Consider the following 55,662-nt stretch of genomic DNA (forward strand, 5'->3'; position numbering starts at 1 on the left):
GCGGCGCGCGGCCCGGCGCCTCGGGCCGCCGCTCCTGTCTGCGCCCCGCTCCGGCCCGGCCGCCGGCCGCCCGCCAGACGGCGAAGGTTGCCGAGAGGAAACCCGCTGTGGCTGGGGGGGTCGGCTCCGCGGCTTTACGCAGCCATCATGGGGCGAGCCTCGAAGATCGGGGCCCACATCGGGCCTTAGCGGGCAGGTCCACAGACTGCCCGAGTCGCCGCAAGCTTACGGGCCCCGATCTCTCACCCCATGACAGCTCCAGCCCAAAGCCGCTACGCCGACACCGTCCCAAGGGCGCGCTGGCCGAATCGTGGAGATCAGCCACCCGGAAGCAAACGCCTAATTACGACACCCAACACTTTAGCCATCCGCACGGGTACGGCATTCCCGATCTGACGTTCAATCGATCCATAATCCCCAATGAAGTCATAATTCGTGGGGAATGTCTGGATTGCGGCCGCTTCCCTGAGAGTGATTCCGCGATTCTCGGTAGGGTGGACAAACGACCCACACGCGGGAGTTGTGCATCTCGTCGTCATAGTTGGCGCCGGCTCACCCAGCTTGATTCGCCCATACGAAGCGGTCGCATTCCGCCTGGATAGATTCTTGTGGCAGTCAAGTTGGTGTTCCTCGGGCAGGTCAAAACGATTCCCACCCACGGGAATTGCGGCTATCCGGGCGCTAACCTTTGCGTTGTGCGTCCGATGCTTCCAGAGCGGGTCATCTGAGCGCTGCGTGGCAGCAACCTCGCGAAAGGCCGTCTGCGCGGACGCACTTGAAATATACTCCGGAACGATGGCGCCGATGTCATCAGGTAGCTGGAAGCGGCGCCCCCGAAGCGCAATCATGATAAGACGCTTACGACGCTGAGGAATACCGAAACGCGACGCCTCAAATTCGTATATCCGGCTCGCATATCCCAGCGCCGCCAGGGATTCACGAATCGAGCCGAGCCGAGCGTCGCGCGCCAGTCCGGGGACGTTCTCAAGCAGCACAGCCCGCGGCATGAACGCCCTGACGAAGCGGACAGTATGAAAAACTAGGTCGTTTCTTTCGTCATCCGCAAGTCCCTTGCCCGAGGCCAGCGTTGAGAAGCCCTGGCATGGGGGACACGTCTTGAGCAAGTCGAGTTCGCGGGGACCCAGACCAAGACTTCGACGAAGCGCCGAGGCGCTTACCGTACGAATGTCCGATTCGATCAGGTGCGTCCCGGGATGGTTTAGCCGGTATGTCTGAGCAGCGCTTCCGTCGACCTCGACCGCACCAAGCACATCGAAGCCAGCATCACGGAGCCCCCGAGTGGCTCCGCCGGCACCGGCGAACAGGTCGATAGCTGACGGCTTCACGCGGGGATGTTAGCGCAGCCGCAAGCTTGTTGACCATGGTTCGTCTCAGCTCTCGCTCTACAGGGTAGCGCGGGTGACGAACCGTCATGCAGCATGAAGGCTCGCACATCGACCTCAGGGGGGGACCATGTCCGACGCACCTCAGCTGCCGTTGGAGGAAGAAGTCGGGAGCCAGGGGGCTGCGACCGCCGAGCAGCATCCCTACACGATGAAGATCAGCCGACTGACCATCGACAAGTTGGGAATCAAGCTCTACGACCGCGTTTCCGCCGTTCTCGCTGAACTTATCTCGAACGCATATGACGCCGACGCCGAAGACGTCCAGATTTCATTGCCTTGGGGCGTCTTCCTCTACGACCCAAAACTTCCCACCGCCTCATCCCAGCTCGAAATCGTCATCAAGGATGACGGTCACGGGATGACACGAAGTGAGATGAACGAGCACTATCTGACGGTAGGGGCGGACCGTCGAACGCGACCGGACGGGGGCGATAGGTCGCGAGAGAAGCTGCGGCCCGTGATGGGCCGTAAGGGCATCGGTAAGCTAGCACCGTTCGGTATCTGTAAGACCGTCGAGATCATCTCGTCAGGCGGCGACGAAACAGACCAGGGGTATGCCACTTCGCATATCATTCTGCATCTCCCGGACATGCTCACGGATACTGATCGTGAATATCACCCCACGCCGGGCGCACTGGACGGGACCTGGTCTGAGAGTCACGGCACGACCGTGAAGCTCCGCGACTTCTCGCGCAAGCGCGTCCCCGCAAAGGAGGATCTGGATCGCCAACTGGCCGCACGCTTCGGATTGGAGCGCCACGACTGGAAGGTGTGTGTCACTGATTCTACCAATCCAAGGGATTCATTCGTCCTAGGTCGACTGATGGTTGACCTCATGCCAAATACGCGTATCGACCTCGACGGCAGGCCCGTCCCATTCAATGATACTTTCCTGCCCGTTAAGGGATATGTAGCCTACACCCTAAAGCCATACAAAGACGAGTACATGGCCGGCGTCCGAATCTACTCGCGCGGAAAATTCGTCGCAAAGACCCGAGAATTCGGCATCGGAGCTGGATTTACTGGCGAATTCAAGCTGCGCAGCTACATCGTAGGCGAGCTGCATGCCGAATGGCTTGACGATGACGAAGACTTGATCAGGTCCGATCGCCAAGACATCATCTGGTCGTCAGATCTAGGGGAAGCGCTTTCCGCTTGGGGGAAACAACTCGTGAAGGAGCTTGCTAAAAGGAGCGACGAAGCCGCTCGGCAGGAGAAGACGAAACTGTTCATGGAGAAGTCTGACCTGCCCGCAAAGCTCATGAGCACGGCTCCTGGGGATCCGATCTACCGCGAAGCGGTGACGGAGGCAGCGGAACTGCTGGTCAAGGACGTGGACCCCGATTCACTCAACAACCCAGAACAAGTTGAGAGAATCGCGAATCTTGCGGTTTCACTGGCTCCTCATCGAAGCCTACTCGAAGCCCTGCGCGAGGTGGCCAAGAGTACCGAAACCACGGTCGACGCCGTTATGGAGCTTTTCAAGAAGGCTCGCATCGCCGAGATGTACTCCTTGGGGCAGGTCGCCGCGGAAAGGCTTGAGGTGGTCGCCAAGCTCGAATCTCTGGTGGATGACCGAGCTACACTCGAACGTCCGCTACAGGAACTGATCGAGCAGGCTCCGTGGATCCTCGCGCCAGAGTGGACTCCTCTCGGCATGAATGAATCCCTGAAGCGAGTTCGATCCAGTTTCGAATCTTGGTACCGCAAGAATACGGGCATCCGCCTAGTCACCACCGCAATCGAAACTAAGGCGAAAGAGCCGGATTTCGTCCTACTCCACGATTCGGGAATTCTGTGGATCGTCGAGATCAAGCGGATGGGCTATCACCTAACTGACGCAGAGTTCCTAAACGCGCTAGGATATCTCGTTTCACTCAGCAACTTCCTGGACTCAAACCCAGAACTGGGTGATCAATTCCCTATTCGGCGACTCACTTTCGTCGTGGATCACGTTGACCGCCTCAACTATGCTTCAGCCTCGTCCTTGCAAAGCGACCCTCGCATTACACATCGCACGTGGCATGAGCTACTTGACTCGACGAAACGATCTCACAAGGACTTCCTTGCTCGCGTCGAAAGCACTCGCCATGAATGGGATGCGGCGGTCGAAGCTCCAACTCCCCTAGTCGGAGGACAGCGTCGCAGTCCGGAGGATGATGGCCGCCTGATTTAACCAAGTTCGCCAACCTATCGGCGGGGCTCTCTGGGTTACGGCGGCAGTACTGGATGAGTGGTGCCGTCCTCTGGTCCCTACGTCCTGAACGGACCATACGTGGACAAGAGTCGGCTCCGCCCAGCGGCCGAGGCCCTTGACCTGCAGCTTGATTTCGCAGCGAAAGGGCCTCCGGAGCCGTGTGCGCAGGGTCGGATCCTGCCGGGGGTACCTCACACAAGGCCAAGAGACCCCGCCGCCAGCCAAGGTCACCTGGCAGCCCCCGGTCGGCCGGGAGGGCGGGATGCACGTCGGGGCTGTCGGAGTGATGCTGGAGGGGGAGATCGTCCATGCCGTAGCAACGGGAGATTCCATGATGGACGACGTGAAGGCTGATCTGTACGCCCTGGACCTGAGTGACGCGGACTGGGTCACCAGCAGCTACACCAACAGGTGGACGAAGACGTGCGTGGAGGTTGCGGACCTCGGCGGAGGGGCCGTTGCGCTCTGGGATTCGCAGAACCCGGAACTGCCAGCGCTGCGGTTCACCGCGGAGGAGTGGGCGGCGTTTCGGCTCGGCGTCCGGGACGGCGAATTCTGACCCGTCGTAAATGACCGCTCCCCCAGTTCTGCTGGACGGACTGGTCCCGGCTCCACCACGCCTACGGCACAGTGGAAGATGTCGCTGGCCTGCTCGCTTCCGTGGGGGCGGAGGCGCAAATCCCCGGGTGGGACGATCTCTGGTCCCGGCTGTGCCCTCAGGGCGCCGTCTACTCGGCAAGGTCTGCGGCTCTGCCTGCTCCGGCCCGGCTGGTGCGTCAGTGGTCGGGGGCTGATCGACGGATGCCCCTGGTCCTGGCCAACCATGAGGATCCCCTGGTGAGCTGTGCCGCAGCGATCGCCGACCTCGTGGTGCTGATCGAGGAAGCCCTGCGGGACCCCTGACTCGTCGATACCCCCACGGACCACTTCTACTTGCTGGCCGCCCGCCTCATTTTGAGGGCGTCAACGTCTGGGCCCCCGAACCGCTTGCCAAGCCGAGGACTTCATTGTGTTCGGCGAGCACGGCCCCCTGTACATGAACGAGACTGCGGCGAGCTGGCTGCTGCCGCAGCCCCTCGCCGTGTCGACCCGCACTCCCGTGCGCTTGCGGACGGCCAGCCCGGCATCGCGCACAAGCTGACCTACGTCTGTGGCTCCGCGCCGTGCGCCCGCTGTGATGCGGGCTTCGGGTGACGGCTCAGTACTGACGGTCACGCCGTGAGGCGTCTCACATAAGTGCTATATCGGTGATATCGGGTGAACCCGGCAGCGGTCCGGCCAGATGTAGCCGACACCTCAACGTCCCGTTCCTGCACGGTTGGAGCCTGCGCTGCGCGCACCTCCCCGCACCGGCATACCCCATCGAATCAGACCAAGCAGTGACAAGTCCCACACGGGCATTCCCTTGCCCCGCGGGCGTCCTCGGAGTGAGATCGCGGGCAACGGCCGAACGTGGTCTAGTCCACTACGAGGAGCATCTATGCGCAGGATTCATGCGCGGCGGCGCACTGCGGTCGCCGCAGCTTGGATCACCAGCCTCACCAGTGTCGCAACAGCGGCAACACTTCTGTCCGGGTCCGCCGCCGTCGCCGCGCCCGTGCAGCCGGCGCCGGGGGCCAAGCCCGCGCCCGCTGCCGGGCAGGAGTCGAAGAACGCGGCCCACAACCTGATGACCACGGCGGAGTGCCGGGAGAAGTGGCAGATCGCCTGCTACTCCGCGAGCCAGTTCCGCCAGGCGTACGACCTCGAACCCCTGTACCGCGCGGGTATCACCGGCAAGGGCCGCACGATCGTCATCGTCGATCCGTTCGGCTCCCCCACCGTCCAGCACGACCTGGACGTCTACAGCGCCCGCTTCGGCATCAAGAGCACCCACGTCGACATCGTCAAGTGGGGCAAGGTCCCCCGCTTCGACACCAACGACCAGGACCAGATCGCCTGGGCCGGCGAGACCACCCTCGACGTCGAGATGGCGCACGCCGTCGCCCCCGACGCGCACATCGTCCTCGCGGAGACCGGCGTCGGCCGCATCGGGGACGGCACCACCGGCCTGCGGGAGGTCATGGACGCCGAGAAGGCCCTCATCGACCGCGGCGTGGGCGATGTGATCAGCCAGAGCTGGGGCGTGGCGGAGAACAGCTTCCCCGGCTTCAATCGGGGTGACTTCTCCAGCATCGAGAACCTGCGCTACGCCTTCAAGGACGCCCAGAAGCACGGGGTGACCCTCGTCGCCGCCTCCGGCGACAGCGGCGCCACCAACACCACGTCGGACGGCACATCCCACTACCCGTACCGGGTCAACGCCTGGCCGACCGCCGACCCGCTGGTGGTCTCCGTCGGAGGCACCCAGCTGCACCTGGACGCCAAGGGCGACCGCATCGCGCCGGACAGCGTCTACAACGACGCCGGTGCCGGCGGCGGCGGTCTGTCCCACGTCTTCTCCCGCCCCTCGTACCAGAACGGTGTGCAGCGGGTCGGCGACCACCGCGGCACCCCCGACCTGTCCATGTCCGCCTCGCTGAAGGGCGGCGCCTGGGTGTACTCCAGCTTCAACCCGAAGCGGGTCGGCTGGGACGTCTACGTCGGCACCAGCGAGGCCAGCCCGCTCTTCGCCGGCATCGTCGCGCTCGCCGACCAGGCCGCCGGGCACCGGCTGGGCGACATCCACCAGGCCCTGTACTCGCTGTACGCACGCTCCTCGACCGACCCGTCCACCGGGATCGTCGACGTGAAGGACGGTACGAACAACAGCTACGCGGGCGTCACCGGCTACACCGCGGTGAAGGGCTACGACATGGCGACCGGCGTCGGAACGATCGACGCGGCCCGCTTCGTCCCGGCCCTCGCCAAGGAGGGCTGACCGCATCCCGTCCCGCGGCGCGGGCCCTGGCGCAGCACTGCCAGGGCCCGCGCCGGCAGGTGTGGGCCGCTGTCAGGGGCCCGGGTGGAGGGCGATGGTCCAGGTGTGAACGGTGTGCCGGGTGGGATCACCTGGGTCGGGCTCGGCGATGACCGCGGTGATGCGGTCGCCGTCACGGCTCAACGCCCCTACGTGGACCGAGAGCCGGTGGGGGTCGACCGGCAGCAGTTCGGCGAGCACGGTGTCCTCCAGCCGGCGGTCCACGGCGCGCAGCGCCCCGGCGTCGAGGACCAGGATGGTGCCGTCCTCCAGGACCAGTGGCCGCGGGACCTGCGGGTCGGTGAGCTGCGGGCCGCGTTCGATGCCGCCGCCGGGCAGCAACCGGACCACCCGGCTGCGGGTCGGCAGGGCGCGGTCGGCCTCCACCACGCGGACGCCGGTGCCGACGACGTAGTGGCCGTAGCTGCGCCAGGAGTCCACGACGGTGCCGTCACGGTCGTGTTCCCAGGTGTCGAAGAACGAGTAGCCCTCCAGGCCGAGCAGGAAGCGGCCGCCGCGGAGGGCCGTGCCGCGCTCCCCGCGCAGTTCGGCGACGAGGGCGCCGTTCGCCAGGTCGAGCAGCAGGGCCGGGCCGAGGTTGCCCCAAGGCGTGTAGTCGAGGGAGTCCGTCGTGACCAGGACCCTGCCGCCGGAGATGTGGGCGGCGTTGGGACGTCCGGCGATGGGCTGGGTCCAACGGGTACGGCCCGAGGCGTCGACGCAGCCGATCTCCCCGACCGCGCCCTGGATGCGTACACCTTCCCGCCGTGCGAGCGGCTGTCCTTCGGCGCGGGCCCGCTCGTAGGGCGGTCGGCCGACCGTCCGTTCATGGTTCACCACCGTGGCCCGCCAGGGGGCCGGGGCCGCCCTCTGACTACGGCCGTTCTCCCCAGGGCTCGGCATGGCCGCGATACTAGTTCCCGCCCGGGCGAGGACGATACGACGCGGGGCGCTCCAGAACGCCCCCGGAAGCCGCGGCGGTGCCTCTCCGACTACGGGCCGCCGCCGGGCATCCCGGCGGCGGCCTTCGCGTACGCGTCAGGGGGCGGGGGTCCGTTCGGCCTGGTCGAAGAACTTCATGGCCATGAAGCCGTGCGCGTAGCCGCCACCCGCGCGCAGGGCGGCGGTGATCATGACGGTCTCCGCCAGCTCCCGCTGCGTCGCGCCCGCGGCGTGCGCGGCCTTGGTGTGGGCCTCGATGCAGTACGCGCACTGCGTGGTCAACGCCACCGCCACCGCCATGAGTTCGGTCCACTTGGGCGGGACGGCCTTGTCGCCGCCGCGCATGACCTGGGTGTCCCAGGCCATGAACGCCTTGAAGGCCTCCGGGGCGCCGGCGCGTATGTGCTTCGCGTACTGGTGGTCGGTGTGCTCGTGGTACGTCATGTCGGCTCCTGTCAGTACTGGTTGCGGCCGGCCCTGACGCCGCCGTCGGCGTCCCACGTCGCGCCGGTCACCCAGTCCGCCTGGCCGGACAGCAGGAACGCCACCGTGGGAGCGACGTCCTCCGGGTTCCCCACGCGGCCGAGGGGGTGGAAGGTGTTCAGCGCGTCGAGGGCGGCGGGGATCTCGTCCTTCGGGATGAACGCCTCGTAGATCGGCGTGCGGACCACCGCGGGCGCCACCGTGTTGACGCGGATGCCGTACGGCGCCAGCTCCATCGCCATGTGCTGGGTCAGGGAGTGCAGCCCGGCCTTCGCCACGGAGTACGCCGAGGACGGGGTGGCGGCCATGGCCTGGTGCGCCAGCATGCCGCCGATGTTGACGAAGGCCCCCTTGTCGCCGCGGGCGATCATGTTGCCGGCCACGGTCTGCGCGATGAAGTAGAAGGCCCGTGTGAGGGCCTGGTAGCGGTCGTAGTCCTCCTGCGTGTGCTCCAGGAACGCCTTCGGCTCGAAGATCCCGGCGGAGTTCACGAGCAGCGTGGCGTCGGCGTGGTCCTCGGTCAGCGTGCCGCGCAGCCGGTCCACGGCGGCGCGGTCGATCAGGTCGGCGGCCAGGCCCGTGGCGTCGCCGTGGCGGGACAGTTCGGCCACCGCCTTGGCGGCGCTCCTCTCGGAACGGCCCGTGACAACGGCGGTGCCGCCGCCCTCGACGACCAGGCGGGCGACGGCCAGCCCGATGCCGCTGGTGCCGCCGACGACGACGGCCTTCCGCCCGGTGAAGTCAAGGGTGCTGCTGGACATGACGTGCTCCTTGGTGCGTGGGGTGCGTGGGGGTGCACGGGGCCGCAGGGGCTCGCATCGCCCATGGGCGGGGACCGGGCGCTGCGCCCTTCCCGTGTGCTGGAGAGGTGTTCCGCCGGCGTCCGGGGACCGGAGTCGGTACGGCCGCGTCCAGGGGGAACGCCTCCGACAGTAGGGCGGCCCGCGGGACCCCGGTAGAGGATCTTGGCGAATGCGGGTATAGCGGTTGGTTATCACCCATAGGGAATAATCGTCTCCGTGAACATCGAGGCTTTGCGCTACGTCCAGGCCGTGTCACGGACCGGGTCCTTCAGCGCCGCCGCTCGGGCCTACGGCGTCACGCTCTTCGACCGCTCGCCGCGCGGGGCCAGGCCCACGGCGCACGGCGCGCGGATCCTGCCCCTGATCGACGACGTCCTCGACTCCCTCGACGTCCTGGTCGCCGACAGCAGGCGGCTGGCCGGCCCGGTCGCCGAGACGATCCGCCTGGGCGTGTCCCCGCTGATCGGCGCCGATCTGGTCGCCCGGGTCTTCCAGGCCGCCCGCTCCCTGGAGCGTCCACGCGACCTCGTCCTGCGCGAAGCGGACCTCGAACCGCTGAGCGGCGACCTGCGGGCGGGCCGCCTCGACATCGTCCTCGTGCCCGCCGTGGCCGGTCTGCCGGCGTTCCGGCACCGGGTCGTCGCACGGGAACCCGTGGTGGTGGTCGACCCCGTCGCCTCCGGCGACGACGACCCGGTCGAGCTGAAGGCCGTGGCGGACGCCACCTACATCCTCGGCCCCGGCACCTGCGGGCTGACCACCTTCACCACGGAGCTCTTCCGCGGCAGCGACCTGGCCCTGCACGCCTATCCCGGCGAGGCCGCCAGTTTCCGGGCGGTCGACGAATGGGCGGCGATGGGCCTGGGGTCGGCGCTGCTTCCCCGGTCCAAGGTCGCGCACGAGCATGCCAGTTGCCGCCCCCTCGTCCAGGCCGGGGCGCCCGTCGAAATCGCCTACGAGGCCGTGTGGGACTGCGACACCCCGCTCGGCGCCGACCTGGACGACCTGGTCACCGCCCTCGTCCGCTCCGGGGAGGCCCCAGAGGAATCGGGGAAGTAAGGGCCGGCGCACATTCCGGAATTCGGATTTCAGAAACGGCCGCCGATTTACATTCCCGGAATTCCCGGAAGGAAATCGCGGGCATGCGCCCGGAAGCGGACGGGTGTAAAATTTTGGGGTCAGATTCTTCGTGAGCGACAAAAGGCGAGCCGTTATGCAGTGCTACGACTGCGTGCTGGAGAGCCGTGCGACGACCGTGGCGGTCACCCTCGATCCGGCCATCGCCGTGGCCGCCTGCGCCCGCTGCGGGGCCGGCATCTGCGGCGGGCACCTGCATGTCTCCGGCGCCCCGGTCACCGGCCACGCGGGCGCCTCCGCCCCGGCCGTCGAGGCCCGGCGGCTGACCTGCGGAGTCTGCTACGCCGCCGAGCGTGCGGCCGAGAGCCGCGCGTGAGCGCCGCGGCGTCGTGACCCCCGTGCCCCGGGCGGGCACCCGCCGGCCGCCTTCTTCCGGATTCCTCTTCCCCGAAGGTGAAAGAAATGGATCTGAAGCTCGAAGCTATCGTGCTGCCCGTCTCCGACGTCGACCGGGCCAAGCGTTTCTACGAGGCGGCGGGATTCCGTCTGGACGTCGACAACACGTTCAGCGACGAATACCGGCTGGTCCACATGACGCCGCCCGGGTCGCAGTGCTCCATCATCTTCGGCAAGGGAACGATCTCCACCGCCCCCGGCACGGTCCAGGGCCTGTACCTCATCGTCGCGGACGTCGAGAAGGCCCGCGAGGAACTCGTCGGCCGCGGCGTCGGGATGAGCGAGGTGTTCCACGACGCCGGAGGCCTTCTCCACCACGGGCACGAGGGCGGGGAGGCCGTCCACCGCGGTGCGGGCCAGGAACGGATCGAGGGTCCCGAACCCGGCCGCACCTCCTACGCCTCGTACGCCACCTTCAGCGACCCGGACGGCAACGGCTGGTTGCTCCAGGAGATCACGGAGCGCCTGCCCGGCCGCTGACACCGCGGCGGCCGGCCGCCGTCAGTCCTCCGCGACCCGGATGATCGTCCTGCCCTGGACGCTCCGGTCCGGCGCGAAGGCCGCGGCCGCCTCGGCCAGCGGGCGGACGGCGCCCACCCGCACCGACAGGCGCCCGTCCAGGACGCGCTGCGCCAGGTCCGCGAGGCGCGCGCGGTCGGGTTCGACGACGAAGAACAGCGCCCGCCCGTCCTCGGGCCGGACGGTGGGCGGCTCCGCGATGGTGACGACCGTGCCGCCGACGCGCACGAGCGCGGTCGAGCGGGCGAGGACGTCGCCGCCGATCACGTCGAAGACCACGTCCACCTCCCCGGCGTCCGCGAGTTCGCCGGCGTCGAGGTCCAGGAAGACGTGCGCGCCCAGCGCGAGCGCGGTGTCCCGGTCGGCGGCCCGGCCGGTGCCGATCACGCGCGCCCCCGCCTCGTGCGCGAGTTGCACCGCGACCGAGCCGACGGCGCCCGCGGCGCCGTGGATCAGCACGGTCTGACCGGTCGTGAGCCGCGCGTGGTCGAACAGGCCCTGCCAGGCGGTCAGTCCGGAGATCGGCAGCGCGGCCGCCACGGTGTGGTCGACGTCGGCGGGGAGCGCGGCGAGGTTGCGGGCCTCCACGGCGACGTACTCGGCGAGCGAGCCGTCGCGGGCCCAGTCGGTCAGTCCGAAGACCCGCTGGCCGACCGTGACGCCGGTGGTTCCGTAGCCGAGGGCCGCCACGACACCCGAGACCTCGTGCCCGGGCACGGTCGGGGTGCGGTCGCGGCCGGCCCGGTCGGACCACGTCGCCGGCCAGTCGAGTTCCCCGCGGGTGAAGCCTGCGGCGTGCACGCGGACGACGACGTCGTTCTCGGCGGCGTGGGGGTACGGCAGGTGGGCCAGGGCCAGTCCGCCGAGGCCTGCCTCGCGGTCCGACGTGGTGAGGGCTTGCATGGCTGCTCCTGTGTCCGGTAGTCAGTGGATGTTCGCTGTGGCGGAGTCGGCTGTCGCGGGTGTCCGGGCCGAGCGGGCATCCCGTGCGTGGGCGAGGGCGACCGCCGACAGCACGCCGACGAACCCGATGAAGGCAAAGCTCGTGGTCCTCAGTCCCCAGGCGGGCGCCAGGAGTCCGGCCGCGAGCGCCGGAAGGCTCAGGGCCGCGTAACTGACGACGTAGACGGCCGAGAACACCTGCGAGCGCGAGTCCGCGGTGGTGACCGCGCCGATCGCGCGGAGGTTCCCGTTGAACGTCATCCCCGATCCCAGGCCCGCGAGGACGGCACCGCACGCGAAGCCGGCCGCCGACGACGCCGCGACCGCCGCCGCCAGTCCCGCCGCCCCGAGGACCAGGAGGGCCGCCCCCAGCAGTGTCGCCGACCGTGCCGTGCGGCGCAGCGACCACACGCCGCCCACCGCGCCGGCCAGGAACAGCGCCGCGATGTCGAGGCCGCCCGCCGCGCCCCAGGTCACGTGCAGGACGCCGGTGACCAGGGACGGGGTCAGCGCGAGGAACAGCCCCGTCACGGCCCAGCCCGCGACGAGGGCGGGCACGGCGGCCAGGAACCGGGTCCGGGCCGCCGGGGGAACGCGCGGGCCCCGGTGGCGGGCGGCCGTCGCGGCGGCCCCCGGCGCGGCCGTCTCGGGGATCAGCAGGACCAGTCCCGCCAGGACGAGGAAGGCGGCGGTGAGGGGGGCGAAGACGTACGTGTCGGGGTGGGCGAGGTGACTCACCATCAGCCCGACCACCGCGGCGCCGGCGGCCAGCCCGGTGTTCGTGCCGACCGACGTCACCGTGGTCCCCGCGTGCGGGCGTCCCGCGGGCGAGAACTCGACCAGCCCCGCGGCCAGGCCGCTCGTGGCCGTTCCCGTGGCGACGCCCTGCACCACCCGCGCGGCGACCAGGGACGGGGCGCCGTTCGCCGTCCAGAACAGGGCGGTGCTCACGGCGGCCAGCAGGAGCGCCGCGAACAGGACCGGGCGGCGTCCGAGGCGGTCGCTCAGGGGTCCCAGGGTCAGCAGGGCGGCGAGCAGGCCCGCGACGTACACGGCGAAGACGACCGTCACCATGGTGACCGAGAGTCCCCAGCGCTCCCGGTACAGCGGATAGAACGGCGAGGGCGCGCTCGCGGTCGCCATCATCACCACGGTGGCGACCGCCAACACGGTGAAGCCGGCCGGCCGGCCCGGACGGCGGCGGTCGCGCACGGGAGCCGACGGTGTCATCGGATGTCCTCCGGTTTCCCCGGCGTCAATTCGGCCAGGGCGCGTCGACGATGCGCTCGACCATCGAGGTGCGATGGAATCCCGGGACAAAGCGTTCGAGGATGTCCGCATTGATCGTCCCGTAAGTGGTGTCCGGGCGGTTCTTGAGCCCGTCGACGAATGCCTGGAGGAATCCCTTCTTGAATTCTCCGCGCGGATGGGCGGCGACGATCTCGTCCACCTGCCCGGCGTCCAGCCTGTCCAGTCCCCAGCCGAGCACGTCGGTGAGGACGCCGTAATTCATGGCGGCCGTCACCGGGCCCATCCGGCTGGGGATGCCGGGCGTCGTGTGCAGCGCGATCGCCGTCCAGACGACCTCGGCGGCGCTGTGCGGGAACCCGCGGGCGAGCAGGAACGCGCGGGCGTGGTCGGCGCCGTCGAGCTCGAAGCGCTGCTCCGCGTCGGAGAACGGCGTCGCGAGCCCGGTGTCGTGGAACATCGAGGAAATGAAGAGCAGCTCCGGATCGGGCCGGAGACCGAGATCGCGGGCGTGCAGGGACGCGAAGAGGAAAACGCGATGGGAGTGGTGGACGATGAGGGGGCCGGCCGATTCCCGGAGGAATGCGGTGGCCTCCGCCACTGCCGCGGTGTCGGGTGTTTCGATGCTTGCGATGGTGTCGGTCATGGTGCATGCGCTTTCGATGAGACAGTGGAGACGCTGAGAAGTGGGCAGTGCCTCTGTTGTCCACGATGCCGAGCGCGCGGCTCCGCCGCCGCCTCGGTCCGGCCAGGAACCACTCGAATACCGACATCACCACCACCGAGGAGCGGGACTGTGAGCTCCGGGACGCACCGGGTCGCGATCCTCGTCTACGACGGGGTCGCACTGCTGGACGTGGCCGGGCCGGCGGAGGTGTTCGGCGAGGCGAACCGGCTGGGCGCGGACTACCGCATCGTGCTGCTGTCGACGACCGGGGCCGACGTCGCCTCGTCGATCGGCATCCGGATCGCCGTCGACGGCGGCCCCGCCGCGGAGCCGGACCCGGACACGTTCATGATGCCGGGCGGGATCGTCTATCCCAGGACGCCCATTACGCCGGACCTGGTCGAGGCCGCGAAGGAGCTCGCGGGCCGGGCCGGGCGGGTCGCGTCGGTCTGCTCGGGGGCGTTCGTCCTGGGCGCCGGCGGGCTGCTGGACGGCAAGCGGGCGACGACCCACTGGAAGGTCGCACGCGAACTCGCCGCCCGACACCCGAGGGTCAGCGTCGATCCCGACGCCATCTATGTGCGCGACGGCAGCACGTACACCTCGGCGGGTGTCACCGCGGGCATCGACCTGGCGCTGGCCCTCGTCGAGGAGGACCACGGGCCGGAGGTCAGCCGGAAGGTGGCCCGCGCCCTGGTGGTCTACCTGCAACGGGCGGGCGGGCAGTCGCAGTTCTCCGCGCCCCTGGAGGGCCCGCCGCCCCGGTCCCCGGCCCTGCGCAGCATCGTCGACCTGGTGACGGCCGATCCCGCGGGGAACCACTCCCTCGGTGAACTCGCCGGGCACCTCAACCTCAGCCCCCGCCATCTCACCCGGCTGTTCCGGACGGAGCTGGCCACCACCCCGGCCCGCTACGTCGAGGCGATCCGGTTCGACATCGCGAAGAACCTGCTCGACCAGGGGCACACCGCGACGCAGGCCGCGCTGCTGGCCGGGTTCCCGAGTTACGAGAGTCTCCGGCGGGTCTTCGCACGGGAGTTGTCCATCAGCCCCGCCGCGTACCAGCGCCGCTTCAGCAGCGCCCGGCGCGGCCGGTAGGACGGGCGGGCCGCCGCAGGGGCCGCGGCAGGCCGTAGGCTCACCCGCCGTGGCTTCTCGGGACGGGCAATCGACGTACGCACGACGGGACTTCGGCCGCCTGTGGGCGGCCTATGCCGTGAGCGCGGCGGGCAGCGCGGTCGGTTCCGGGGCGCTGCCGCTGGTCGCGGTGGTGGCCCTGGACGCCCCGGCGTCCCAGGTCTCCCTGCTCGCGGCGCTGTCCGCGGTCGTGGCGGCCGCGGTCACCCTGCCGCTGGGGGTACGGATCGAGCACCGGCGGAAACGCCCCGTCATGATCGCGGCGGATCTGCTGCGGTTCGCAGCGCTGCTCAGCGTCCCGGTCGCGGCGGTCCTCGGCGTCCTCACCTTCGTCCAGTTGTGCGTGGTGGGCGTCGTACAGGCGACGGCGGCGATCGCCTTCAGGGCGGCGAGCACCGCACACCTCAAAGGGCTCGTCCCACCTGAGGACCGGCTCCGGGCGGCCGCGCGGCTGGAGTCGACCGACTGGCTCAGCCTGAGCGTGGGGCCGCCGGTCGGCGGGCTGCTCGTCGGCGTCTTCGGGGCGACGGTGTCGATGGGCGTCGACGCGGTCTCCTTCCTGCTGTCCGCGCTGGGGGTCGGCAGGATCCGGCGCCCGGAGCCGGAGCCCCCGGTGCCTGCGGCGGCCTCGGGGCGGACACGTGAACTCCTCGCCGGCTGGCGGTACATCGCCGCGCATCCGGGCCTGCGCCCGCTCTTCTGGAACGCGCTGCTCTTCAGCGGGGCCGTCATGATGAGCAGCCCGCTGCTGGCCGTCCTGATGCTCCGGGAACTGCACTTCACACCGTGGCAGTACGGGCTGTCGCTCGGACTGCCGTGCCTCGGCGGGGTCCTGGGGTCCCGCCTCACCGCCCCTGTCTCGCGCCGGCTCGGCGCACACCGGCTCCTGCTGCTGTTCGGCGTGGTGCGGACGCCCTGGCTCGTCCTGCTCGCCTGGGTGCCGCCCGGAACCGCGGGCCTGGCCGTCCTCGTCGCGGCCGACACCTGCCTGCTGACGGCCGCCGGCGTCTTCAACCCCTCGTTCGCCGCCTACCGCATGTCCGCGACGGACGACCACCTCATGGTGCGCGTGGTCACGGCGTGGTCGGCCGGCACCAGGACCGCCCAGCCGCTGGGGCTGGCCGTCGGCGCAACCGCCGCCGCCCTGGCCGGAGTCCGCTTCGCCGTCCTCCTCGCCGGCGTGCTCTGCCTCGGCAGCGCCCTGCTCCTGCCCTGGCGCGCCTTCCGGTCCCCCGGCGCCGGGACGGCCGCGGCCGGGCCGCGCGGGCAGAAGACGGCGAAATCCGCCGGGGCCTGACCGGGACACGGTCGTGCCGCATCCTGGAACCGCACCCCGCGGCGACGGGGGCGGGGAGGGGCGGGACGTGGACGAACAGGTCGTGGCGGCGGCGGTGTCGGGGCTGGTGGCGTTGGTGGTGGGCGCCGGGACGGGGTGGCTGACGTGGGCGCAGATCCGGCGCGAGCGGGAGAAGTGGCGGACGGACCTCAAGACCGCGTGGGCGCTGGAGGTGCACAAGGCCCGTCTCGCGGCGTACCCGCGGGCGTTCGAGGTGCTGCGGGCGCTGTCCACGCTCGACGGCGCCGTGGCGCCCGAGGCGGCCGGCGAGGTCGCGCGCGAACTCAACGACTGGCTGTACTCGGCGGGCGGGCTGTGTGCCGACCGGACGACACGCGGCGCGCTGCTCGGGCTGCGGGCGGGCTGCGACGCGTGGCGGCGGACCGGGGAGCAGCCCCCTGACCTCTACCGGTGGCGGGATCTGACGATGGTGCACCTGCGCCGGGACCTCGACGTCCGGGGTCTGGAGTCGTACGACTTCACCCCGGGCGCGACCCTGCTGCGCACCTTGGAGGAGGAGTTGGCGCCCCCGCCACGGCGGAGGTTCAGGGGGCGTCGTTCCGCATCCGGCCGTCCGTGGTGAGCGGCTGCGCGGGCGGGCGATCCGGATGTAGGTTAGGTTAGGCAAACCTAAGCTGACCTTCGTGAGTGGAGATCCGGATGCGCAGCATGTTCCACGCCGCCCTCGCCGCGCCCCTGGCGCCGTCCAGCGCCGAGCGCATCCGGTCGGTCCTCGCCTCGGCGCACTCGATGACCGTGGTCACCGCCGACGGTCGCGCGGAGGTCTCCCGGCTCACCGCCGCCGACCTGGCCGGCCACCTCCATCTGCACCCCCTGGACACGGCCCTCCCCCGCCCCGAATCGGTGGCCGCCGCACTGGAGTTCACCGACGTCGCCCCCACCCCGGTCCGCGAACGGGTGCGCGCCCGCGTCACCGTGACCGGCCGGCTGGCCGCCCCCTACCGCGCCGACGCGGCCGACAGCCAGTGCATGGAGTTCGCCCAGGCCGTCCTGGAGACCGGGGACGGACGCAGCACGGTCGAGCTGGAGGAGCTGGTCGCGGCGGCCGCCGACCCGCTGGCCACATGCGAGGCCGGCATGCTCACGCATCTGCTCGACGACCACAACGAGCTCGTACCGCTGCTGATGCGCCTGGTGCGGCCGCTGCCCGCGCCCGGGGCGCAGCGCGTGCTCCCGCTGGCCGTCGACCGGTACGGCATCACCCTGCGCATCGAGTACCCCCGCGTCCACCGCGACGTGCGGCTGCCGTTCGCGTCGCCGATGGACAGCGCCGACCAGGCCGGGGGCCGCATCCAGGCGCTGCTGAGCGGTGCGCGCCGCTCCTCCCACCTCGGCCGCCTGATGCCGGGGTGGTGAGCCGCCCCGCGCTGTCACATCGGCCTGCTTGGCTTCGTCATGGCCCCGACGGGAGACGAGGAGGGAAGGTCGCCGATGGACGACGAGGAGTTCCTGGCCCGGCGCTTCGAGGAGAACCGGCCGCACCTGCGGGCGGTGGCCTACCGCATGCTGGGCTCGCTGAGCGAGGCGGACGACGCCGTGCAGGAGGGATGGCTGCGGCTCAGCCGCACCGGGGCGGACGGCATCGCCAACCTGGGCGGCTGGCTGACCACGGTCGTCGGCCGGGTGTGCCTGGACATGCTGCGCACGCGGACCTCGCGGGGCGAGCGGCCGCTGGAGGTCCGGGTGCCCGATCCGGTGGTGGCCCCGCAGGACGGCCCGGGGGACCCGGAGCACGAGGCGCTGCTCGCGGACTCGGTGGGGCTGGCGCTGCTCGTGGTGCTGGAGACGCTGACGCCGGCGGAGCGGCTGGCGTTCGTGCTGCACGACATGTTCGCGGTGCCGTTCGAGGAGATCGCGCCGATGGTGGGGCGCACCCCGGCCGCCGCCCGCCAGCTGGCCAGCCGGGCGCGCCGCCGGGTGCGGGGCCAGGCGCCGGTGCCCGACGCGGACCTGGCGCGGCAGCGCGAGGTGGTCGGCGCCTTCATGGCGGCGTCCCGGGCGGGGGACTTCGAGGCGCTGGTGGGGCTGCTCCACCCGGACGTGGTGCTGCGGGCGGACACCGGGGCGGGTGGGTCCGGGCCGGCGCCGACGGCACGCGGGGCGCGCACGGTGGCCGGGCGGGCGATGCTGTTCCGGCGCTTCGCGGCGCACACGCGCCTCGCGCTGGTGAACGGCGCGTACGGCATCGTCACGGCGCCGGAGGGGCGGCTGACGGCGGTCATGAGCCTGACGATCAGCGGGGGGCGGATCGTGGAGATCGACATCCTGGCCGACCCCGCGCGGCTGGAGGCCCTGGAGCGGTCCGGCCTCGCCACGTTCGACTAATAGCCCAAACGTTCGAATAAGGAGTTACGCTGGATCCATGACCGCACCGCTGCAGGGCTCGCTCTTCGACCAGACCGACGACATCCGTCTCGGCCCGCTGGACGGCGTGCGGCGGACGGTCCTCGGCGCCGGCGCCTGGATCGACCTGCTGCCCGGCTGGCTCCGGGGGGCCGACGCCCTCTTCGAGGACCTGGCCGGCTCCGTCCCGTGGAAGGCCGAGCGGCGGCAGATGTACGAGCGCGAGGTCGACGTCCCGCGCCTGCTCTGCCACTACGCGGAGGGCGCGCCGCTGCCGCACGCCGCCCTCGGCCAGGCCCGGGACGCCCTCGACGCGCACTACGCCCGCGAACTCGGCGAGTCCTTCGTCACAGCCGGGCTCTGCTACTACCGCGACGGACGCGACAGCGTCGCCTGGCACGGCGACCGCACGGGGCGGTCCGCGACCCACGACACGATGGTCGCGATCCTCTCCGTCGGCGACCCCCGCGATCTCGCGCTCCGGCCGCGCGGCGGCGGCGCGGCAGCGCTGCGGCTGCCGCTCGGGCACGGCGATCTGGTCGTCATGGGCGGTTCGTGCCAGCGCACTTGGGAGCACGCGGTACCCAAGAGCACGCGTGCGGTGGGCCCGCGGATCAGCATCCAGTTCCGGCCGCGCGGCGTGCGCTAGTCCGCGCGCCGGGCTCCTCCTCCGGCCCCGGCAGGCCCGTACGGGCTCGTGCCGGGGCCGCGCCGTGACGGCTCCGAAGGGGCCGCCGGAGCGCTCGCCCGCGGGGCCCGGCGTAGCCGATGTCACATCCCGTCCCGTACATCCGTGCGCCCACACTGGTCAGCCGAGCCGGCCTTCGGCTACCAGGAAATGGGCGGACACAAATGGGACATATACGAATATCCCGGCGCTTCTGGGCCGCTTCGGTGGTCGCCGGCCTGGCGGTTCCCGCGGTCGTGGCGGCCGGAGCCGGGAACGCCGTCGCCGCGTCGCCCCAGCCGGTTTGCGTCTCGGGCAAGCCCGGACTGGCGGCGAAGCTGCAGCGGGACATCGCAGCGTCCCTCAAGGGCAGGACCGCCCTCACCGCGCTGTCCCTGCACGACCGCACGACGAACACCGTGTGCACGCTCCGGGCGGACCAGGCGTTCGACTCCGCCAGCACCGTCAAGGTCACCGTCCTGGCGACGCTGCTGCGCGACGCCACGCAGCACGGCCGCTACCTCACCGCGCGGGAGACCGGTCTCGCGTCGAAGATGATCACGCAGTCGGACAACGACGCGACGAGCACGCTGTGGAAGCAGCTCGGCCCGGACAAGATCAAGGGCTTCCTGTCCGCGGCCGGGATGACCCGGACCGTGCCCGGCGCGGGCGGCTACTGGGGCCTGACGCAGATCACGGCCGGCGACGAGCAGAAACTGCTGGACCTGGTCACGGCGCACAACCGCGTGCTCAACGACAACGCGCGCGCCTACACCCTCAAGCTGATGAGCAAGGTCATCTCCTCGCAGCGCTGGGGCACCCCGGCGGGAGCGCCCGCCACCGCCGTGGTCCACGTCAAGAACGGCTGGCTCCCCCGCGCCACGCACGGCTGGCGGGTGCACAGCCTCGGCGCCTTCACCGGCGGCGGTCACGACTACAGCCTCGCGGTGCTCACCCACGACAACGCGACCATGGCCTCCGGCGTCGCCACCGTCGAGGCGGTGGCCCGCGCGGTCCACAAGGACCTCAGCCCCGCGGGCTGACAGCCGTACAAACCGCGGGCCCCTGCCCGCACGACGGCGGACAGGGGCCCATTGGCCTTGCCGGCGGCCCTACTTGAGGCCGAAGGCGCGGACGACGGTCTGGCTCACGGTGTTGCCGCCGGCGTCCTTCGCGGTCGCCCGCACACTCGCGAACCGGGCCGAGCGCGGCGCGTTCAGCTGCGCCGTCCAGGCCGTGCCCCGGTGGCACAGCGTGGTCCGGTGCCAGGTGGCGCCGTCGTCGTAGGAGACGTCCAGCGTCACCGTGCGGATCGCGCCCGCGCCGGTCGCGCCGGCCAGGTGCGACGGGGTGACGGACAGCGCGGTCCGCCGTCCGGCCCGGCCGGACAGGTCGGTCGCCACCGCGTAGTCCAGCTGGATGAGCGGCAGTGCCGAGATGACGGAGTAGTCCGTGGTGCCGGAGACGAATCCCCAGTCGGTGCGGGTGCGGGTCGAGTACGGCCGGCCCGGCAGGTCGCGCTTGCCCTCCACCACCAGGCGGTAGGGCAGCGGCTCCGTGGGCAGGCCCTCGACGGCGAAGATCCCCTCGTTGACCGTCTCACCGAGCAGTTGGTCGCCCTGGTACAGCGAGACCTTCGAGGTCTCCCCGTCGGCCCACAGGACACCGGCGTGGCCGCCGGAGTCGCCCCAGGCGCTGATCGACGACGAGCTGATGATGTCGCCGACCCGGAAGGGGGACGTGCGGGTGGAGTCGTTGAGGAGCCGCGGACGCACGACGGGGGCGAACCAGGTCTCCCGGGAGGTGCTGCGCGCCTTGTAGGAGCGCGGCGTGCCGCCCAGACCGAGGTCCCGCATCGCCGCGCTGGAGACCCACGTGACACCGGGACCCGCGGTGACCCACGAGGTGAGCGCGGACTGGGCCGCGACCGGGACCCCCAGGCTGCCCAGGGGCCGGCCGGTGTCCACGGTCAGGTCGTCGCGGAGTGCGAGCGCCTGGCCCTGCTTGGTGTCGCGGAACGACTCGTCGATCCTGGCGAGTTCGCCCGGTCCGGGCCGGTACGTGAGCGTGCGCGGGATCGCGCCGCCGTAGTGCCGGACCAGGTCGTACAGGTAGCGCGGGTGCGGGTGCGAGACGGCCTTCAGCGTTGCCGTCCCGGCCCGGCCGAGCCGGGCACGCAGGCGGACGCTGTCGTCGGTGCCGAGCGAGGCCACCGGCAGCGGGGCCGCGTCGGGCAGGTCGGCCCACGGGTCCAGCTTCCCGTAGCCGTCGTTGAGGATCAGCAGCAGCTTCGCACCGGCCTTCGCCGCGGCCGCGGCCTGGTCGGGCGCGGACACCGCGTCGCTGCGGCGGACGACCGCCACCTGGCCGCGGACCTTGACCTTCGCGAACTCCGCGGCGGAGCCGTCCCCGGCCCACACCGCCCGGTACGTGCCGCTGCCCTCGGGCAGCACGGGCGACAGGCTCTGCAGGGTCACGGCGTCGTAGCTCTGGGAGCCGGACGAGAACGTCAGCGGCGGCTGGACCTGCCGCCAGCGGGTGGCGAAGGTGTACGAGCCGTGCGTCACCTTGGACGTCGGGGCCGCCCAGAGGCTGTCGTACCGCCAGTACTCCGGCATGTAGCTGTCCATGAACGGGAACAGGTCGCCGTACGACCGGTACTGGTCGACCCGCAGGAAGCTGTTCGCGGTCGGCTGCGGGGTGATCGCCGCGGCCTTGCGGAGGTCCGCGGCGTCGAAGCGCAGCGAGCGGTCCGTGCTCAGGTCGACCTGCGGCGCGGAGAACAGGCCGAACCCGAGCGTGTGCGTGCCGTCGATGCCGGGGACGTCGGCGTACATCCAGGCCGCGTAGTTGCTGGGGACCAGGCTGAGGTCCAGGGTGCCGGAGGAGCCGACGGCGTAGACCTTGGGGATGGTGTTGCGGTCGACGTCCTTCAGCACGAGGGTGCCGGGCAGGCCGTGGCCCTTGCGGTCCTTCGCGGTGACCGACAGCTTGACGCGCCGGCCCTCCTTGTTCACACCGACCGGCGTCCGGGCGCGGACCACGCCGTCGGGGCCGGTCGCGGTGAGCTGGCTGGTGTAGGCGGCGTTGTCGGCGGCCAGGTCGAGGTGGGTGACGACGCCGACGGTGGCGGTGCCGTGCGCGGGCACGGTCGGACGGCTGTCGGTGAGGGTGAACAGCCCGGCGGGGATGTTGTCCGCGATCAGGCCCAGGTCCAAAGTGATCGGCTCGGCGCCGCTGTTGGTGTACGTGACGTCCTTGCGGACCGTCTGGCCGGGCGTGTACGGGTAGCGGACCTGGGCGAACGCGGCGCCGGAGGCGACCACAGTGGCCTTCACGGCCGCGGCGATGTCGAGCCGGCCGCTGCCGCCCTGGTAGGGGCTGAACCGCCGGGTGCTCGCCGTGGTACTGACCAGCGCCTCCTTGAGCTGCTGACCGGTCCAGTCCGGGTGCTTCGCCGCCAGCAGGGCGGCGGCGCCCGCGACATGGGGCGTCGCCATGGAGGTACCGCTCATCGTCTGATACGCGCCCTCGCCCTCCGGGGCGTACTGCGAGCGGGCCGCGAGGATGTCGACACCGGGCGCGGTCAGGTCGGGCTTGACGGCGTTGTCGCCGACGCGCGGGCCGCGGCTGGAGAACTCCGCCAGCTGGTCCACGCCCTTGCCGGGGCCGTTGACCGCGCCGACGGTGAGCGCGGCGTCCGCCGCGCCGGGCGCGCCGATCGAGTACGGCTCCGGGCCGGAGTTGCCCGCGGCGATGACGAACAGCGCGCCGGTCTCCGCGCTGAGCTTGTTCACGGCCTGGCTGAGCGGGTCGGTGCCGTCGGTGGGGGCACCGCCCAGGCTCATGCTGACGATCTTCGCGTGCTGGTCGCGGGCCGCCCACTCCATGCCGGCCAGGATCCAGGAGTCCTGGCCGCTGCCGTCGTTGTCCAGGACCTTGCCGATGTGCAGCGAGGCGCCCGGGGCGACACCCTTCTCCTTGCCGTCGGACGCGGCGCCGGTGCCCGCGACCGTCGAGGCGACGTGCGTGCCGTGGCCGTGCCGGTCGGTGACGTCCTGGCCCGGCACGAAGCTCTCCGAGGCGGCGATCCGCCCCGCGAAGTCCGGGTGCGCGGCGTCGATGCCGGTGTCCAGGACGGCGACGTCCACACCCTGTCCGGTGTCGCCGCCCGCCCACACCTCCGGCGCGCCGATCTGCGCGGTGGTGTCGGACAGCGTCGCCTTGGCCTTGCCGTCCAGCCACACCTTGGCGATCCCGCCCGCCAGCCGCCCGGAGGGCTGTTCGCCCGCCGCGGTCTTGGCGGCGGCGCCGGTGAGGGAGGACCAGAAGTCCGTCGCCCGGGCGTGCTCGGCCGACATCGCGGCGCCCTGGATGCTGCTGAGCGTCAGGGTCTTCCGCGCGCCGTCCGGGGTGCTCGCGCTGCGGGCGCGGGCGGCGGCGTCGGTGTACGTGACGATCAGCGGCAGCCCGTCGCTGTGGCCGTCGTCGTAGCCGTCCCTGAGCAGTTCGCTGACGTTGAACAGCTGCTCGTCCAGCGCGCCCGACGCGATCCACGGCAGCGCCGCGTCCGGGTAGACGTAGGTGTCGGGGCCGACCGACATGACGTGGGCGCCGCCCGGCCTGCCCTGCGCGTCGGACACGGTCGCGGTGGTACCGCCGCTGCCGACGGTCACCGCGACCTTGTCACCGGTGATCAGCGTGACGGTGCCCGAGATGCCGGGGCGTGCGGAGGGCTGGGGGGCGGGGGCGGGAGGGGTACGCGTCTCGGCCGACGCGGCAGGCCCGATGGTGGTCAGCGCCACGAGGGCGGCGACCGCGACAGTCAGCCCGCGTCTGGGGGACGGAGGTATACGCAAGGGGAACCTCAAGAGGCTAGGCGTGCGAAAGATGTGCGTAGTCAGCCATCCTTTTGCCTCGCTGTAAAGAAGAGGTCATGTCCCTTGAGTGCCAATGTCCGCACCTGGACAGACGGCCGTTCCCCGACCGCAATTCCCCGGCTTTGTTACGAACATATTGACGCTCATTGATGCTCCGTCAATTGGGCGCGACGAATGGCCTGTTGTCCGCACGCATGCGCTGAGCTGCGGTGACGTGGGCGACGGCCGCCGTGGTCAGACCCAGTTGCGGCGCGCCGCCGCAACACCGGCGCCGAATCGGTTGGTCGTCCCCAATTCCGCGTAAAGGTCCTGAATACGGCGGCGCAGGGTCCGCGACGAGATCCCGAACTGCCGGGCGATCGCCTCGTCCTTGACGCCGGCAGCGAACAGCGCCAGGAGATTGCGTTCCTCGTCCGTGGGCTTGCGGTCCTCCTCCGGTGCGCCGGGAGGGGAGGGCAGCGGGTCACCGGGGCCGGGGGTGCCCGCCAGCGGTGAGGCGGCCGCCCAGTAGCGCTCGAAGAGTTCGGCGAGGGCCTCCAGCAGCGGGGGCGCCTCGGTGTACAGGCACGCGTTGTCGCCGGCCGCCAGGCTCAGGGACACCATCGCGGCCGACCGGTCGGCCATGGCGAGCTTGATCGGCAGCGTCGGGATGATCCGGGCCTCCTCCCCCCGCGACACCAGGCTGCCGAGTTCCTGCCGGCCGCCGTCCGCGACGAAGCTGGCGGCCGCGTAGACGGCCCGTACCCGCACCCCGCGGCCCACCGCCGCCTCGTCGAGCGGCCCGTTCGGGACGAGCAGGAACGGGGGCCGGTCCAGGCAGCAGATCTCGGTGCGCGCGGCCTGCTTCAGCCGGTAGTAGCGGTCGCCGATCTCCTCCGGCGCGCTGATCACGAGGGTCCCGTGGCTGCCGTTCCTGGCCCGCTTCGCGGTGTCGAAGATCGCGCCGAGCGAGCCCGCCGCGTCGCGGACGGAGGACAGTTGGCGTTCCCGCGACTCCACCAGCGCGCCCAGCGCGTGCCGGGGGTCGACGGTCAGGAACTCGCCCGACAGACGGCGGCTGACCAGCCCGAAACGGTGCAGCCGCTCCAGCAGCGCCAGCCCTTCGGGATAGCTCACACCGAAAGCGGCCGCCACGTCGCCGACCGTCCCGCCACCGCGTGCGAGCAGGTGGCGGTAGGTCTTCTCCGCCTCGGAGTCCACCCCGACCAGGCCGAGCGGCGCAGCATCCTCCATCAGAACCCTCCCCATTCACCGACCGCGCCCCCGAAGCCGTCACGAACCTAACAAGCCATTGTTGCGGCCAGGGACCGAATTTCGCCCCTGTGCCCGGGTCTCTCCGGCGGCGTAGCGGGCGGAGGCGCGCGAGAAGTCGAGGAAGCCGCGGGCCCAGGCGTGGATGCCGTCGGTGTAGCGGCGGATCGCGGCACGGCGGACGGCCGTGGTGGGCTCGGCGCGCAGGGCGCGGCCCGCGGCGGTGAGTTCGGCGACACGGCGGGTGTGCAGGCGCTGCGCCTCGGCGACGGCCTCGCGCAGCGGCAGCCGACGGTGGTGGCGGAGCACGAGCACGAGGTTGGCGGTCTCGCCGCTCGCCAGTTCCTTGTCGAGCGAGAAGAGGTCGTTGGTCCAGCCGATGACGTCGGCGGCGGCCTCACGCAGCCGGCGGCAGGCGGGCGCCGACCACTCGGCCGGGGTGAGCTCCGCGTCCTCGGCGTACTCGACGAGGTCGAAGAACCAGCCCGTCGCGCCGGAGACCCGCCGCCAGGCGGCGTACGCCTCCGGGGTGAGTACGGCGTGGCCTGCGCGGTGCCGGAGCATGTCCTGGTTGGTGCGGAGCCAGGCGGCCAGGTGCGCGCCGAACCGGTCGCGCCAGGCCGGTCCCATGGCAGCGCCGATCCGCGGCACGATGTCGGCCAGGGCGCGGACCGCCGGCGGGACCGGGGCCGCGGCGGCCGGTGCCGGGAAGGCGACGGTGCGGATCATGGCGTCCAGTTCGGCGTGGACCGCCGCGGGGTCGCGCGCCAGGGCGTCACTGCGGTCGTCGACGGCGAACATCCACAAGGTCAGCCGGGCCAGTTCGGTGAGCCGGCCGCTCGGCGCCCAGGGCCACACATGGGCGGCCATGGACGCGTGCCGTTCGCGGCGGGCCTGTTCCGCGGTGCGTTCCGACAGCAGTCCGGTGTGCAGCGCCCAGGCCGCGACCTGCGGTTCGACCTGCCAGAGGGCGGAGTTGAACGCCGAGGGCCCCGGGATGCGGACCGCCGCCGCGGCCGGGACCGGCAGGGTGCCCCCGGGGGCCTCCGGTGCCGGAGTGTGCGTGTGCGCGTACGCCGTCGCCTTGTCCACCACGTGCCCCCCTCCCGGCCCGTACCGCGGGCCAGGAATGCTTTTCGGCCATCCCCACCGCCCGCCTCATACCCCTGCCCCGTCCGCGGAACGCCGGAATCAGGCGGGAAAAGCCCGGGCTTTGGCCATGAATTCCGCGGAGCGGGCCGGGATCCACCGGGGCACCCCGGGAACGCTCAGGCGCCCCCGGACACCCCCCACGGCGGCGGCCGTCGACGGGCTCTCGCCTGCGCCGACACCCGCGGCACCGGGGCGGCCCGGGCGAGCGCGGGCGGGCCGCGGCGGCCCGGCAGAAGCGGACGGCCTCGTTCCGCCGGCCCGGCAGGGGTTCCTCCAAGGGAATCGGGATGTCCTGTGCGACGGCTGCGCAGACCCCGGTCCGGCCTGGCCGGTCGCCGGAACGCCTGGGAATACTCGGCGGTGTTTGGCGTGAACATGCTTGCCGTGCGGCGGGAACTCCCGGGGTGCGCGGCAGTCGAGCGGGCCCGTCCCCCACGCGGGCCACCCTGGCGGTGCGGCGCAGCGGCAGCACCACCCAGGTGCACGACGGCACGGTCACCGGGCTCGACGTGTGCGCCGAGCCGGGCGACAGCGGCAGAGGTGGGGAGACCTTCTTCCCGCCGGTCACGGACGCGCTCCAGCCGTACGGCGCCGCCATCGGCCGACCCCCGTCGCGTGCGGCGAGCGACGCGGAGACGCCCGAAATCCCCGCGACAGGCCCCGCGCGCCGGTGTTAGCTTCCGGCACCATGGACCCGCTCACCGAGACCGAGATCCGCGACGCGTTCGTCAACTGCTCCAAGGGCGAGGCGCGCCGGGCCAACCTGCCGCGCGACCTGGACGGGCTGCCCTGGGCGGACCTCGACTTCCTCGGGTGGCGCGACCCCGGGGCCCCGGACCGCGGTTACCTGGTCGCCGAGCGGCACGGGCGCATGGTCGGCCTGTCGATGCGCGCGCCCTCCGCGGCGAGCAGGAGCCTGCTCAGGACGAGCCTGTGCTCCATCTGCCTCACCTCGCACGCCGGCTCGGGCGTCGACCTGCTCGCCGCGCCGAAGGTCGGCCCCGCCGGGCGCCAGGGCAACACCGTCGGCACCTACATCTGCGCCGACCTCGCCTGCTCGCTGTACGTCCGCGGCAGGAAGACCTCGGCCCTGGTGCGGCGCATGGAGGAGACGCTGACGCAGGAGGAGCGGGTGGCGCGGGCACGGGCCAATCTGGCGGCCTTCCTGGACAAGGTCTTCGACGGCACGCAGGCACCGGCCTGACCGGTCGCGCGGCCTCCCCGCACCCAGGCGGCCGACGTCAGCGATGAGATGGGGCCCGCCCTCGCCGGACCGCCTCCGGCAGGTGACCGGGGGCCGGGGGCCCGGCGGGCGGCGCTTCGGGAACGGGGCGGTGCCGCTCAGTTCGGCCTGGCGCGCGAGGGCATGTCCGGACGCTGGTGCCCGCCGGTGGCGAGCATGCGGACCTCGCCGCGGTCGCTGATCTCCGCCTGCACGATGCCGGTGTCGTCGCTGTAGACGGGATGCCCTCCGGCACCCTTGCGCTCGGTGCGCCGGACGACCACGGTGTCACCGGAAACGGGGAACGTGAGTTCGTACGTTTCGGAGTGGGACATGTGGGGAACCTCCTGTCTCCGCACCTTATGACCATTTATGCCCAGAGAATCACTCTCCCATGACATCCGCTGTGACGTAGCCGATGGCGGGCCCGCGAGACCGTGCGGGATCATGGACCGCCGTCGCCGTACGTCCCAGGGGGAACCCGATGTCGCACCTCACCCACATCGCCGCGCCGGACGGGATCGCCCCGGCCGGCGGCTACAGCCACGTCGTCATGGGCGAGGGCCGTTTCGTGGCGATCTCCGGGCAGATCGCGCTGGACGCCGACGGCGAGGTCGTCGGCCCCGGCGACCCGGCGGCGCAGGCCCGCCAGGTCTTCGCGAACCTCGGGCGCTGCCTGGCGGCGGCCGGGGCGGACTGGGGCGATGTCGCCAAGCTGACCTTCTTCGTCACGGACGTCGCCGTCCTGCCCGCCGTGCGCGCGGCGCGGGACGCCCACATCGACACCGCCCGCCCCCCGGCCAGCACCGCGGTGCAGGTGGCCGCCCTCTTCCGGCCGGAGCTGCTGCTGGAGGTCGAGGCCTACGCGATCGTGCGGGACGTACGGCCGTGACGCTCGTCCCGCGGCCGTTCGACCCGGGGGCCCCGCCCCCCGACCCGGCGCCGCCCGCACCCGGCGGGCCGCCCCGGCTGTGGCTGGTGGACACCGCCGCCACCGCGTCGGACGCCGCCCGGCTCGCGCCGGACGTGCTGGACGCCGACGAACGCCGGCGCGCGGCGGCGTTCCGCTTCGACCGCGACCGGGACGCCTACGTGTGCGCGCACGTGGCGTTGCGGATGCTGCTGGGCGCCTACCTCGGCACGGCCCCCGGCGCGGTGGCGTTCGTCCGCGAGACCTGCCCCACCTGCGGCGGCCCCCACGGCCGGCCCGTGGTGCGGCAGGGCCGGCCGCACTTCTCGCTCTCGCACACCCGGGGGCTGTCGCTGCTCGCGTTCGCCGCGGTCACGGTCGGGGCCGACGTGGAGGAGGTGCCCCGCGGGGCAGCCCCGGACGGGGTGTGGCAGTCGCTCCACCCGCGCGAGGTCGCGGAACTGGAGGCCCTCGCGGAACCGGACCGCGCGCTCGCCTTCGCCCGCGCCTGGGTCCGCAAGGAGGCCTACCTCAAGGCGCTGGGCACCGGCCTGTCCCGCGAGCCCTCCGCCGACTACCTCGGCACCGCCGCGACCCCGCCGCCCGGCCCCACGGGCTGGCGGGTCCACGACATCGCCGCGGGCGCGGACCACATGGCCGCGATCGCCGTGCGCGAGGACTGAGGACCCGCGGGCCCCCGCGGTGGGCGGGTGCGCACCGTCCCGCCCACCGCGGGCGGTCAGCCGCGGGACTTGCGGGCGAGGGCGAGGGCGACGCCGCCCATGATGAGTGCGGCGCCCGCGATGCCGCCGATGGCGGTCAGAACCGTCTCGCGCCAGCCGGTGGCAGCCAGGGCGGGGGCACCGGTGGTTGCCGCGGCGGGCGCGGCGGCGGAGGCCGCGGCCTCGCGGATGAGCCGGGTCACCACGTCGGGGTGGGAGATCATCGCGACGTGCGAGGAGGCGACCTCGACGGTGCGGGAGCCGGCGCGCTCGGCCTCGAAGCGTTCCAGGGCGGGGTTGATGGCGTGGTCCTCGGTGGCGACCAGGGCCCAGGAGGGCACGGTCCGCCAGGCCGCGCCGGTCGCCGCCTGGGTGAACGCCGCGGTGGCGATGGGCCGTTGCTCGGCGGCCATCAGCCGGGCCTGCTCCGCGGGGAGGTCGGCGGCGAAGACGCTGTGGAAGCGGGAGTCGCGGACGTAGACGTCGACACCGCTGCCCGTCGCGTCGCGGTACGGCACCGTGCGCCGGGCGCCGTCCAGGCCGGTGGTGGGGAACTTCGCGCCCAGCGCGGCAAGCGTCTCGCCCCGGTCCGGCATGAAGGCGGAGACGAACACCAGCGCCTTGACCTGGGGGTTGCCGGCGGCCGCCTCGCTGATCACGGCGCCGCCGTAGGAGTGGCCGGCCAGCACGATCGGGCCCTTTACGCTCCTGAGCACGCTGGCGATGTACGTGGAGTCGTTGGTCAGGCCGCGCAGCGGGTTGGCGGGGGCGATCACGTCGTACCCCTCGCCCTCCAGGCGGCGGACGACCTCGTTCCAGCTGGACGCGTCGGCGAAGGCGCCGTGCACGAGCACCACGGTGGGTTTGCCGGAGCCCGTGCGGCCGTCGCCGGGGGCTGCCGCGGCCGCGACGGGGGCGGCGGCCAGGGCCGCCGCGGCGAGCACCGCGGTCAGGGGCGCGGCCGTGCGTATGCGGCCCGGGCGGGGCGGGGTGCGGGGGATCGGATCGGTGTCGATGTCCATGGGGGCGTCGTCCCTCTTTCGCGGAAGGGATGGAGGTCGCCTTCCAGCGTTCGCCCGCCGTTCCCGCGCCGCCCGCCGCGTGCGGCGGTCGGGTGACGGCACGCCGTGTGCTCTTCCCTTGCGCTCCCCGGACCGGAAACACCGGCGTCATCGAACGGCAGTATGATCCGCCTCACACATGATCCCGAACGGCGGAAGCCCGTGCCGCAGCATGCCTGCATGCCCACGGGCCGGCCGTCCAGGCCCTGAGGGGAGCGTCCGATAGCCCTCCGAATATGGCTCAGCAGCGCGGGGGTGGCCACCACACAGGTGATGGCCATGTTGCGCGCGAACCCCGATGCCGTGGATGTGCGCATCTACGGCACCAACGTCGATCCCACCGCGGCCGCGCTCGCGGCCTGCGATGTCGCCGAGGTCGAACCCCGGCACGTCGCCGACCCGGTGTACGCCCAATTCGCCCTCGATTTCTGCCGCCGTCACGCGATCGACGTGCTCATCCCGCCCCGGCGGCTGAGCGCACTGGCCGGACTGTCGGACGAGTTCGCCGCCGTGGGCACACGGCTGATGTGCTCCCCGGCGCGCTCCGTCAAAGTGCTGACCAACAAGAGCCGTACATATGAGGAGGCGCTCGCCGCCGGCATCCCGGTGCCGCCGTGGCGGGTGGTGAAGGACGCCGACGGGCTGCGGACGGCCGTGGAGGAGCTGTCGGCGACCGGCGAGACGCTCTGCTTCAAGCCCGCGGGCGAGTTCTCCGCCTTCGGGTTCCGCATCCTGGAGGACCGGCCGATGGTCCTGCGCGACCTGCTGGAGCCGGCCCGTCCCATGGCCTCGGTCGACGCGGTCGCCCAGGCGATGAAGCAGGCCGCGGACGAGGGCGAGTACGTGCCCCCGCTGATGGTCATGCCCTATCTGGAGGGGCCCGAGGTCAGCGTCGACTGCCTGTCCACCCGCGGCGGCGAACTGCTCGCGGCGATCCCGCGCGCCAAGGACGGCCGCTACCGGCTGCTGCTGGACGACCCTGAGATGACCGGCATCGCCCGCCGGCTGATCGCCCACTTCGGCCTGGCGTACCTCTCCAATGTGCAACTGCGCCACCGCTTCGGGGAGCCGGTCCTGCTGGAGGCCAACCCCCGGCCCTCCGCCGGGATCTTCCAGACGGCCTTCACCGGGGTGAACCTGCCCTGGGCGGCCGTACGCCTCCTGCTGGAGGGCGACGCGGGCCTCACCGCCGCGCCGCGCCTCGGCGGCCGGGTCGCGGTGACCGAGGCGGTCACCGAGGTCCCGGACAGCGTTCCCGTCGTGATGCCGACGACGCCCGCCACCGTCACGCCCGAGTCCATCGGCAGCGTGGCCTGACCGGTGCGGTGCCCCGGGCGGACCGCCGCCCGGGGCACCGGACGGGCAACGTGGCGGGGGCGACGCCGCGGGCGCAGGCTGGAGGGAGGAAGGCAGGTGGCAGTCCATGAGCAGACTCGAGGAACAGATCGACCTCGGCGTTCCGTCCGAGGTGGCGTGGAAGCACTTGCACAGTGTGGGCGAGTATCCGCAGTTCGTCGGCGGCGTCCTGGACGCCGCGGCCGAGGGGGAGAGCAGGGCGCGGCTGGAGGTGGCGCGCGGCGGCGGCGAGGACGCCTCCATCGAGGCGGAGATCTCCGACCGGCCGCGGGCGCGCGGTGCGACCCGCGAGATGGCCTGGCGCACCAGCGGCACCCCGGAGATGAGCGGGACGTGCTCGGTCCTGCCGATCGACGAGCAGCACAGCCGGGTGCAGGTCCGCATGGAGTACGACGCCGGCGAGGTGCGTGAGGCGTTCGGCGGCCCCAAGGGCTTCGCCCAGGTCAGCGCGATCGAACGGACGGTCCGCGACGACCTGCGGCGCTTCAAGGACCTGGTGGAGCGCGAACGCTGACGTACCGCGGCCGGCGCGGGGCGGTCCGCACGAGCCGCCCCGCAGCACATCACATGCGCACTCCGTGCCGGCGCAGATAGGCCATCGGGTCCACGTCGGTCCCGTAGCCCTCGCCGGTGCGGACCTCGAAGTGCAGGTGCGGCCCGGTTGTGTTGCCCGTCGACCCGGAGCGTCCCACCTGCCGTCCCGCGGACACCGACTGCCCGGCCCGTACGGTCAGCGACGAGAGATGGCCGTACTGCGTGTACATCCCGTCGTCGTGCCGGATCACCACCTGGTAGCCGTACGCCCCGCCCCAGCCCGCCTCGACGACGGTGCCGGCGGCGACGGCCTTCACCGAGGTCCCGGTGGGCACGGCGAAGTCCTGCCCGGTGTGGTAGCCGCTGGCCCAGTGCGCGCCGGCCCGGTGGTAGGGGGTGCCCAGGGATCCGCCGACCGGCGCCACGAACGCGGTGGCGGCGGCGGGCTTGGCCTTTTCCTTTGCCTTGGCCTTGGGCCTGGCCGCGGGCTTGGCCGCGGGCCTGGCCTTCGCCGCGGGCTTGCCTGACGTGGCCGGTGGCTTGGTGTGCGGCGCCGCCTTGGCCGTTCCGCCGGGCAGCGCCAGTTCCTGGCCCGGGAAGATGAGGTCCGGGTCGGCGCCGACGACCGGGCGGTTCGCCTCGTAGAGCCGCGACCAGCCGCCGTGGACGTCCTGCTCCTCGGCGATACCGGAGAGAGTGTCCCCGCTGACGACCCGGTAGGCCGCGTCATGGCCGTCCCGCCGCTGCTCCGGCCGCTGCTGGGGCTTCGTCACATGCTCGTGCGCGGCGGGTCGTTCGGTCCGCGTCTTCTTCTGCGCGGGGATCTTCGTGCGCGGCTCCGGTCCGCCCCGCGTCAGCCCGGCGCGCTGCGAGCACACGGGCCACGCCCCCGGCCCCTGCCCGTCCAGCACGCGTTCCGCGACGCGTATCTGCTGGTCCCTGGTGGCCAGGTCCGCGCGTGAGGCGTACGCCGTCCCCCCGTAGGCCTTCCACGTCGACGGCGTGAACTGCAGCCCGCCGTAGTAGCCGTTGCCCGTGTTGATGCTCCAGTTGCCGCTGCTCTCGCACTGCGCGACCTTGTCCCAGGTGCCGGCCGTCGCCGCCCCCGCGCCGGTCGCGGCGATCAGCGGCAGCGCCAGCCCCGCACCGGACGCGGCCGTCACGGCCACGGACATCTGCGAGAGGCGGCCGGGCGGCTGGGGTCTGCGGTGGCGACCTCGTACGGGCCGTACGGGCATGGGGGGACCACCTCTCCGGTTCCGGGCATAAGGCCGTACAAGTACGACAGAGGGATCTTGTCGCCGCAAGAGCGCGTCCGGGAATCGCCCGTGCGCCCCAATCACCACCGCACCGCGTCGACTTGAGCCGTCGGCGCGGTACGGGTGCCGGGTCAGGACGTCCGGGGCGGCAGCGGGAGCGGGAGGGCCGGAAGGCCGTCGAGGCTGGTACCGACATGGGGCTTGGCGGCGCAGTAGTCGTTGAAGGACGCGTCGGTCTCGCGCGAGAAGCGCTGCGTGTGCAGGTCCCGCTCCTCGCGGAAGTCCATGTACGGCACGGCGAACCCGCAGCTGTCGCTGATCCGTTCGGCGGTGACGACGATGATCGCGCGCACGTCGGTGCGCTTGCGGACCTCGTCGGAGAAGTGCGGGACGAGCGCGTCCCAGCGGGGGTCGTCGCGGAGCACCGCCTCGCCGCGCCCGTGGACGCGCACGATGGACGGCGGCCCGGTGAAGGCGCACCACATCAGGGTGATGCGGCCGTTCTCCCTGAGGTGGGCGATGGTCTCCGCGCCGCTGCCGCCGAGGTCGGCGTAGACGAAGGTGTGCTCGTCGAGGAGGGCGGAGGACCCGTCGAGGGCCTTGGGCGAGAGGTTGACACGGCCGTCGCCCGACAAGGGCGCGGTGGCGGTGAAGAAGATCTTCTGCTCTTCGATGAAGGCGCGCAGGCGCCCGTCGATGCGTGCATAGGTCTTTCCCATGCCCGCGATTCTCCGGCGGTGGCACGGATTCCGCGGCCCTGCGCCGGTCGTGTCGGGATGCCGGCCCTGCCGGGCCGTCCGTCCGCCACGGGTGCTGGCCGCCGGAGAGGGGAACGCCGTCCCCGCGGATGCCGGAGAGCCTGCGGCCGAGGCGGTCGGTGGCGAACCGGGCCTGCCGCGGCAGGCCGTGGCCCCGGCGGCACACATCGATCGCGGGCTTCCCGGACAGGCCGGTCCCGCGCAGGACCTCCTCCGCGGTGTGGCGGGGCCCCGAGGCCGAAGCGCGTCCTGTGCTGGTCGGTGGTCGCGCCGCGGCGCCGGGAACTGCGATGCGCTCAGGGGCAGGTGCCCGGGTCAGCGGCGTGCGCGCACGTCGTCGTCGCGGACCTCGATGCCGAGGGCGGCGGCCAGGGCCGGGGCGAGGTCGAGCAGCTGGGCGCTGCCGATGGTCGCGCCGCGCAGGTACTCGTGGCCGTCGGCGAGGTCGAGGAGGGTGGTGCCGCGCAGGTCCGTGCCGGCGAATTCGGCGTGGCCGATGCGCAGCCGTTCGAGCTGGGTGCCGGGGAAGGCGACCTCCTTCAGCCGGGCGCCGCCGAGGTCGACGTCGCGCAGGACGCAGTCCTCGAACACGACCTCGTGGAGCGAGCCGCCGCGCAGATTGACGGAGTCGAACTTGCAGCGGCGGAAGACCACGCGCCGCAGCACCGCCCCGAAGGCCTCGACCCCGGCGAACACGCACGAGTCGGCGGTGACGTCCGTCCAGTTGGTCTCGGCGAAGGAGGTGCCGACGAACCGGTCGCCCTGGAGCCACACCTCGTTGAGCCGCCCCCGGCGCAGGCTGCCGCCGTTGAGGACGGAGTCGGTGACGGCGCACTCGAGGAACTGGGCGCCGCCCGCGTCCTGGTCGTCGAGGGTGAGCCCGGCGAAGTGCAGCGTGTCGTACCGCTCCTCGACGAAGAGCCGGGACTCGGCGAAGGGCTCCAGCACATGGGCGTACGGGAGCTCGTCCAGGGAAGTCGGCGCCTTGTGGGTCATGCCGCCACGGTAGCCGCCCCCACCGACAGCGCCATGAGGACCCGGCAGCGGCCGAACACCAGGGGCGAATGATGTCCTTTTGATACCTTTCGCCCATGAGTGCACCCTCCCCCAGTGCTTCGCCCGAGTGGGAGTCCCCCCGGCGGAGCCTGGAGGAGCCCGGGCCCGGTGCGCCGCCGCACCGCCGCCGCGGTGTGGAACTGGCCCTGCTCTGCGGGGCGGTCCTGATCTCGGTGTACGGCTACTGCAATGTCGGCCTGGCCAGGGACGGCACCCTGCCGCCCGGCGCCGCGGGCTACGGGGCCGCCCTCGGCGCGCCGGCGCTGCTGGCGCACCTGACGGTCCGGCTGCGCGCGCCGTACGCCGACCCGCTGCTGCTGCCGATCGCGGTGCTGCTCAACGGCCTGGGCCTGGTGCTGATCCACCGCCTGGACCTGTCCACCCCTGACTCGGCCGCGCCCGCGCAGCTGGTCTGGTCGGGCGCCGGGGTCGCGCTGTTCCTCCTGGTGGTCCTCACCCTGCGGGACTACCGGGCGCTGTCGGTGTACGCGTACGTGTGCGTGGTGGCCGCGCTCGCGCTGATGATCGCGCCGATCCTCTTCCCGGCCGTGAACGGGGCGAAGCTCTGGATCCGCTTCGGCGGACTGTCCATCCAGCCCGGCGAGTTCGCCAAGGTGCTGCTCGCGGTGTTCTTCGCCGCGTACCTGGCGGACAACCGCAGCGCGCTCGCGTACACCGGCCGCCACATCTGGCGCTTCCGGCGGCTGCAGCTGCCGACGGGCCGGGTGCTCGGGCCGGTGCTGGCGGTCTGGGCGATCAGCGTGGGCGTGCTGGTGGTGGAGCGCGACCTGGGCACGTCCCTGCTGTTCTTCGGGCTGTTCGTGATCCTGCTGTACGTCGCGACCGGGCGGACCGGGTGGATGGCGATGGGGCTGCTGCTGTCGGCCGCGGGCGCGTTCCTGGTCGGCTCCCTCGAACCGCACGTGCACTCCCGGGTGCAGGACTGGCTGCACCCCTTCGCGAGCATCGAGGCCGGGCAGGGGCCGGGGCAGCTGGCCCAGTCGCTGTTCGCGTTCGCGGCCGGCGGCCTGCTGGGCACGGGCCTGGGCGAGGGGCACTCGGCCCTCATCGGCTTCGCCGCCAAGTCCGACTTCGTCCTGGCCACGGCGGGCGAGGAGCTGGGGCTGACCGGGCTGACCGCGCTGTTCCTGCTCTACGGGCTGCTCGTGGCGCGCGGTTACCGCGCGGGGCTCGCCATCCGCGACCCGTTCGGGCGGTTGCTGGCGATCGGGCTGGCCTCGATCTGGGCGCTCCAGGTCTTCGTGATCGCGGGCGGGGTCACCGACCTGATCCCGCTCACCGGCATGGCGATGCCGTTCCTGGCGCAGGGCGGTTCCTCCGTCGTCACCAACTGGGTGATGGTGGCGCTGCTGGTGCTGCTCAGCGACACCGCCCGGCGGCCCGTCCCCGGCCCGGTCACGGCGGTGCCGTGGTGATCCCGCACGCCCGCCGGGCCGCCGCCTTCTGCATGCTGCTCTTCGTCGCGCTCCTGGTGAACGCCACCCGGCTGCAGGTCTTCAGCGCCCCGTCGTACAACGAGAACCCGGCCAACCGCCGGGTGGCCGTCGCCCGCTACGAGCGGCCCCGCGGCGACATCTTCGCCGGCAACCTCGCGGTGACCGGCTCCCGCGCCACCAGCGGCCCGCTCGGTTACGAGCGCAGCTACACCGACGGCCCGCTGTACGCGCCCGTCACCGGCTTCGCCTCCCAGACGTACGGCACGACGCTGCTGGAGGCCGCCGAGGACCCCGTCCTGTCCGGCACCTCCCCGCAACTGGCCGGCCTGCCGGTGTGGAACGCCATCACCCGGCAGCCGCAGCCCGCGGGCGACGTCCGGACCACCATCGACCGGGCCGCCCAGCGGGCCGCGTACGAGGCGCTGGGCGGCAACAAGGGCGCGGTGGCCGCCCTCGACCCGGCGACGGGCCGGATCCTGGCGCTGGTGAGCACCCCCTCGTACGACCCCGGGCGGATCGCCGGGACGGGTCCGAAGGTCACCGCGGCGTGGGAGTCGCTGATCTCCGACCGCGACCAGCCGATGCTCAACCGGGCGCTGCGCCAGACGTACCCGCCGGGCTCGACGTTCAAGACGGTGACCGCGGTGGCGGCGCTGACCAGCGGCACGATCACCGACATCGAGGAACCGACCGACTCGCCCAACCCCTACCGGCTGCCGGGCTCGACCACCTCGCTGCGCAACGAGTCGGACGCCGAGGACTGCGAGGACGCGCCGCTGCTCCGGGCGTACGCCATCTCCTGCAACACCGTCTTCGGCAAGCTCGGCGACGACGTCGGCCTGACCGCGATGCGGGAGACGGCGGAGGCCTTCGGCTTCAACGACGACTCGCTCGGCATCCCCTCGCACGCCGCGGTCAGCGTCTTCGACCGCACGATGGACGACGCGCAACTGGCCCTGTCCTCCGTCGGCCAGTACGACACCCGCGCCACGCCCCTGCAGATGGCGATGGTCGCCGCGGCGGTCGCCAACGACGGCACGCTGATGTACCCGCACCTGGTGGACCGCACCACCGACAGCTCCGGGCTGCCGGTCGCGCTCACCGGCGACCGGGCCTACGGGCAGGTGATGGACGCGGTGGTGGCCCGGGACATGCAGACGATGATGACCGAGGTCGTCCGGTCGGGCACCGGCCGCAACGCGGCCATCCCGGACACCGTGGTCGGCGGCAAGACCGGCACCGCGCAGAACGGCGAGAACAACCGCGGCACCCCCTTCGCCTGGTTCATCGCCTGGGCGAAGGACTCGGCGGGCGGCCCGGCGCGGGTCGCCGTCGCGGTCGTCGTCGAGGACGCCGCGGCCGACCGCGCGGACATCAGCGGCGGCGGCAACGCGGCGCCGGTCGCCCGCGCGGTGATGGAGGCGGTGCTGCGCCGCGGCTGACGCTCACGCCCCGCCGCCGTCGCCCTGCCGTCCCAGCGCGATGGTGGAGGCGACCTCGGCGACCCGCGCGTCCTCCTCCCTGGCGAACCGCTCGGCGTCGAGCTTCTCGGCGATCTCCTCGTCCTGGGCCATCAGCAGGTCGAGATCGGAGTCGCCCATCTCCAGGACGCCCATGTCGACGTAGGCGCGCTGGAGCCGCTCCCCCCACAGGCCGATGTCCTTCACGCACGGCACGATGCGGCTGAACAGCAGTTTCCGGAAGAGCTGCAGATACTCCGACCGCTCGCTCAGCTCCTCGGCCTCCTGGCGCGGGATGCCGAAGTCCTCCAGCACCTCGGCGCCGCGCAGCCGGTCGCGCATGAGGTAGCAGCCCTCGATGACGAACTCCTCGCGCTCGCGCAGTTCGGCGTCGGACAGCTGCCGGTAGTAGTCGCGCAGCGCCATCCGCCCGAAGGCCACGTGCCGGGCCTCGTCCTGCATGACGTAGGTGAGGATCTGCCGGGGCAGCGGCTTGTCGGTGGTGTCGCGGAGCATGCCGAAGGCGGCCAGCGCCAGGCCCTCGATGAGCACCTGCATGCCGAGGTAGGGCATGTCCCAGCGCGCGTCGCGCAGGGTGTCGCCGAGCAGTGCCTGGAGCGAGTCGTTGACCGGGTAGACCATGCCGACCTTCTCCCGCAGGAAGCGCGAGTAGATCTCGGCGTGCCGGGCCTCGTCCATGGTCTGCGTCGCCGAGTAGAACTTGGCGTCCAGGTCGGGGACCGACTCCACGATGCGGGCCGCGCAGACCATCGCGCCCTGCTCGCCGTGGAGGAACTGGCTGAACTGCCAGGAGGCGTAGGCGCGGCGCAGATCGCGCTTGTTCTGCTCGGACATCCTGTCCCAGTGGGACGTGCCGTACAGGGTCAGGTTCTGGTCGGGGACGCCGAGCGGGTCGTACGGGTCGACCTCGAGGTCCCAGTCGATGCGGGTGACCGCGTCCCACTGCTTGTCCTTGCCCTTCTGGTAGAGGGCGAGCAGCCGGTCGCGCCCGTCGTCGTACTCCCAGGAGAAACGGGCCGCTCCGGAGGCCGGGATCTCCCACAGGTGGTCCTGCGACGTCATTGGCGCCTCCTCGACTCTTGACGAGCTTGCTGACACACAGTCTCATAAGAGCATGACCGCTGGCACCCCTCTTGCAACGCGAGAAAAAGTGGCGGAGCGGCTGCTCGACGCCTCCGCGAAGCACTCCTTCGACCCGGACACCGAGCTCGACTGGGACGCCCCCTTCGAGGAGGGCGCGTGGTTCTGGCCCCCCGAACTGGTCTCCCTGTACGACACCCCGCTGTGGAAGCACATGTCGCAGGAGCAGCGGATCGAGCTCAGCCGGCACGAGGCCGCCTCACTGGCCTCGATCGGCATCTGGTTCGAGATCATCCTGATGCAGCTGCTGCTGCGGCACTCCTACGACCTGGACCCCACCAGCGGCCACGTGCGCTACGCGCTGACCGAGATCGCGGACGAGTGCCGCCACTCGAAGATGTTCGCGCGGCTGGTGACCAAGCTCGGCACGCCCGTCTACCGGCCGACCCGGCTGGACCACAATCTCGGCCGGGTGCTGAAGACCGTCTCCACCACGCCCAACGCGTTCACGGGCACCCTGCTCGCCGAGGAGATCCTCGACTGGATGCAGCGCCTGACCTTCCCCGACGAGCGCGTGCAGCCGCTGACCCGCGGCGTGACCCGCATCCACGTGGTCGAGGAGGCCCGGCACATCCGCTACGCCCGCGAGGAACTGCGCCGGCAGATGGCCGGCGCGCCCCGCTGGGAACTGGCCTTCACCAGGGTCTCCTCCGCCGAGGCGGCCCGGGTCATCGCGCGGTCGCTGATCAGCCCGCAGGTGTACGCCTCGGTGGGGCTGGACCCGCGGTACGCCGCCGAGCTGGCCCGCACCAGCCCGCACCGGCGCGACGTGATGCGGCAGGCGGCGAAGAAGCTGATGGACTTCCTGGAGGAGGTCGGCATGTTCGAGGGCCGCGGGATACGCCGGATGTGGCGCACCTCGGGACTTCTCGGGTAGGACGGCGGGCGGGCCGGATACGCTGGCGGTCATGAACGGCAGTTCGACGCCGGCGCCCGCCGCCCCCGCCTACCGCCGGCTGAGCGTCGAGCAGCGCCGTGCCCAGCTGCTCGCCGCCGCCGTGGACCTCTTCGGACACCACCGCCCCGAGGACGTGTCGGTCGACGACGTGGCCGCCGCCGCCGGCGTCTCCCGCCCCCTGGTCTACCGCTACTTCCCCGGCGGGAAGCAGCAGCTGTACGAGGCCGCCATGCGCAATGCCGCCGACGAGCTGCGGGAGTGCTTCGTGGAGCCCGCGGCCGGCGAGATGACCCAGCGCCTGTCGAACGCGCTGGACCGCTACCTGTCGTACGTGGACGAGCACGACGCCGCGTACTCCGCGCTGCTGCGCGGCGGCAGCGTCGCCGAGACCAGCCGCACCGGCGCCATCGTGGACGAGGTGCGGCGCAGCGCCGCCGAGCAGATCCTCATGCACCTGGGCGCACCGCGGCCCGGGCCGCGGCTGGCGATGATGGTGCGCTCCTGGATCGCGAGCGTGGAGGCGGTGTCGCTGACCTGGCTGGACGAGGGCAAGCAGCCGCCGGCCCACGAGCTGCGGCGGTGGCTGGTGGACCATTTCACGGCGCTGCTGCTGGTCAGTTCCACCACCGACCAGGAGACCGCCGAGGTCGCGCTGGCCGCCCTGGGAAGGGAGAGCCCGGGCAGTCCCGCCGGCGACCTGGCCCGCCGGGTGGCACCGCTCGCACAGGCCGTCGCACATCTGCTCCCACCTGCCATTCCGTGAACACGGGCCCCACCGAAGGGCCTACGCTGACCCCGTGAGGCATGAGGACACGGAATTCGTCGGGGGGCCGCTGGACGGCCGCGTGCTGGGGGTGCTGACCGGCATCACCGGGCAGCCCCCGAAGGTGTACGAGGTGCCGGTGCCGCAACCGGACGGCGCGGCCCCGGTCGTGCACGTCTACCACCGCGAGCCCAGCCCGGGGACGCGCGAGCAGCGCCGTACGCGGTGGGTCTTCGTCTACGACCCCGAGGGGAACCGGCCGGAGAAGCCGCGCTGGCCCTGGTCGAAGCGCGGGGCCTGAGCGCCGCCGCCCGGCTGCGCGCGGGGGCGACCGCGCCGCGTTCCGGTCCGGACCATTGACAGGATTGGTCCAGACCTGTTTGCTGCGAGTTGTCATGCGCACATCTCCTCGCCCCCGAAGGAGCGGTCCCCATGAGATCCCTCGTCGCCGCGACGGCGACCCTCGCCCTCACCGCCGCCCTCGGCGGGCTGGTCGCCCTCGCGCCCTCCGCGCACGCGGGCGAGTTCCTGGTCAACGGCGGTTTCGAGAACGGCAGTCTGACCGGCTGGAGCTGCGACGCGGGCACCACCCAGGCGGTCACCGGCCAGGCGAAAAGCGGCAGTTGGGCACTGGCCGGCACCCCGGGCCCGTCCGGCACCGCACAGTGCAAGCAGACGGTCACCGTGGCCCCCAGCACCACGTACACCTACTCCACGCAGGTCAAGGGAAGTTACGTCTACATCGGCGTGGACGGCGGGGCCGGCACCTGGACCCCGGGCACCGGCGGGGCGTACCAGCAGCTCAGCGTGAGCTTCACGACCGGCGCGAGCCAGACGAGCGCGACCGTCTACGTCCACGGCTGGTACGCCCAGCCCACGTTCTGGGCCGACGACGCCTCGCTCACCGGCCCCGGCGGCCCGGTGACCACACCGCCGCCGACGGACACCCCGACCCCCACGCCCACCCCGACGGACACACCCCCGGGCCCCTCCTCCCACGCCCTGGTCGGCTATCTGCACTCCAGCTTCGCCAACGGCTCCGGCTATGTGCGCATGGCCGACGTCCCGGCGAGCTGGGACTACATCGACCTCGCGTTCGGCGAACCGACCACGGTCACCTCGGGCGACATCCGCTTCAACCGCTGCCCCGCCGCCGAGTGCCCGAACGTGGAGTCCGACGCGGACTTCAAGGCCGCGATCAAGGCGAAGCAGGCGCAGGGCAAGAAGGTGCTGATCTCGATCGGCGGCCAGAACGGCCAGGTGCAGCTGACGACGACCGCCGCCCGGGACGCCTTCGTCGCCTCGGTCGGCCGGATCATCGACACCTGGGGGCTGGACGGCCTCGACATCGACTTCGAGGGGCACTCGCTCTCCCTCAACGCCGGTGACACGAACTTCAAGAGCCCGACCACACCGGTCGTGGTCAACCTGATCTCCGCGCTGAAGACCCTCAAGGCCAGGTACGGCAGCGGATTCGTGCTGACGATGGCGCCCGAGACCTTCTTCGTCCAGCTCGGCTACCAGTTCTACGGTCCCGGCCCCAACGGGGCGCAGGACCCGAGGGCGGGCGCGTACCTTCCCGTCATCCACGCACTGCGCAACGACCTGACGCTGCTCCACGTCCAGGACTACAACTCCGGGCCGATCATGGGTCTGGACAACCAGTACCACCAGATGGGCGGCGCCGACTTCCATGTGGCGATGACCGACATGCTGCTCACCGGATTCCCGGTGGCGGGCAACACGGCCAATGCCTTCCCGGCGCTCGCGACCTCCCAGGTCGCCGTCGGGCTGCCCGCGACCTCCAATGCGGGCAATGGCTGGACAACCCCGGCGGATGTCGACAAAGCACTCGACTGCCTGACCAAGCGGACCGGCTGCGGTTCCTACACCCCGCACGGAACATGGCCGAATCTGCGCGGCCTGATGACGTGGTCGATCAACTGGGACAAATTCGGCAACTGGGAATTCCAGAAGAACTTCGATTCGTACTTTGGCTGACACGGAGATAACGGGTGGCTCCAATTGCCGCGGAGCCACCCGTTCCGGCCAGGTCACCCTGTCGCAGCCGACCCGGTCATGTAAGGATCTACCGTCAAGCAGCCGGTCATACAGTCGGAGGTGAAGGGATGTCAGCAGCAAGCAGGCCCAAGGAGTGGGTGCGCAGGGCACTCGTCTGCGGGACGCTGCTGGCCGCCGCGGCGCTCGGACTGCCCGCGCAGAACGCGCAGGCCGTGCCCGACGACCCGTATCCCCACGGCCCGACCCTGGTCGTCCTTCTGGAACGGCTCCAGGACCTCTACCTCAGGGCGGAGGAGGCCACGGAGACCTACGACCAGGCCGAGTCCGAACTCACCGAGAACCGCGGCAAGGCCGACCGCCTGGACCGGCAGCTCGCCGAGGAGCGCACCGCGCTGGCCGACGCCCGCGCGCTGGCCGGACAGCTCGCCCGCGAGCAGTACAAGGAGGGCGGGGTCTCCCCCTACCTCAGCCTGCTGCTGAGCGGGAACCCGCAGGACGCCTTCACCCAGGGCCACCTGCTCGACCGCGCCGCCGGCACCCAGGCCGAACTGGTCGCCCAGCTCGAGAACGGCGAGAAGCGGATCGCCGCGCTCAGCCGCGCCCAGCAGCACGCGCTGGACGGCTCGCTCCAGCTCGCGGCCCGGCAGCGCGAGGCCAAGGAGGAGATCGAGGACCAGCTCGGGCAGGTCGAGGCGATCCTCGCCGGCCTGACGGGCACTCAGCTCGCCGACCTCCAGCGACTGGAACAGCAGGGCATCAACCGGGCCCAGGAGGAGTTCCTGCGCTCGGGGCAGCTCGGCAACCTCTCGCTCGCGCCCTCCAAGATCGGCAACAGCGCGCTGAGCTTCGCCTACGCGCAGATCGGCAAGCCCTATGTCTGGGGCGCCGAGGGCCCGGAGGCGTACGACTGCTCCGGGCTCACCTCGCAGGCGTGGCTGCACGCGGGCACCCCGATCCCGCGCACCAGCCAGGAGCAGTGGAAGCAGCTGCCGCACATCCCGCTCAACCTGCTGCGCCCCGGCGACCTCGTGATCTTCTTCCCCGGCGCCACGCATGTCGCGATGTACATCGGCGACGGCATGGTCATCCAGGCGCCCCGCCCGGGCAGCGTCGTCAAGATCTCCCCGATCGCCGCGAACCCGATCCTCGGGGCGGTCCGCCCGGACCCCGACGAGCCGTCGATGCAACACTACGTCTCGCCGACCACTCCCGACTCCGCGAAGGACCGGGCCTCGGACGGCGGCTTCGCCGGCTGACGACGGCTCGCGCGCGTGCGTGAGCGACAGGACCGGTGTGACCGGTGCCACAGCGCATCGGACAGACCTGTCTGTTAGTTTTGCCGGGAAGGGCCCGCCGGGCCCCCGGCGGAAGCAGGTGACCGGCATGCCCGCCACGGCCAGGCGCCTCCCGGCGCGCGAGCGCATCCTCACCACGGCCGAGGAGCTGTTCTCGGCCCACGGGCTGCGCGGTGTGGGCGTCGACCGCATCATCGCGGAGTCGGGCGTGGCCAAGTCGACGCTGTACGTGCACTTCCCCTCCAAGGACGAACTGGCCGCCGCGTATCTGCGCCGGGTCGACGACTCCTGGCGGGGCCGGCTGCGGGCCGCGGCGCTGGCGGCCGGCGACGATCCGCGCGAGCAGCTGACCGGCCTGTTCGACGCGGTCGACGCGTCGTTCCGGCGGCACGGCTTCCACGGCTGCCCGTTCATCAACGCCGCCGCCGAGAGCGAGCCGGGGAGCCTGCCGCACGAGGTGACCGCCGAGCACAAGCGGACCGTCCGCGCATGGGTGCGCGACCTGGCCGAGGCGGCCGGGGCCGGCGACCCCGACGAACTGGCCCTCCAGCTCACGCTGCTGATCGACGGCACGCTGGCCGCGGGCAAGCTGGAACAGAACCCCGCCATGCCGGCCGCCGCCAAGGCCGCCGCCCGTGCCATCGTCGAGCGGGCCTGCCCGCCGGCCGTCTGACCCCCACCGGCCCCTCGTCCCCGCTGCGGACGAGGGTCCTTCCCGAGCCAAACAAAACAGACCTGTCTGTTCGAATGGAGAGATCATGCCTGCGAAGCCCTCGATGCGCGCGGTGGTGCTGGAACGTTTCGGCAGCCCGCTGGCGCTGGGCGAACTCCCGGTCCCGGTCGCCGGCCCCGGCGAGGTGCTGGTCCGGGTCGAGGCCAGCGGGGTGAACCCGCTGGACACCAAGATCCGCGCGGGGAAGGCCGCCCATGCCCGCAGCCGGCTGCCCGCGGTGCTGGGCCTGGACCTGGCCGGCGTGGTCGAGTCGGTCGGCCCGGAGGTCACCGGCTTCGCCCCGGGCGACGAGGTCCTCGGGCTCACCGGCGGCGTCGGGGGCCTCCAGGGCTCGCTCGCGCAGTACGCGGCCGTCGACGCCCGGCTGCTGGCCCGCAAGCCCGCCGCTCTGAGCATGCGCGAGGCCGCCGCCCTGCCGCTGGTCTTCGTCACCGCCTGGGAGGGCCTGGTGGACCGGGCGGGGGTGCGCGAGGGCCACACCGTGCTCGTGCACGGCGGCGCCGGCGGCATCGGCCATGTCGCCGTGCAGCTCGCGCGGGCCCGCGGCGCCCGCGTCTTCGCCACCGGCGCCCCGCACAGCCTGGGGACGATCGCGGAACTCGGCGCCACCCCGATCGACCGCACCACGACCCCGGTCGAGGACTACGTCGCCGAGCACACCGGTGGCGAGGGCTTCGACATCGTCTACGACACGGTGGGCGGCGAGACCCTCGACGCGTCCTTCGCCGCCGCGCGCACCTGGACCGGCCACGTGGTGAGCGCGCTGGGCTGGGGCACCCACAGCCTCGCGCCGCTGTCCTTCCGCGGCGCCACCTACTCCGGGGTCTTCACGCTGCTGCCGCTGCTCACCGGCCGGGGGCGCGAGCACCACGGCGAGATCCTGCGCGAGGCGGCGGCCCTGGCGGACGCCGGGTCCCTGCGCCCGCGGGTCGACCCCCGGCGGTTCACCCTCGCCACGGCAGCCGAGGCGCACGCCGCCGTCGAACAGGGCTCCGCCGCGGGCAGGATCGTGGTCGACGTCACCGGCTGAGCACCCGGGTCCGGCCCGGGGCCCGGCCCCGGGCCAACGGCCGGACGCCCGAGGTAATTCGGTGGCCCGTGCGGCGCCGACCCGCGAGTATGCACGCGATGCTCATACTCAAGGATCACCTCGGCCATCTTTCCTGCACCGTCACCGGCGAGGGCCCTCCCGTCGTCCTCGTGCACGCCGGCGTCGCCGACCACCGCATGTGGGACGCGATCGTGCCCGGCCTGGCGGAGCGGTACACCGTCGTCCGGTACGACCTGCGCGGCTTCGGCAAATCCGCGGTGCCGACCGGCCCGTTCAGCGAGACCGACGACCTGATCGGGCTGCTGGACCATCTCGGTCACGACCGGGTCCGGATCGTCGGCGCGTCCTGGGGCGCCCGTGTGGCCGCGGACTTCACCCTCACCCACCCGGACCGGGTCCACTCGCTCGCGCTGCTCGCCCCGCCGTGGCGGGGGTACGACTGGTCGGCGGAGATGGTCGCGTACGACGAGGCCGAGACGGCCGCCCTGGCCGCGGGCGACCTCGACGGCGCCGTCCGCGTCAACCTGGACATGTGGCTTCGCGGCCCGAACCGCGGCTGGGAGGACGTGGCCCCGGGACTGGCCGAACGACTGCGGGACCAACTGCGGATCGCGCTGACCCAGCAGGAGACTGTCTCGGAGCAGTCCCAGGGCGGCTCGGACGCCGACCTCGCCACGCTCGCCGTGCCCACGCTCGTCGGAGTCGGTGGCCTCGACGTCGCCGACTTCCGGGACATCGCCCGCCGGTACGCCGCCGAGATCCCCGGCGCGGAGTTCGTCGAGTTCCCCGCGTCGGCCCACCTCGTCGCGCTCGACGCGCCCGCCGAACTCCTCGCAGCGCTCGTCCCGTTCCTCGCCCGCTGACCGGCGCCGGCAGGCCCGGGGGACGCGGCCCGGCCCCGGGCTGAGCCGGCGTGCGGCCGCATCGCGTCGCCGAAGACGCGGGAGAAGTCGTAGAACAGGTTCCACAGGGACCCGTCGAACCAGAAAAAGGCGACCTCCTCCCCCGCGTAGGTCCGCAGGACGAGTCCGCCGCGCCACGATTCACGGCGCAGTCGCCCCACCGAGGCGCAGGGCACGATCGCCCCGGGCTTCAGCACCACCCTGATGAGGAAGAACCGCCAGCGAACAAGGGTGATCCGGCCGTGGCGATCGGGCCGGTGGCGCCTTACGCGTCCACGAGTCCGGTGCCCGGGCCGAACCGGTCGTCCAGGCCCCGTTCCCACTACCCGCCGCCCGTCATGCCCGTGAGCCTGGCGGGGGCGCCCTGATCCGTCACCCGGCGTGATCCGGTGCCGGTTCCGGTCCGTCCGGGGGCCGTTCGGGAGCGGCCCACGGACGGACCGGCGGCTGCAGGCGGTGCTCAGACTCCCGCGACCGAGGCGAGGTACGCCGCCGTCTTCTCCGGGTCGTAGAAGTACGCCTCGTAGTCGGACGGGTCGTCGAAGCCGTTCGCGAAGCGGTCGGCCACCGCGGGGAACTGGCCCGCGGCGCCGATCAGGCCGAGGACGTGCTCCGGCGGGGGGCCGAGGAGGGCGTTGGTCCACTTGGTGACCGGTTCGGCGGTGGTCCAGAAGCGGGCGAAGGCGGACTCCATCCACTCCCGGTCGAAGGGCCGGTCCGCGCGCTCGACGATCGCCGCGAGGTAGGCGGCGGCGCACTTGGAGGCGCTGTTGGAACCCTGGCCCGTGATGGGGTCGTTGGCGACCACGACGTCCGCGACACCGAGGACGAGGCCGCCCGAGGGCAGTTCGGCGACCGGGCGGCGGACGACCGGGGCGAAGCGGCCGGCCAGGGTGGCGCCGGCGTCGGTGAGTTCGACGTCGCGGGCCCGGTCGTACTCCCACGGGAGGTGACGCTTCATCAGGTCGAGCGTGATGCGCAGGTGTTCCGCGGGGTCCTTCACGCCGTCGAAGACGTCGAGCGGGCCGCCGGGCAGGCTCTCCCAGAACAGGATGTCGCAGGGGCCCGAGGTGGTCAGCGCCGGGATGACGATCAGCTCGCCGGCTCCCGGGACCATGTTGAGCCGCACCGCGTGGACGTCCGGGTGCTCCGGCCGCGGGGCGAGGCCGTGCACATAGGCGACGGCCAGCGCGCGCTGGGGGCTGCCGTACGGGGAACGGGCGGCGTCCCGGCCGAACAGCGAGACGAGTTCGCCCTTGCCGGCCGCGACCAGCACCAGGTCGTAGGCGCGGGAGAAGTAGTCCAGGTCGCCGACGGTGACCCCGTGGACGACCAGCTTGCCGCCGCGCTCGCCGAAGGTCTCCAGCCAGCCGGCCATCTTCACCCGCTGGTCGACGGACTGGGCGTACGCGTCGAGCCGGCCGAGCCAGTCGATCGGACGGGATCCGTCGGGGGCGGCCACCGAGACGCCCAGGCCCTCGATCCGCGGGCTCTGGTCCTCCCAGAAATTGAGGCCGAGGTCGCGCTCGTGGCCGAGGGCCGTGTCGAACATGCACTGGGTGGACATGACACGTCCCTCGCGTATCTCGTCCGACGTGCGGTTGGACATGACGGTCACCTCGTACCCGTGGGACTGCAGGCCCAGGGCGAGCTGGAGGCCGGACTGCCCGGCCCCCACGATCAGTATTCTGCGCAAGACGGCACGCTCTCTCGTACGGTGCTGGGGAGATGGGTGAGGTGGGACGGGATTCCGGCGGCGCCCGCGCGGGCACCTCCGGATGCCTGGGGCTGCTAGTCCGGGTGCGCGACCAGGGCCTGTTTGACCAGCGCCAGCAGCACCTGGATCACCGTGGAGCGGTCGCGCGCGTCGCAGATCAGCACGGGGATCTCGTCCGGCACGGCCAGGGCCTCACGGACGTCGATCTCGTCGTAGGCGGTCGTGCCCTCGAAGTGGTTCACCGCCACCGCGTACGGCAGGCCGCTGCTCTCGAAATAGTCCAGCGCCGGGAAGGCGTCCGCCAGCCGCCGGGTGTCGGCCAGCACGACCGCGCCGATCGCGCCGCGCACCAGGTCGTCCCACATGAACCAGAACCGCTGCTGGCCGGGCGTGCCGAACAGGTACAGCACCAGTTCCCGGTCGAGCGTGATCCGGCCGAAGTCCATCGCCACCGTGGTCGTGGTCTTGTCCGGGGTCGAGCCGAGGTCGTCGATGTCCTCGCTGGCCCGGGTCATCACCGCCTCGGTGGTGAGCGGGGTGATCTCGGAGACCGCGCCGACGAAGGTGGTCTTGCCGACGCCGAAGCCGCCCGCCACGACGATCTTGGTCGAGGTGGGCGCGCGGCTGACGTCGAGTTGCCACTCCTGAAGGCCCTCCTCCTCCGCCACCGACGTCATCTCAGAGCCTGCGAAGTCCACCGAGCACCCTCTCCAGCAGCGCGCGATCGGGGGCGCCGGGCCCGTGCCCGGTCCCGTACACGCGGATCCTTCCCTGATCGGCCAAGTCGCTGAGCAGCACGCGGACGACGCCCAGCGGCATGCGCAGCAGCGCGGAGATCTCGGCGACCGACCGCATCCGGCGGCACAGTTCGACGATGGCGCGCATCTCCGGCATCACGCGTTCCGCCCAGTTCCCGGAGGTCAGCTCCCGGCGCTCCTGCGCTCCGTCGATCGTGGCCACGAAGGTCTCCACGAGCAGCACGTGCCCGAAGGAGGTCCGGCCGCCGGTCAGCGCGTAGGGGCGCACCCGGGCCGAGCGGCGCCCGGCGCCGCGCACCGGGAGCGCCGCGGCGTGCCGGGGCATCAGCGGGCTCCCTCGATCGCCTGCCGCAACTCCGTGCGGAGTTGCGGGGTGAGCACATGGCCGGCCCGGCCGACGAAGAGGGCCATGTGGTACGCCACGACGCTCATGTCGCACTCGGTGTCCGCGTGGACGCCCAGCAGCGAGCCGTCGCTGATCGACATCACGAACACGCTGCCGTTCTCCATCGCGACCGCCGTCTGCCGGACCCCGCCGCCCTCCATCAGGCGGGCGGCGCCGTCGGTGAGCGACGCGATGCCGGAGACCACCGTCGCCAGGTCCGCGAACGTGCCCGCGGGGCCCTTGGGCCGGGCGGCGGTGTCACCGTCGGCGGCGGACCCCTCCGGCGCGTCCGGCGTGTTCGCAGGTTCCTCGGAATCGTCCGATTCGGAGTTCAGCAGCAGCAGCCCGTCCGACGAGACGACGGCCACGGAGCGGACGCCCGGCACGTCGTCCACGAAATTGCGCAGCAGCCACTGGAGGTTGCGTGCCTCGTGACTCAGGTCCCGCTCGCTCTGGGTGTCCGTTCTGGCCGACATCAACCGCGTGCCTCCTCGACGCCTTCGGCTTCGACTTGTTGTGGTCCCCCCGAGCTGACTTTCTCTTCCGCTGTGTCCGTCGTCCCCTGGGGCGCGATCGCGTCGCGCCGTGTCTCACGTGTCTCGGCGTCCGCGTCCGCGCGCCCCTCGCGCAGGCCCTGGGCGAAGCCGCCGAGCTTGCGCCGCAGTTCCTCCGGGTCCACCGCCTTCCCCTGGCGGGCGTCACGGACCTGGGGCTCGCCCGACAGGCCGGTGGCGCGCGGGACCCGCTGCGGCAGTCCCTTGCCGGTCAACGAGTTGCCGCCCGGCGCGGTTTCGGCCGCCGGCGCGGGAACGGGCGCGGGTTCGGGAAGCGGCTGGTCGGCACGGGCGTGCTCGACCGGCTCGCTCCCGGTGGTCTCCGTCGCGGCGGCCGGCTCCTGCGCGTCCCCGCCGGCCGGCGTTGCGTCCCGCTCCTCGCGCGGGGCCGGCAGCGGGGCGGACCGGGGCCGCGGCCGGACGGCGCGGGGCTGCCACGGCTCGCCGGCGACCGCGGCCTCGACCGGGGTCTGCGGGCCCTCGGGGTCCTCCGCGGGCGCGGTGACCGAGGCGGGGACGACCACGACCGCGGTCGTGCCGCCGCGCTTGGCGTCGCGCAGCTGGACGCGGATGCCGTGCCGGGCGGCGAGCCGGGCTATCACGTACACGCCCATGCCGGTGGTCTCGGAGGCCGGCGCGGCCGGGTCGGCCTGCGCCAGCAGGGCGTTGAGCTCCTCCAGCCGGTGGGCCGGGACGCCGATGCCCTCGTCCTGGACCGACAGCATCAGCTCGCCGCTCTCCAGCATCCAGCCGGACAGCTGCACCTCGGTGTCCGGCGGCGAGGACGTGGTGGCGTTCTCCAGCAGCTCGGCGACGAGATGGCTGAGGTCGTCCGAGGCGAACCCGGCGATCCGGCCCGCGGGCAGTTGCTGGATGCGGACCCGCTCGTACTTCTCGATCTCGGAGACCGCGGCGCGCGCGACGTCCACCAGCGGCACCGGCCGGGGGTTCGTGTGGCCGTGCTCGGTGCCCGCGAGCAGCAGCAGGTTCTCGCTGTTGCGGCGCATCCGGGTCGCGAGGTGGTCCAGGCGGAACAGCTGGGCGAGCTCGTCCGGGTCGTGGACCAGCTCCTCCAGCTTCTCGATGAGCGTGAGCTGCCGCTCGACCAGGCCGAGGGTGCGCAGGGTGAGGTTCACGGAGGTGGCGCTGACGCTGCCGCGCACGCTCGCGAGTTCCGCGCTCAGGGCCTCCTGCCGGCTCCGCAGCAGGTCGCGTTCGGCGGCGAGAGCGTCGCGGACGCCCTGCACCCGTGTGTGCTCCGCGTCCTGCGCGGCGATCCGCTCCCGCAGGCCCGCGGTCTCCGCCCGCAGCGCGTTGACGGCGCGGGCCACCGCCGCGAACTCGTCCGAGCCGACGGCCCTGACCTGCTCGTCGGCGGGGACGTCGCCGCGCGCGAAGCGGTTGAGCGCGGCGACGGGGCGTGTGATCGAGCGGGCGGTGGACACGCAGGTGCCGAGCACCAGCAGGAAGCAGACACCGGCCAGGGCGACGTGCAGTTCGAGGCCGGTGACGTCGTCGGAGCGCAGCGCGGCGAGGCGGTCGGCGGAGGCCGCGGCGAGCGAGGACTCGACCCCGCGCATCAGGTCGATCCGCGCGGAGAGCGCGCTCTGCACGGAGGCGGACTTCAGCTTGCGGTCGGAGGCCGAGAGCGAGCCCGCGTCCAGCAGCGACTTCAGCTGCCGGTCGGCGGTGGCGACGTCGGAACCGGTGACGGTCTGGTCGTACTGCTCGGCGGCGGCGGACGACGCGGCGGCGCGGAAGTCGGCGAGCGCGGTCCTCTCCCCCACCGCGGCGGTCTGCGCGGCGCCGACCGTTTCGCCCTGGGCCCCGCCCGCGGCGAGCGCGCCGACCAGCAGGCCGCGCTGGAACGAGGCGTGGTCGACGGCGCGCGCGAGGAAGGGCAGCGCGGCGGTGTCGGCGGAGGCGCCGCGGGCGGGCAGCGACCGGGCGACGGCAGCGCCCAGTGCGTTCAGCGCGTCGATGGGCGGCTGGTAGGCCAGGGCGGCGGCGACGGCCCCGCCGGAACCGGAGAGCGCCTTCCGCCGGATCGCGGGCAGTTCGGCGAGCCGGTGGCCCGCCTCGGTGAGCGCGGCGGCGAACGCCGGCGCGTCGGTGGTGTCGGCGTCCGCGGCGGCCGCGAGGACCTCCTCGACCTGCCGGTCGACGCGCTCCCGCTCGGTCCCGGGGACGCCCGCGGCGCCCTCGGCGGACCGGCCGGTGGCGACGAGCACCGCGGTGTCGTCGCGTTCGTCGGCCAGCGCGTGGCTGAGGGAGACCGCCTGCCCCTGCAGCCGGGCCATGCCGAGCAGTCGCTGGGACTCCGCGAGGTCCCGTACGGCCGTCGCCACGCCCGGCGCGGAGGCGGCCAGAACGGTGACGGCGCAGATCAGCAGAGCACCGAGCAGTCTCTGCCGCACGCGCTTGGTCCGCGGGTTACGTCGTGTTCGCACCGGTGCTCGCTATCCCGTCTGCCTGGTCCAGTTGTCCCGAGATGACGACACATCGGCCGAGCGCCGAGCACGGCAACGTCTGGCCTCTTCCCGGCATCGTCCCGACCATCTCAGGCCGACCCGGAATGCAGATGTGCGTCCCTCACCTCGACACTCGAACGAGTGAATCGCACCGACAAGTTGACGTTCAACTCCCGCGCGGGACCGCCGCTCGCGGGTCCGCCGGCGGGCACGTCGGGGAACTGGCGTCCTCCGCGCGGTCCTGGCAGGATGCGCGCCTTCACGGCCCGGGCCCCGCTGCGGACCCCCGCGGGGGTTCGAACAGGCCGCGCGTGCGGGTGCCGCACACTGGACGCATGCGCGTCGAGACGGCCACCGAGCCCGGTACCCCCGATCGCCCGAACGAGGACTTCGTGGCGATCGCCATGCCCGCATCAGGCGGCGGCGGTTCACTGGTCCTGCTCGACGGTGTCACCCCGCCCGACGGTCCCACCGGATGCCGGCACACCGTGCCCTGGTACGTCTCCGAGCTGGGCGGTTCCATGATCGAACTGTCCGTTTCGCCCTCGGCGCCGCCCCTGGCGGAGTGTCTCGCGCAGGCCGTCGCGCGGACCGCCGACACGCATCGCGCGACCTGTGACCTTTATCACCGGCGTACCCCGCAGGCGACCGTTGTGGCGGTCCGGTGGAATGCGGACACCGTGGAGCATCTGGTGCTATCCGACTCGGAGTTGCTCATCGAGGACGCGTCCGGTGCGGTGGACGCCGTCCTCGACGACCGGCTGGACCGCCTGCCCGAACCGGTGCCCGCCCTGCGGGCCGCCGTCCGCGCGCTGCCGCGCGGCAGCGAGGAGCGCGCGCGGGCCGCGGCGGTGTACGCCGAGGCCGTCGAGGCGCTCCGCAACGCCGAGGGCGGCTTCTTCACGGCCGCAGCGGACCCCGGCGTGGCCGCCCGCGCCGTCACCGGTGTGCGGCCGCGGTCGTCGGTGCGGGCCGTCGCCGCGCTCACCGACGGTGCGACGCGGCTGGCCGACGTCTTCGGCGAGACCGACCGGGCCGGCCTGGTCGCCCTGCTGCGGAAGGCCGGACCCGACGAACTCGTCCGCCGGGTCCGCGCGGCGGAGTCCGCCGACCCCGACCGCACACGCTTCCCGCGGGGCAAGAAGAGCGACGACGCCACCGCGGTGTTCGTGGAGCTCCAGGGGTACTGACGTGCGGCGCCGTCCACGCGCCTGATCCGGTCCGCCCGCGTCGGCGGCCTGCCCGGGCACCTCGCCACGCTCGTCGCCCACCCGATCGGCCGGCACACCGCGCTGCGCCGCCTGCCGGAGGCCGCCGTGCGCCTGGACCACGAGCCGCAACGACCTGGGCGAGAACGAGCGCGAACGGTCCGCCGGGCTCGACGGCCGGACGCGAGGGCCTCCGGTGCGGTGGAGCCGTCCACGGCCGCACCGCACCGGAGGCCCTCGCCGTCATCGACGGCGGCGCAACCCCGTCCCCGATGCCCGGCGCGCGCTCAGGCGCCTTCCTGCGAGTCGTTCAGCTGGCTCAGCAGCCGGGCCAGTTCCGACAGTTCGGCCCGGTCCCAGCCGCGCAGCCGGCTGACGTAGCGGGCCCGGCGGGCGAGCCGGACCCGGGTGAAGCGGGCCTCGCCCTCCTCCGTGAGACGGACGAGGAAGGCCCGGCCGTCCGCCGGGTCCGGCTCGCGGTGGATCAGCCCGAGCTCCTCCAGCGCGCGCAGCTGGCGGCTCATCGTCGCCTTGCCGACGCCGAAGTACCCGGCCAGCACGGTCGCTCGCTGCGGGCCGGTCTCGGACAGCCGGGCCAGCAGCCCGTACGCCGCGGGTTCGAGTTCGGGATGGACCTCGCGGGCCATTTCGCCCTGCGAGGCCCGGGCCCGCCGGAACAGGACGGTCAGTTCGCGTTCGAGCGCCTCCATCACTGGGTCGGCACCTCCGTGGGGCCCGGCCGTGTCGGCCACGCGGTCACCCGCTTTCAGGACGGAAACTTCTCTTCGGGCGCCGCGGTGCGCGCGGCGCCCCCAGTATTTCGCAGACGTGGATCAACGGCGTGACCAGGGGCACATCCGTCGCCGGTGTCACGTCCCCACCGGGCGCGGCGGCCCCCGCGCGCGAGAGCGGCCCCTCCCCGGACACAGGGGACGGGCCGCTCTCTTCTCTCACCCTGACGCGGCCTGGGTCAGGCCGCGATCGAGGCCTCCAGGCCGGAATCCGCGTCGGTGACGGCGGGCTCCAGGGCCAGCTTGAGCACGTGCCGGACGTCCGAGACCGCGTGGACCTCCAGCTTCTCCAGGACCTCGGCGGGGACGTCGTCCAGGTCCGCCTCGTTCCGCTTGGGGATCACCACGGTGGTGATCCCGGCGCGGTGCGCCGCCAGCAGCTTCTGCTTGACGCCGCCGATGGGCAGCACGCGCCCGGTCAGCGACACCTCGCCGGTCATCGCCACGTCGGTGCGGACCCGGCGTCCCGACAGGAGCGAGGCCAGCGCGGTGGTCATGGTGACACCCGCGCTCGGGCCGTCCTTGGGGACCGCGCCCGCGGGGACGTGGATGTGGACGCCGCGCTCCTTCAGGTCGCCGACCGGCAGTTCCAGTTCGGCGCCGTGCGAGCGCAGGAAGGAGAGCGCGATCTGCGCGGACTCCTTCATCACGTCGCCCAGCTGTCCGGTGAGCTGCAGCCCGCTGCCGCCGGTCTCCGGATCGGCCAGCGACGCCTCGATGTAGAGGACGTCG

52 protein-coding genes and 1 pseudogene (1 of these 53 only partly in view) are annotated in these 55,662 nt (G+C 72.3%); 30 read left to right on the forward strand and 23 right to left on the reverse strand.

Going from position 1 to position 55,662, the window contains the following annotated elements; translation table 11 throughout:
• Positions 1-317 precede the first annotated feature (317 nt).
• Positions 318-1,346 (reverse strand): DNA cytosine methyltransferase, encoded by a 1,029-nt coding sequence (locus ABZ883_RS18270; RefSeq protein ID WP_360907014.1) that lies wholly within the window; start codon positions 1,344-1,346, stop codon positions 318-320.
• 127 nt (positions 1,347-1,473) lie between these two features.
• On the opposite strand from ABZ883_RS18270, the gene ABZ883_RS18275 reads away from it, so the two are divergent.
• The 3 genes from ABZ883_RS18275 (at position 1,474) to ABZ883_RS18285 (ending at position 6,463) form a co-directional block, all read left to right on the forward strand.
• Positions 1,474-3,582, forward strand: a complete 2,109-nt coding sequence (locus tag ABZ883_RS18275; protein ID WP_360907016.1) for an ATP-binding protein — start codon at positions 1,474-1,476, stop codon at positions 3,580-3,582.
• Positions 3,583-3,865: 283 nt separating this feature from the next.
• Complete coding sequence (locus ABZ883_RS18280) at positions 3,866-4,162, forward strand: DUF397 domain-containing protein (RefSeq protein ID WP_360907018.1); 297 nt, start codon at positions 3,866-3,868, stop codon at positions 4,160-4,162.
• A gap of 921 nt (positions 4,163-5,083) precedes the next feature.
• Positions 5,084-6,463, forward strand: coding sequence for a S53 family peptidase (locus ABZ883_RS18285; protein ID WP_360907020.1), 1,380 nt, complete (start codon positions 5,084-5,086; stop codon positions 6,461-6,463).
• Between the two features lie 72 nt (positions 6,464-6,535).
• Here ABZ883_RS18285 and ABZ883_RS18290 read toward each other — a convergent pair whose 3' ends face one another.
• The 3 genes from ABZ883_RS18290 to ABZ883_RS18300 form a co-directional block, all read right to left on the reverse strand.
• Positions 6,536-7,342 (reverse strand): hypothetical protein, encoded by an 807-nt coding sequence (locus tag ABZ883_RS18290; protein WP_360907022.1) that lies wholly within the window; start codon positions 7,340-7,342, stop codon positions 6,536-6,538.
• Positions 7,343-7,540: 198 nt separating this feature from the next.
• Positions 7,541-7,888 (reverse strand): carboxymuconolactone decarboxylase family protein, encoded by a 348-nt coding sequence (locus ABZ883_RS18295; RefSeq protein WP_360907024.1) that lies wholly within the window; start codon positions 7,886-7,888, stop codon positions 7,541-7,543.
• 11 nt (positions 7,889-7,899) lie between these two features.
• Positions 7,900-8,688: an SDR family oxidoreductase gene (locus ABZ883_RS18300; protein ID WP_360907025.1), complete on the reverse strand. Its 789-nt coding sequence runs from the start codon at positions 8,686-8,688 to the stop codon at positions 7,900-7,902.
• A gap of 258 nt (positions 8,689-8,946) precedes the next feature.
• Between ABZ883_RS18300 and ABZ883_RS18305 the strand changes: the two genes are divergently transcribed.
• The 3 genes from ABZ883_RS18305 to ABZ883_RS18315 all read left to right on the forward strand — a co-directional run bounded on the left by ABZ883_RS18305 (position 8,947) and on the right by ABZ883_RS18315 (position 10,743).
• Positions 8,947-9,789, forward strand: a complete 843-nt coding sequence (locus ABZ883_RS18305) for a LysR family transcriptional regulator (protein ID WP_360907027.1) — start codon at positions 8,947-8,949, stop codon at positions 9,787-9,789.
• A 154-nt stretch (positions 9,790-9,943) separates the two neighbouring features.
• Positions 9,944-10,183 (forward strand): hypothetical protein, encoded by a 240-nt coding sequence (locus tag ABZ883_RS18310; RefSeq protein WP_360907029.1) that lies wholly within the window; start codon positions 9,944-9,946, stop codon positions 10,181-10,183.
• Between the two features lie 86 nt (positions 10,184-10,269).
• Positions 10,270-10,743: a VOC family protein gene (locus ABZ883_RS18315; protein ID WP_360907031.1), complete on the forward strand. Its 474-nt coding sequence runs from the start codon at positions 10,270-10,272 to the stop codon at positions 10,741-10,743.
• A 21-nt stretch (positions 10,744-10,764) separates the two neighbouring features.
• On the opposite strand, the gene ABZ883_RS18320 is transcribed toward ABZ883_RS18315, so the two are convergent.
• The 3 genes from ABZ883_RS18320 to ABZ883_RS18330 are packed head-to-tail and all read right to left on the reverse strand — an operon-like array spanning position 10,765 to position 13,618.
• Complete coding sequence (locus tag ABZ883_RS18320; RefSeq protein WP_360907033.1) at positions 10,765-11,685, reverse strand: NADP-dependent oxidoreductase; 921 nt, start codon at positions 11,683-11,685, stop codon at positions 10,765-10,767.
• 21 nt (positions 11,686-11,706) lie between these two features.
• Positions 11,707-12,954: an MFS transporter gene (locus ABZ883_RS18325; RefSeq protein ID WP_360907036.1), complete on the reverse strand. Its 1,248-nt coding sequence runs from the start codon at positions 12,952-12,954 to the stop codon at positions 11,707-11,709.
• A 25-nt stretch (positions 12,955-12,979) separates the two neighbouring features.
• A complete protein-coding gene (locus tag ABZ883_RS18330) occupies positions 12,980-13,618 on the reverse strand; it encodes an HD domain-containing protein (protein ID WP_360907039.1) in 639 nt (212 codons plus the stop codon).
• Between the two features lie 150 nt (positions 13,619-13,768).
• Here ABZ883_RS18330 and ABZ883_RS18335 point away from each other — a divergent pair, with 150 nt between their 5' ends.
• The 7 genes from ABZ883_RS18335 (at position 13,769) to ABZ883_RS18365 (ending at position 20,186) form a co-directional block, all read left to right on the forward strand.
• Positions 13,769-14,737, forward strand: a complete 969-nt coding sequence (locus tag ABZ883_RS18335) for a GlxA family transcriptional regulator (protein WP_360907041.1) — start codon at positions 13,769-13,771, stop codon at positions 14,735-14,737.
• 49 nt (positions 14,738-14,786) lie between these two features.
• Positions 14,787-16,073: an MFS transporter gene (locus ABZ883_RS18340; RefSeq protein WP_360907043.1), complete on the forward strand. Its 1,287-nt coding sequence runs from the start codon at positions 14,787-14,789 to the stop codon at positions 16,071-16,073.
• Positions 16,074-16,140: 67 nt separating this feature from the next.
• Positions 16,141-16,695 carry a hypothetical protein gene (locus ABZ883_RS18345; protein WP_360907045.1) on the forward strand — a complete coding sequence of 185 codons (555 nt, stop codon included), beginning with the start codon at positions 16,141-16,143 and terminating at the stop codon, positions 16,693-16,695.
• Between the two features lie 77 nt (positions 16,696-16,772).
• Positions 16,773-17,489 carry a DUF2470 domain-containing protein gene (locus ABZ883_RS18350; protein ID WP_360907047.1) on the forward strand — a complete coding sequence of 239 codons (717 nt, stop codon included), beginning with the start codon at positions 16,773-16,775 and terminating at the stop codon, positions 17,487-17,489.
• Between the two features lie 75 nt (positions 17,490-17,564).
• Positions 17,565-18,458 carry a sigma-70 family RNA polymerase sigma factor gene (locus ABZ883_RS18355; RefSeq protein ID WP_360907049.1) on the forward strand — a complete coding sequence of 298 codons (894 nt, stop codon included), beginning with the start codon at positions 17,565-17,567 and terminating at the stop codon, positions 18,456-18,458.
• 37 nt (positions 18,459-18,495) lie between these two features.
• Complete coding sequence (locus tag ABZ883_RS18360; RefSeq protein WP_360907051.1) at positions 18,496-19,125, forward strand: alpha-ketoglutarate-dependent dioxygenase AlkB; 630 nt, start codon at positions 18,496-18,498, stop codon at positions 19,123-19,125.
• 203 nt (positions 19,126-19,328) lie between these two features.
• Positions 19,329-20,186, forward strand: a complete 858-nt coding sequence (locus ABZ883_RS18365) for a serine hydrolase (protein ID WP_360907053.1) — start codon at positions 19,329-19,331, stop codon at positions 20,184-20,186.
• 69 nt (positions 20,187-20,255) lie between these two features.
• Here ABZ883_RS18365 and ABZ883_RS18370 read toward each other — a convergent pair whose 3' ends face one another.
• The 3 genes from ABZ883_RS18370 to ABZ883_RS18380 all read right to left on the reverse strand — a co-directional run bounded on the left by ABZ883_RS18370 (position 20,256) and on the right by ABZ883_RS18380 (position 26,369).
• Positions 20,256-24,002 carry a S8 family serine peptidase gene (locus tag ABZ883_RS18370; RefSeq protein ID WP_360907055.1) on the reverse strand — a complete coding sequence of 1,249 codons (3,747 nt, stop codon included), beginning with the start codon at positions 24,000-24,002 and terminating at the stop codon, positions 20,256-20,258.
• 255 nt (positions 24,003-24,257) lie between these two features.
• A complete protein-coding gene (locus ABZ883_RS18375; protein WP_360907057.1) occupies positions 24,258-25,256 on the reverse strand; it encodes a LuxR family transcriptional regulator in 999 nt (332 codons plus the stop codon).
• A gap of 39 nt (positions 25,257-25,295) precedes the next feature.
• Positions 25,296-26,369 carry a terpene synthase family protein gene (locus ABZ883_RS18380; protein WP_360907059.1) on the reverse strand — a complete coding sequence of 358 codons (1,074 nt, stop codon included), beginning with the start codon at positions 26,367-26,369 and terminating at the stop codon, positions 25,296-25,298.
• 509 nt (positions 26,370-26,878) lie between these two features.
• Between ABZ883_RS18380 and ABZ883_RS18385 the strand changes: the two are divergent.
• Positions 26,879-27,028: pseudogene (locus ABZ883_RS18385) on the forward strand (S1 family peptidase); the annotation flags it as partial.
• Between the two features lie 86 nt (positions 27,029-27,114).
• Positions 27,115-27,630, forward strand: a complete 516-nt coding sequence (locus ABZ883_RS18390; protein WP_360907061.1) for an FBP domain-containing protein — start codon at positions 27,115-27,117, stop codon at positions 27,628-27,630.
• A gap of 137 nt (positions 27,631-27,767) precedes the next feature.
• On the opposite strand, the gene ABZ883_RS18395 is transcribed toward ABZ883_RS18390, so the two are convergent.
• Positions 27,768-27,983: a DUF6296 family protein gene (locus ABZ883_RS18395; RefSeq protein WP_360907063.1), complete on the reverse strand. Its 216-nt coding sequence runs from the start codon at positions 27,981-27,983 to the stop codon at positions 27,768-27,770.
• A 149-nt stretch (positions 27,984-28,132) separates the two neighbouring features.
• On the opposite strand from ABZ883_RS18395, the gene ABZ883_RS18400 reads away from it, so the two are divergent.
• Positions 28,133-28,540, forward strand: a complete 408-nt coding sequence (locus ABZ883_RS18400) for a RidA family protein (protein WP_360907065.1) — start codon at positions 28,133-28,135, stop codon at positions 28,538-28,540.
• Positions 28,537-29,241 carry a 4'-phosphopantetheinyl transferase superfamily protein gene (locus ABZ883_RS18405; protein ID WP_360907067.1) on the forward strand — a complete coding sequence of 235 codons (705 nt, stop codon included), beginning with the start codon at positions 28,537-28,539 and terminating at the stop codon, positions 29,239-29,241. Before ABZ883_RS18400 ends, ABZ883_RS18405 begins: the two co-directional genes overlap by 4 nt.
• A 56-nt stretch (positions 29,242-29,297) precedes the next feature.
• Here the strand turns inward: ABZ883_RS18405 and ABZ883_RS18410 are convergent, their stop codons facing one another.
• Complete coding sequence (locus ABZ883_RS18410) at positions 29,298-30,302, reverse strand: alpha/beta hydrolase (protein ID WP_360907069.1); 1,005 nt, start codon at positions 30,300-30,302, stop codon at positions 29,298-29,300.
• Positions 30,303-30,575: 273 nt separating this feature from the next.
• On the opposite strand from ABZ883_RS18410, the gene ABZ883_RS18415 reads away from it, so the two are divergent.
• Positions 30,576-31,658, forward strand: coding sequence for an ATP-grasp domain-containing protein (locus ABZ883_RS18415; RefSeq protein ID WP_360907409.1), 1,083 nt, complete (start codon positions 30,576-30,578; stop codon positions 31,656-31,658).
• Positions 31,659-31,764: 106 nt separating this feature from the next.
• Positions 31,765-32,211: an SRPBCC family protein gene (locus tag ABZ883_RS18420; RefSeq protein WP_360907071.1), complete on the forward strand. Its 447-nt coding sequence runs from the start codon at positions 31,765-31,767 to the stop codon at positions 32,209-32,211.
• A gap of 49 nt (positions 32,212-32,260) precedes the next feature.
• Here the strand turns inward: ABZ883_RS18420 and ABZ883_RS18425 are convergent, their stop codons facing one another.
• The 3 genes from ABZ883_RS18425 to ABZ883_RS18435 all read right to left on the reverse strand — a co-directional run bounded on the left by ABZ883_RS18425 (position 32,261) and on the right by ABZ883_RS18435 (position 35,244).
• Positions 32,261-33,469: a transglycosylase family protein gene (locus tag ABZ883_RS18425; protein WP_360907073.1), complete on the reverse strand. Its 1,209-nt coding sequence runs from the start codon at positions 33,467-33,469 to the stop codon at positions 32,261-32,263.
• 152 nt (positions 33,470-33,621) lie between these two features.
• Positions 33,622-34,209, reverse strand: a complete 588-nt coding sequence (locus ABZ883_RS18430; protein WP_360907075.1) for a pyridoxamine 5'-phosphate oxidase family protein — start codon at positions 34,207-34,209, stop codon at positions 33,622-33,624.
• 354 nt (positions 34,210-34,563) lie between these two features.
• Entirely contained in the window at positions 34,564-35,244 is a 681-nt protein-coding gene (locus tag ABZ883_RS18435) for a pentapeptide repeat-containing protein (protein ID WP_360907077.1), read from the reverse strand.
• A 95-nt stretch (positions 35,245-35,339) separates the two neighbouring features.
• Between ABZ883_RS18435 and ABZ883_RS18440 the strand changes: the two genes are divergently transcribed.
• Both ABZ883_RS18440 and ABZ883_RS18445 read left to right on the forward strand, forming a co-directional pair.
• Positions 35,340-36,740, forward strand: coding sequence for an FtsW/RodA/SpoVE family cell cycle protein (locus ABZ883_RS18440; protein ID WP_360907079.1), 1,401 nt, complete (start codon positions 35,340-35,342; stop codon positions 36,738-36,740).
• A complete protein-coding gene (locus ABZ883_RS18445; protein ID WP_360907411.1) occupies positions 36,737-38,203 on the forward strand; it encodes a penicillin-binding transpeptidase domain-containing protein in 1,467 nt (488 codons plus the stop codon). The genes ABZ883_RS18440 and ABZ883_RS18445 overlap by 4 nt, the downstream gene beginning before the upstream one ends.
• 3 nt (positions 38,204-38,206) lie before the next feature.
• Here the strand turns inward: ABZ883_RS18445 and ABZ883_RS18450 are convergent, their stop codons facing one another.
• Positions 38,207-39,304: a ferritin-like domain-containing protein gene (locus ABZ883_RS18450; protein ID WP_360907081.1), complete on the reverse strand. Its 1,098-nt coding sequence runs from the start codon at positions 39,302-39,304 to the stop codon at positions 38,207-38,209.
• A gap of 52 nt (positions 39,305-39,356) precedes the next feature.
• On the opposite strand from ABZ883_RS18450, the gene ABZ883_RS18455 reads away from it, so the two are divergent.
• The 8 genes from ABZ883_RS18455 (at position 39,357) to ABZ883_RS18490 (ending at position 47,007) form a co-directional block, all read left to right on the forward strand.
• Positions 39,357-40,259 carry a diiron oxygenase gene (locus ABZ883_RS18455; RefSeq protein ID WP_360907083.1) on the forward strand — a complete coding sequence of 301 codons (903 nt, stop codon included), beginning with the start codon at positions 39,357-39,359 and terminating at the stop codon, positions 40,257-40,259.
• 31 nt (positions 40,260-40,290) lie between these two features.
• Positions 40,291-41,043 carry a TetR/AcrR family transcriptional regulator gene (locus ABZ883_RS18460; RefSeq protein WP_360907085.1) on the forward strand — a complete coding sequence of 251 codons (753 nt, stop codon included), beginning with the start codon at positions 40,291-40,293 and terminating at the stop codon, positions 41,041-41,043.
• Between the two features lie 34 nt (positions 41,044-41,077).
• Entirely contained in the window at positions 41,078-41,344 is a 267-nt protein-coding gene (locus ABZ883_RS18465; RefSeq protein WP_360907087.1) for a hypothetical protein, read from the forward strand.
• Positions 41,345-41,475: 131 nt separating this feature from the next.
• Positions 41,476-43,044, forward strand: a complete 1,569-nt coding sequence (locus tag ABZ883_RS18470; RefSeq protein WP_360907089.1) for a glycosyl hydrolase family 18 protein — start codon at positions 41,476-41,478, stop codon at positions 43,042-43,044.
• A gap of 128 nt (positions 43,045-43,172) precedes the next feature.
• Entirely contained in the window at positions 43,173-44,321 is a 1,149-nt protein-coding gene (locus ABZ883_RS18475; protein ID WP_360907091.1) for an NlpC/P60 family protein, read from the forward strand.
• Positions 44,322-44,448: 127 nt separating this feature from the next.
• Positions 44,449-45,033, forward strand: coding sequence for a TetR/AcrR family transcriptional regulator (locus ABZ883_RS18480; protein ID WP_360907093.1), 585 nt, complete (start codon positions 44,449-44,451; stop codon positions 45,031-45,033).
• Positions 45,034-45,118: 85 nt separating this feature from the next.
• Positions 45,119-46,123, forward strand: a complete 1,005-nt coding sequence (locus ABZ883_RS18485) for a zinc-dependent alcohol dehydrogenase family protein (protein ID WP_360907095.1) — start codon at positions 45,119-45,121, stop codon at positions 46,121-46,123.
• A gap of 98 nt (positions 46,124-46,221) precedes the next feature.
• Positions 46,222-47,007, forward strand: coding sequence for an alpha/beta fold hydrolase (locus ABZ883_RS18490; protein ID WP_360907097.1), 786 nt, complete (start codon positions 46,222-46,224; stop codon positions 47,005-47,007).
• Positions 47,008-47,506: 499 nt separating this feature from the next.
• On the opposite strand, the gene ABZ883_RS18495 is transcribed toward ABZ883_RS18490, so the two are convergent.
• From ABZ883_RS18495 to ABZ883_RS18515, 5 genes are all read right to left on the reverse strand, one after another.
• On the reverse strand, positions 47,507-48,742 hold the full coding sequence (locus tag ABZ883_RS18495; RefSeq protein WP_360907099.1) for a styrene monooxygenase/indole monooxygenase family protein: 1,236 nt from the start codon (positions 48,740-48,742) through the stop codon (positions 47,507-47,509).
• Between the two features lie 95 nt (positions 48,743-48,837).
• Entirely contained in the window at positions 48,838-49,440 is a 603-nt protein-coding gene (locus ABZ883_RS18500) for an ATP/GTP-binding protein (protein ID WP_360907101.1), read from the reverse strand.
• A gap of 1 nt (position 49,441) precedes the next feature.
• A complete protein-coding gene (locus tag ABZ883_RS18505) occupies positions 49,442-49,846 on the reverse strand; it encodes a DUF742 domain-containing protein (protein WP_360907103.1) in 405 nt (134 codons plus the stop codon).
• Positions 49,846-50,382 carry a roadblock/LC7 domain-containing protein gene (locus ABZ883_RS18510; protein WP_360907105.1) on the reverse strand — a complete coding sequence of 179 codons (537 nt, stop codon included), beginning with the start codon at positions 50,380-50,382 and terminating at the stop codon, positions 49,846-49,848. Before ABZ883_RS18510 ends, ABZ883_RS18505 begins: the two co-directional genes overlap by 1 nt.
• Positions 50,382-52,877 carry a nitrate- and nitrite sensing domain-containing protein gene (locus ABZ883_RS18515; protein WP_360907107.1) on the reverse strand — a complete coding sequence of 832 codons (2,496 nt, stop codon included), beginning with the start codon at positions 52,875-52,877 and terminating at the stop codon, positions 50,382-50,384. The genes ABZ883_RS18510 and ABZ883_RS18515 overlap by 1 nt, the downstream gene beginning before the upstream one ends.
• A 389-nt stretch (positions 52,878-53,266) precedes the next feature.
• On the opposite strand from ABZ883_RS18515, the gene ABZ883_RS18520 reads away from it, so the two are divergent.
• Complete coding sequence (locus ABZ883_RS18520; protein ID WP_360907109.1) at positions 53,267-54,121, forward strand: hypothetical protein; 855 nt, start codon at positions 53,267-53,269, stop codon at positions 54,119-54,121.
• Between the two features lie 305 nt (positions 54,122-54,426).
• On the opposite strand, the gene ABZ883_RS18525 is transcribed toward ABZ883_RS18520, so the two are convergent.
• Complete coding sequence (locus ABZ883_RS18525) at positions 54,427-54,849, reverse strand: MarR family transcriptional regulator (RefSeq protein WP_360907111.1); 423 nt, start codon at positions 54,847-54,849, stop codon at positions 54,427-54,429.
• A 260-nt stretch (positions 54,850-55,109) separates the two neighbouring features.
• Positions 55,110-55,662 carry the end of an endopeptidase La gene (gene lon / locus ABZ883_RS18530; RefSeq protein WP_360907113.1) on the reverse strand. It continues 1,889 nt past the right edge of the window, so the window shows 553 of its 2,442 coding nt (coding positions 1,890-2,442); its start codon lies off the right edge, out of view; the stop codon is at positions 55,110-55,112.

The sequence above is a fragment of the Streptomyces sp. NPDC046977 genome (genome assembly GCF_040644455.1).
Taxonomy (GTDB): domain Bacteria; phylum Actinomycetota; class Actinomycetes; order Streptomycetales; family Streptomycetaceae; genus Actinacidiphila.

What these genes read in the sequence shown, in the direction of transcription:
- ABZ883_RS18275 (WP_360907016.1), top strand. Translation starts at nt 1,474, where the DNA reads ATGTCCGACGCACCTCAGCTGCCGTTGGAGGAAGAAGTCGGGAGCCAG.
- ABZ883_RS18280 (WP_360907018.1), top strand. Translation starts at nt 3,866, where the DNA reads ATGCACGTCGGGGCTGTCGGAGTGATGCTGGAGGGGGAGATCGTCCAT.
- ABZ883_RS18285 (WP_360907020.1), top strand. Translation starts at nt 5,084, where the DNA reads ATGCGCAGGATTCATGCGCGGCGGCGCACTGCGGTCGCCGCAGCTTGG.
- ABZ883_RS18295 (WP_360907024.1), bottom strand. Translation starts at nt 7,888, where the DNA reads ATGACGTACCACGAGCACACCGACCACCAGTACGCGAAGCACATACGC.
- ABZ883_RS18300 (WP_360907025.1), bottom strand. Translation starts at nt 8,688, where the DNA reads ATGTCCAGCAGCACCCTTGACTTCACCGGGCGGAAGGCCGTCGTCGTC.
- ABZ883_RS18310 (WP_360907029.1), top strand. Translation starts at nt 9,944, where the DNA reads ATGCAGTGCTACGACTGCGTGCTGGAGAGCCGTGCGACGACCGTGGCG.
- ABZ883_RS18315 (WP_360907031.1), top strand. Translation starts at nt 10,270, where the DNA reads ATGGATCTGAAGCTCGAAGCTATCGTGCTGCCCGTCTCCGACGTCGAC.
- ABZ883_RS18320 (WP_360907033.1), bottom strand. Translation starts at nt 11,685, where the DNA reads ATGCAAGCCCTCACCACGTCGGACCGCGAGGCAGGCCTCGGCGGACTG.
- ABZ883_RS18325 (WP_360907036.1), bottom strand. Translation starts at nt 12,954, where the DNA reads ATGACACCGTCGGCTCCCGTGCGCGACCGCCGCCGTCCGGGCCGGCCG.
- ABZ883_RS18330 (WP_360907039.1), bottom strand. Translation starts at nt 13,618, where the DNA reads ATGACCGACACCATCGCAAGCATCGAAACACCCGACACCGCGGCAGTG.
- ABZ883_RS18350 (WP_360907047.1), top strand. Translation starts at nt 16,773, where the DNA reads ATGCGCAGCATGTTCCACGCCGCCCTCGCCGCGCCCCTGGCGCCGTCC.
- ABZ883_RS18355 (WP_360907049.1), top strand. Translation starts at nt 17,565, where the DNA reads ATGGACGACGAGGAGTTCCTGGCCCGGCGCTTCGAGGAGAACCGGCCG.
- ABZ883_RS18360 (WP_360907051.1), top strand. Translation starts at nt 18,496, where the DNA reads ATGACCGCACCGCTGCAGGGCTCGCTCTTCGACCAGACCGACGACATC.
- ABZ883_RS18365 (WP_360907053.1), top strand. Translation starts at nt 19,329, where the DNA reads ATGGGACATATACGAATATCCCGGCGCTTCTGGGCCGCTTCGGTGGTC.
- ABZ883_RS18375 (WP_360907057.1), bottom strand. Translation starts at nt 25,256, where the DNA reads ATGGAGGATGCTGCGCCGCTCGGCCTGGTCGGGGTGGACTCCGAGGCG.
- ABZ883_RS18390 (WP_360907061.1), top strand. Translation starts at nt 27,115, where the DNA reads ATGGACCCGCTCACCGAGACCGAGATCCGCGACGCGTTCGTCAACTGC.
- ABZ883_RS18395 (WP_360907063.1), bottom strand. Translation starts at nt 27,983, where the DNA reads ATGTCCCACTCCGAAACGTACGAACTCACGTTCCCCGTTTCCGGTGAC.
- ABZ883_RS18400 (WP_360907065.1), top strand. Translation starts at nt 28,133, where the DNA reads ATGTCGCACCTCACCCACATCGCCGCGCCGGACGGGATCGCCCCGGCC.
- ABZ883_RS18410 (WP_360907069.1), bottom strand. Translation starts at nt 30,302, where the DNA reads ATGGACATCGACACCGATCCGATCCCCCGCACCCCGCCCCGCCCGGGC.
- ABZ883_RS18420 (WP_360907071.1), top strand. Translation starts at nt 31,765, where the DNA reads ATGAGCAGACTCGAGGAACAGATCGACCTCGGCGTTCCGTCCGAGGTG.
- ABZ883_RS18425 (WP_360907073.1), bottom strand. Translation starts at nt 33,469, where the DNA reads ATGCCCGTACGGCCCGTACGAGGTCGCCACCGCAGACCCCAGCCGCCC.
- ABZ883_RS18430 (WP_360907075.1), bottom strand. Translation starts at nt 34,209, where the DNA reads ATGGGAAAGACCTATGCACGCATCGACGGGCGCCTGCGCGCCTTCATC.
- ABZ883_RS18435 (WP_360907077.1), bottom strand. Translation starts at nt 35,244, where the DNA reads ATGACCCACAAGGCGCCGACTTCCCTGGACGAGCTCCCGTACGCCCAT.
- ABZ883_RS18440 (WP_360907079.1), top strand. Translation starts at nt 35,340, where the DNA reads ATGAGTGCACCCTCCCCCAGTGCTTCGCCCGAGTGGGAGTCCCCCCGG.
- ABZ883_RS18450 (WP_360907081.1), bottom strand. Translation starts at nt 39,304, where the DNA reads ATGACGTCGCAGGACCACCTGTGGGAGATCCCGGCCTCCGGAGCGGCC.
- ABZ883_RS18455 (WP_360907083.1), top strand. Translation starts at nt 39,357, where the DNA reads ATGACCGCTGGCACCCCTCTTGCAACGCGAGAAAAAGTGGCGGAGCGG.
- ABZ883_RS18460 (WP_360907085.1), top strand. Translation starts at nt 40,291, where the DNA reads ATGAACGGCAGTTCGACGCCGGCGCCCGCCGCCCCCGCCTACCGCCGG.
- ABZ883_RS18470 (WP_360907089.1), top strand. Translation starts at nt 41,476, where the DNA reads ATGAGATCCCTCGTCGCCGCGACGGCGACCCTCGCCCTCACCGCCGCC.
- ABZ883_RS18475 (WP_360907091.1), top strand. Translation starts at nt 43,173, where the DNA reads ATGTCAGCAGCAAGCAGGCCCAAGGAGTGGGTGCGCAGGGCACTCGTC.
- ABZ883_RS18480 (WP_360907093.1), top strand. Translation starts at nt 44,449, where the DNA reads ATGCCCGCCACGGCCAGGCGCCTCCCGGCGCGCGAGCGCATCCTCACC.
- ABZ883_RS18485 (WP_360907095.1), top strand. Translation starts at nt 45,119, where the DNA reads ATGCCTGCGAAGCCCTCGATGCGCGCGGTGGTGCTGGAACGTTTCGGC.
- ABZ883_RS18490 (WP_360907097.1), top strand. Translation starts at nt 46,222, where the DNA reads ATGCTCATACTCAAGGATCACCTCGGCCATCTTTCCTGCACCGTCACC.
- ABZ883_RS18500 (WP_360907101.1), bottom strand. Translation starts at nt 49,440, where the DNA reads ATGACGTCGGTGGCGGAGGAGGAGGGCCTTCAGGAGTGGCAACTCGAC.
- ABZ883_RS18505 (WP_360907103.1), bottom strand. Translation starts at nt 49,846, where the DNA reads ATGCCCCGGCACGCCGCGGCGCTCCCGGTGCGCGGCGCCGGGCGCCGC.
- ABZ883_RS18510 (WP_360907105.1), bottom strand. Translation starts at nt 50,382, where the DNA reads ATGTCGGCCAGAACGGACACCCAGAGCGAGCGGGACCTGAGTCACGAG.
- ABZ883_RS18520 (WP_360907109.1), top strand. Translation starts at nt 53,267, where the DNA reads ATGCGCGTCGAGACGGCCACCGAGCCCGGTACCCCCGATCGCCCGAAC.
- ABZ883_RS18525 (WP_360907111.1), bottom strand. Translation starts at nt 54,849, where the DNA reads ATGGAGGCGCTCGAACGCGAACTGACCGTCCTGTTCCGGCGGGCCCGG.